At 38.3% G+C, this 57,671-nt stretch carries 52 protein-coding genes (1 of these 52 running past the window's edge); 37 read left to right on the forward strand and 15 right to left on the reverse strand.

Annotated features, from left to right (window positions below; translation table 11 throughout):
- Positions 1 to 224: 224 nt before the first annotated feature.
- Positions 225 to 728, forward strand: coding sequence for a DUF2004 domain-containing protein (locus AC07WY_RS19315; RefSeq protein ID WP_494736935.1), 504 nt, complete (start codon positions 225 to 227; stop codon positions 726 to 728).
- Positions 729 to 883: 155 nt separating this feature from the next.
- On the opposite strand, the gene AC07WY_RS19320 is transcribed toward AC07WY_RS19315, so the two are convergent.
- Positions 884 to 4,240, reverse strand: a complete 3,357-nt coding sequence (locus AC07WY_RS19320; protein ID WP_494736936.1) for a DEAD/DEAH box helicase — start codon at positions 4,238 to 4,240, stop codon at positions 884 to 886.
- A 194-nt stretch (positions 4,241 to 4,434) separates the two neighbouring features.
- Between AC07WY_RS19320 and AC07WY_RS19325 the strand changes: the two genes are divergently transcribed.
- The 4 genes from AC07WY_RS19325 (at position 4,435) to vapC (ending at position 7,566) form a co-directional block, all read left to right on the forward strand.
- Positions 4,435 to 5,598 carry an acyl-CoA dehydrogenase family protein gene (locus tag AC07WY_RS19325; protein ID WP_494736937.1) on the forward strand — a complete coding sequence of 388 codons (1,164 nt, stop codon included), beginning with the start codon at positions 4,435 to 4,437 and terminating at the stop codon, positions 5,596 to 5,598.
- Between the two features lie 72 nt (positions 5,599 to 5,670).
- The gene (locus tag AC07WY_RS19330; protein WP_423853080.1) at positions 5,671 to 6,840 is read left to right on the forward strand and encodes an acyl-CoA dehydrogenase family protein; all 1,170 of its coding nucleotides are present in this window, start codon (positions 5,671 to 5,673) and stop codon (positions 6,838 to 6,840) included.
- Positions 6,841 to 6,943: 103 nt separating this feature from the next.
- Complete coding sequence (locus AC07WY_RS19335; protein ID WP_262086980.1) at positions 6,944 to 7,174, forward strand: antitoxin; 231 nt, start codon at positions 6,944 to 6,946, stop codon at positions 7,172 to 7,174.
- A complete protein-coding gene (gene vapC / locus AC07WY_RS19340) occupies positions 7,171 to 7,566 on the forward strand; it encodes a type II toxin-antitoxin system tRNA(fMet)-specific endonuclease VapC (protein WP_419337044.1) in 396 nt (131 codons plus the stop codon). The genes AC07WY_RS19335 and vapC overlap by 4 nt, the downstream gene beginning before the upstream one ends.
- A gap of 81 nt (positions 7,567 to 7,647) precedes the next feature.
- Here the strand turns inward: vapC and AC07WY_RS19345 are convergent, their stop codons facing one another.
- Positions 7,648 to 8,250: a TetR/AcrR family transcriptional regulator gene (locus AC07WY_RS19345; protein ID WP_494736938.1), complete on the reverse strand. Its 603-nt coding sequence runs from the start codon at positions 8,248 to 8,250 to the stop codon at positions 7,648 to 7,650.
- 166 nt (positions 8,251 to 8,416) lie between these two features.
- On the opposite strand from AC07WY_RS19345, the gene AC07WY_RS19350 reads away from it, so the two are divergent.
- From AC07WY_RS19350 to AC07WY_RS19380, 7 genes are all read left to right on the forward strand, one after another.
- Complete coding sequence (locus tag AC07WY_RS19350) at positions 8,417 to 10,207, forward strand: acyclic terpene utilization AtuA family protein (protein ID WP_494736939.1); 1,791 nt, start codon at positions 8,417 to 8,419, stop codon at positions 10,205 to 10,207.
- Between the two features lie 96 nt (positions 10,208 to 10,303).
- On the forward strand, positions 10,304 to 11,215 hold the full coding sequence (locus AC07WY_RS19355) for an SDR family oxidoreductase (RefSeq protein WP_004817877.1): 912 nt from the start codon (positions 10,304 to 10,306) through the stop codon (positions 11,213 to 11,215).
- Positions 11,212 to 12,825 carry an acyl-CoA carboxylase subunit beta gene (locus AC07WY_RS19360; protein WP_494736940.1) on the forward strand — a complete coding sequence of 538 codons (1,614 nt, stop codon included), beginning with the start codon at positions 11,212 to 11,214 and terminating at the stop codon, positions 12,823 to 12,825. The genes AC07WY_RS19355 and AC07WY_RS19360 overlap by 4 nt, the downstream gene beginning before the upstream one ends.
- Before the next feature lie 105 nt (positions 12,826 to 12,930).
- A complete protein-coding gene (locus AC07WY_RS19365; RefSeq protein ID WP_004817872.1) occupies positions 12,931 to 14,088 on the forward strand; it encodes an acyl-CoA dehydrogenase family protein in 1,158 nt (385 codons plus the stop codon).
- 14 nt (positions 14,089 to 14,102) lie between these two features.
- Positions 14,103 to 14,936 carry an enoyl-CoA hydratase/isomerase family protein gene (locus AC07WY_RS19370; protein ID WP_494736941.1) on the forward strand — a complete coding sequence of 278 codons (834 nt, stop codon included), beginning with the start codon at positions 14,103 to 14,105 and terminating at the stop codon, positions 14,934 to 14,936.
- Between the two features lie 94 nt (positions 14,937 to 15,030).
- Positions 15,031 to 16,971, forward strand: a complete 1,941-nt coding sequence (locus AC07WY_RS19375; RefSeq protein ID WP_262086970.1) for an acetyl-CoA carboxylase biotin carboxylase subunit — start codon at positions 15,031 to 15,033, stop codon at positions 16,969 to 16,971.
- Between the two features lie 157 nt (positions 16,972 to 17,128).
- Positions 17,129 to 17,794 (forward strand): RluA family pseudouridine synthase, encoded by a 666-nt coding sequence (locus AC07WY_RS19380; RefSeq protein WP_494736942.1) that lies wholly within the window; start codon positions 17,129 to 17,131, stop codon positions 17,792 to 17,794.
- Between the two features lie 58 nt (positions 17,795 to 17,852).
- On the opposite strand, the gene AC07WY_RS19385 is transcribed toward AC07WY_RS19380, so the two are convergent.
- Positions 17,853 to 19,163 carry an MFS transporter gene (locus AC07WY_RS19385; protein WP_004817867.1) on the reverse strand — a complete coding sequence of 437 codons (1,311 nt, stop codon included), beginning with the start codon at positions 19,161 to 19,163 and terminating at the stop codon, positions 17,853 to 17,855.
- 137 nt (positions 19,164 to 19,300) lie between these two features.
- Positions 19,301 to 19,945, reverse strand: a complete 645-nt coding sequence (gene trhA, locus AC07WY_RS19390) for a PAQR family membrane homeostasis protein TrhA (RefSeq protein ID WP_004817865.1) — start codon at positions 19,943 to 19,945, stop codon at positions 19,301 to 19,303.
- A 101-nt stretch (positions 19,946 to 20,046) separates the two neighbouring features.
- On the opposite strand from trhA, the gene AC07WY_RS19395 reads away from it, so the two are divergent.
- Positions 20,047 to 21,297, forward strand: a complete 1,251-nt coding sequence (locus AC07WY_RS19395) for a class I SAM-dependent methyltransferase (RefSeq protein ID WP_494736943.1) — start codon at positions 20,047 to 20,049, stop codon at positions 21,295 to 21,297.
- A gap of 65 nt (positions 21,298 to 21,362) precedes the next feature.
- On the opposite strand, the gene AC07WY_RS19400 is transcribed toward AC07WY_RS19395, so the two are convergent.
- Positions 21,363 to 22,049 (reverse strand): hypothetical protein, encoded by a 687-nt coding sequence (locus AC07WY_RS19400; protein ID WP_494736944.1) that lies wholly within the window; start codon positions 22,047 to 22,049, stop codon positions 21,363 to 21,365.
- 395 nt (positions 22,050 to 22,444) lie between these two features.
- Here AC07WY_RS19400 and AC07WY_RS19405 point away from each other — a divergent pair, with 395 nt between their 5' ends.
- From AC07WY_RS19405 to AC07WY_RS19425, 5 genes are all read left to right on the forward strand, one after another.
- Positions 22,445 to 22,885 (forward strand): GNAT family N-acetyltransferase, encoded by a 441-nt coding sequence (locus AC07WY_RS19405; RefSeq protein WP_494736945.1) that lies wholly within the window; start codon positions 22,445 to 22,447, stop codon positions 22,883 to 22,885.
- A 53-nt stretch (positions 22,886 to 22,938) separates the two neighbouring features.
- Positions 22,939 to 23,847 carry a pyridoxal-phosphate dependent enzyme gene (locus AC07WY_RS19410; protein ID WP_494736946.1) on the forward strand — a complete coding sequence of 303 codons (909 nt, stop codon included), beginning with the start codon at positions 22,939 to 22,941 and terminating at the stop codon, positions 23,845 to 23,847.
- Between the two features lie 76 nt (positions 23,848 to 23,923).
- Positions 23,924 to 24,583 (forward strand): HAD family hydrolase, encoded by a 660-nt coding sequence (locus tag AC07WY_RS19415; RefSeq protein ID WP_494736947.1) that lies wholly within the window; start codon positions 23,924 to 23,926, stop codon positions 24,581 to 24,583.
- The gene (locus AC07WY_RS19420; protein WP_494736948.1) at positions 24,580 to 25,263 is read left to right on the forward strand and encodes a hypothetical protein; all 684 of its coding nucleotides are present in this window, start codon (positions 24,580 to 24,582) and stop codon (positions 25,261 to 25,263) included. The genes AC07WY_RS19415 and AC07WY_RS19420 overlap by 4 nt, the downstream gene beginning before the upstream one ends.
- Complete coding sequence (locus AC07WY_RS19425; RefSeq protein WP_494736949.1) at positions 25,264 to 25,641, forward strand: hypothetical protein; 378 nt, start codon at positions 25,264 to 25,266, stop codon at positions 25,639 to 25,641.
- Between the two features lie 19 nt (positions 25,642 to 25,660).
- Here AC07WY_RS19425 and AC07WY_RS19430 read toward each other — a convergent pair whose 3' ends face one another.
- Together AC07WY_RS19430 and AC07WY_RS19435 are read right to left on the reverse strand one after the other, a co-directional pair.
- Entirely contained in the window at positions 25,661 to 26,524 is an 864-nt protein-coding gene (locus tag AC07WY_RS19430) for a patatin-like phospholipase family protein (protein ID WP_434279587.1), read from the reverse strand.
- 7 nt (positions 26,525 to 26,531) lie between these two features.
- Positions 26,532 to 26,798 (reverse strand): hypothetical protein, encoded by a 267-nt coding sequence (locus tag AC07WY_RS19435; RefSeq protein ID WP_494736950.1) that lies wholly within the window; start codon positions 26,796 to 26,798, stop codon positions 26,532 to 26,534.
- A gap of 425 nt (positions 26,799 to 27,223) precedes the next feature.
- Here AC07WY_RS19435 and AC07WY_RS19440 point away from each other — a divergent pair, with 425 nt between their 5' ends.
- From AC07WY_RS19440 to AC07WY_RS19485, 10 genes are all read left to right on the forward strand, one after another.
- The gene (locus AC07WY_RS19440) at positions 27,224 to 29,863 is read left to right on the forward strand and encodes a type VI secretion system Vgr family protein (RefSeq protein WP_494736951.1); all 2,640 of its coding nucleotides are present in this window, start codon (positions 27,224 to 27,226) and stop codon (positions 29,861 to 29,863) included.
- Position 29,864: 1 nt separating this feature from the next.
- Entirely contained in the window at positions 29,865 to 30,413 is a 549-nt protein-coding gene (locus AC07WY_RS19445; protein ID WP_494736952.1) for a DUF4123 domain-containing protein, read from the forward strand.
- Positions 30,413 to 31,018 carry a hypothetical protein gene (locus tag AC07WY_RS19450; protein ID WP_494736953.1) on the forward strand — a complete coding sequence of 202 codons (606 nt, stop codon included), beginning with the start codon at positions 30,413 to 30,415 and terminating at the stop codon, positions 31,016 to 31,018. The genes AC07WY_RS19445 and AC07WY_RS19450 overlap by 1 nt, the downstream gene beginning before the upstream one ends.
- A gap of 1 nt (position 31,019) precedes the next feature.
- Complete coding sequence (locus AC07WY_RS19455) at positions 31,020 to 32,552, forward strand: hypothetical protein (protein WP_494736954.1); 1,533 nt, start codon at positions 31,020 to 31,022, stop codon at positions 32,550 to 32,552.
- Between the two features lie 14 nt (positions 32,553 to 32,566).
- A complete protein-coding gene (locus tag AC07WY_RS19460; RefSeq protein ID WP_494736955.1) occupies positions 32,567 to 33,298 on the forward strand; it encodes a hypothetical protein in 732 nt (243 codons plus the stop codon).
- An 80-nt stretch (positions 33,299 to 33,378) separates the two neighbouring features.
- Positions 33,379 to 34,080, forward strand: a complete 702-nt coding sequence (locus AC07WY_RS19465) for a hypothetical protein (RefSeq protein WP_494736956.1) — start codon at positions 33,379 to 33,381, stop codon at positions 34,078 to 34,080.
- Between the two features lie 60 nt (positions 34,081 to 34,140).
- Positions 34,141 to 34,818, forward strand: a complete 678-nt coding sequence (locus AC07WY_RS19470) for a hypothetical protein (protein WP_419337004.1) — start codon at positions 34,141 to 34,143, stop codon at positions 34,816 to 34,818.
- A 66-nt stretch (positions 34,819 to 34,884) separates the two neighbouring features.
- A complete protein-coding gene (locus AC07WY_RS19475; protein ID WP_494736957.1) occupies positions 34,885 to 35,592 on the forward strand; it encodes a hypothetical protein in 708 nt (235 codons plus the stop codon).
- Positions 35,570 to 36,277, forward strand: a complete 708-nt coding sequence (locus tag AC07WY_RS19480; protein ID WP_494736958.1) for a hypothetical protein — start codon at positions 35,570 to 35,572, stop codon at positions 36,275 to 36,277. The genes AC07WY_RS19475 and AC07WY_RS19480 overlap by 23 nt, the downstream gene beginning before the upstream one ends.
- Before the next feature lie 283 nt (positions 36,278 to 36,560).
- Complete coding sequence (locus AC07WY_RS19485; protein ID WP_419336999.1) at positions 36,561 to 36,920, forward strand: SseB family protein; 360 nt, start codon at positions 36,561 to 36,563, stop codon at positions 36,918 to 36,920.
- Here the strand turns inward: AC07WY_RS19485 and AC07WY_RS19490 are convergent.
- The 3 genes from AC07WY_RS19490 to AC07WY_RS19500 form a co-directional block, all read right to left on the reverse strand.
- The gene (locus tag AC07WY_RS19490) at positions 36,917 to 37,852 is read right to left on the reverse strand and encodes a tRNA dihydrouridine synthase (protein WP_201784136.1); all 936 of its coding nucleotides are present in this window, start codon (positions 37,850 to 37,852) and stop codon (positions 36,917 to 36,919) included. The genes AC07WY_RS19485 and AC07WY_RS19490 overlap by 4 nt on opposite strands.
- 74 nt (positions 37,853 to 37,926) lie before the next feature.
- Entirely contained in the window at positions 37,927 to 38,448 is a 522-nt protein-coding gene (locus AC07WY_RS19495; protein ID WP_262086945.1) for a hypothetical protein, read from the reverse strand.
- Positions 38,449 to 38,469: 21 nt separating this feature from the next.
- On the reverse strand, positions 38,470 to 39,279 hold the full coding sequence (locus AC07WY_RS19500; protein ID WP_004724062.1) for a cytochrome C assembly family protein: 810 nt from the start codon (positions 39,277 to 39,279) through the stop codon (positions 38,470 to 38,472).
- 144 nt (positions 39,280 to 39,423) lie between these two features.
- Between AC07WY_RS19500 and ffh the strand changes: the two genes are divergently transcribed.
- The gene (gene ffh, locus AC07WY_RS19505; RefSeq protein WP_004817818.1) at positions 39,424 to 40,830 is read left to right on the forward strand and encodes a signal recognition particle protein; all 1,407 of its coding nucleotides are present in this window, start codon (positions 39,424 to 39,426) and stop codon (positions 40,828 to 40,830) included.
- 136 nt (positions 40,831 to 40,966) lie between these two features.
- Positions 40,967 to 41,572 carry an RBBP9/YdeN family alpha/beta hydrolase gene (locus AC07WY_RS19510; RefSeq protein ID WP_419336992.1) on the forward strand — a complete coding sequence of 202 codons (606 nt, stop codon included), beginning with the start codon at positions 40,967 to 40,969 and terminating at the stop codon, positions 41,570 to 41,572.
- A gap of 7 nt (positions 41,573 to 41,579) precedes the next feature.
- Here the strand turns inward: AC07WY_RS19510 and AC07WY_RS19515 are convergent, their stop codons facing one another.
- The 3 genes from AC07WY_RS19515 to AC07WY_RS19525 all read right to left on the reverse strand — a co-directional run bounded on the left by AC07WY_RS19515 (position 41,580) and on the right by AC07WY_RS19525 (position 44,439).
- Entirely contained in the window at positions 41,580 to 42,251 is a 672-nt protein-coding gene (locus AC07WY_RS19515; protein ID WP_004817814.1) for a toxin-antitoxin system YwqK family antitoxin, read from the reverse strand.
- Positions 42,252 to 42,337: 86 nt separating this feature from the next.
- A complete protein-coding gene (locus AC07WY_RS19520; protein ID WP_494736959.1) occupies positions 42,338 to 43,069 on the reverse strand; it encodes a type III pantothenate kinase in 732 nt (243 codons plus the stop codon).
- Positions 43,070 to 43,683: 614 nt separating this feature from the next.
- Complete coding sequence (locus AC07WY_RS19525; protein ID WP_262086941.1) at positions 43,684 to 44,439, reverse strand: biotin--[acetyl-CoA-carboxylase] ligase; 756 nt, start codon at positions 44,437 to 44,439, stop codon at positions 43,684 to 43,686.
- A gap of 30 nt (positions 44,440 to 44,469) precedes the next feature.
- Here AC07WY_RS19525 and AC07WY_RS19530 point away from each other — a divergent pair, with 30 nt between their 5' ends.
- From AC07WY_RS19530 to AC07WY_RS19555, 6 genes are all read left to right on the forward strand, one after another.
- A complete protein-coding gene (locus AC07WY_RS19530; protein WP_004724050.1) occupies positions 44,470 to 45,273 on the forward strand; it encodes a sulfite exporter TauE/SafE family protein in 804 nt (267 codons plus the stop codon).
- A gap of 160 nt (positions 45,274 to 45,433) precedes the next feature.
- Positions 45,434 to 46,129, forward strand: coding sequence for a GntR family transcriptional regulator (locus tag AC07WY_RS19535; RefSeq protein ID WP_004724049.1), 696 nt, complete (start codon positions 45,434 to 45,436; stop codon positions 46,127 to 46,129).
- Between the two features lie 13 nt (positions 46,130 to 46,142).
- The gene (smc, locus tag AC07WY_RS19540) at positions 46,143 to 49,595 is read left to right on the forward strand and encodes a chromosome segregation protein SMC (protein WP_494736960.1); all 3,453 of its coding nucleotides are present in this window, start codon (positions 46,143 to 46,145) and stop codon (positions 49,593 to 49,595) included.
- Between the two features lies 1 nt (position 49,596).
- Positions 49,597 to 50,613, forward strand: a complete 1,017-nt coding sequence (locus tag AC07WY_RS19545; protein WP_494736961.1) for a cell division protein ZipA C-terminal FtsZ-binding domain-containing protein — start codon at positions 49,597 to 49,599, stop codon at positions 50,611 to 50,613.
- Positions 50,614 to 50,691: 78 nt separating this feature from the next.
- Positions 50,692 to 52,722, forward strand: coding sequence for an NAD-dependent DNA ligase LigA (ligA, locus tag AC07WY_RS19550; protein ID WP_494736962.1), 2,031 nt, complete (start codon positions 50,692 to 50,694; stop codon positions 52,720 to 52,722).
- Positions 52,723 to 53,044: 322 nt separating this feature from the next.
- Positions 53,045 to 55,192: a TonB-dependent receptor gene (locus AC07WY_RS19555; RefSeq protein ID WP_494736963.1), complete on the forward strand. Its 2,148-nt coding sequence runs from the start codon at positions 53,045 to 53,047 to the stop codon at positions 55,190 to 55,192.
- A gap of 89 nt (positions 55,193 to 55,281) precedes the next feature.
- Here AC07WY_RS19555 and AC07WY_RS19560 read toward each other — a convergent pair whose 3' ends face one another.
- A complete protein-coding gene (locus tag AC07WY_RS19560) occupies positions 55,282 to 56,346 on the reverse strand; it encodes an SDR family oxidoreductase (RefSeq protein WP_494736964.1) in 1,065 nt (354 codons plus the stop codon).
- 387 nt (positions 56,347 to 56,733) lie between these two features.
- Here AC07WY_RS19560 and ftn point away from each other — a divergent pair, with 387 nt between their 5' ends.
- Positions 56,734 to 57,198 (forward strand): heteropolymeric bacterioferritin subunit Ftn, encoded by a 465-nt coding sequence (gene ftn, locus AC07WY_RS19565; protein ID WP_004724037.1) that lies wholly within the window; start codon positions 56,734 to 56,736, stop codon positions 57,196 to 57,198.
- Between the two features lie 90 nt (positions 57,199 to 57,288).
- Here the strand turns inward: ftn and AC07WY_RS19570 are convergent, their stop codons facing one another.
- Positions 57,289 to 57,671, reverse strand: the 3' portion of a protein-coding gene (locus AC07WY_RS19570) for a peroxiredoxin (RefSeq protein ID WP_096735106.1). 190 nt of this gene lie beyond the right edge of the window; only the last 383 of its 573 coding nucleotides appear in the window; its start codon lies off the right edge, out of view; its stop codon occupies positions 57,289 to 57,291.

A 57,671-nucleotide genomic window follows, 5' to 3' on the forward strand; every position in this document is an offset into this window, starting at 1 on the left:
CTCTTAGCGCTGATGGTAGTGTGGGGTTACCCATGTGAGAGTAAGTCATCGCCAGCTTTTAAATCTAAAACACCCCGGTCTCTAGCGAGAGCGGGGTGTTTTTTTATGTGCGCTATTGGAATATCTGGAAGAACGAAGTATAAAATCTAGATCAAGAATTTTTTATCATTAAATGATAAATTAATTGCTTTACCTAACATGAAAAAAATATAGGAATATAAAAAATGTCAGAATACACCTTGCCGCATTTTGGAATACTGCAATTAGAATCACTAGAAGAATATTATCAAGTTGATCTTGAGCTTAATGGCAAAGCTGTTCAAGTTGATTTAAATTTTGAAGCGAATACTTTGGATGTAGAAACTTTTCAACGAGTTAAGTCTTTTATTGAAAATATAGAAAAATTTGATCAAAAAAACCAAGATTATATTCAACAAGATTTTGAAAATGAAAGGGAAGGGACTGTTAAAGAATATGTGGATTTTCATATTGAAGAATTAGGCGATGATTTCTTAGAAAAAATTGGAATTTCTAATCCAATAGACAAAGCACAGCAGTTTTTAACCAAATTATATTTAACAAGAGTTGGGCTTTATCCAGATGGAAAATATGATACATCATATTTTGCTGTCTTTGATTACACTACAAATAGAGACTTAACTGATCAGTTAATCGTCGTTAAAACAGATGATCATGGTAATTTGGATCATTTAAGTTGGGAAAGCTAACGATGCAGTAAAGTGAAACGGCCGTATTCAGAAGTCTATAGATTCTAAAACAATGTAGGAATAAAAAACAAAACCCCATCATGATGACGGGGTTTTCTTCGTATTGATGCGTTAGATCTAACTTTTGTTAAATTTTACACCTTATCTTTAAAGTTTCAATCCAACAAACTCATGACATCATCTTCAGACAATTTCACTTCATTTTCATGATCAATACTTAGAATAGATTTGGCAAGATCAGCTTTATTTTTCTGTAAGGCTAAAATCTTTTCTTCAATACTTTGGTTGGTAATCAACTTATAAACGAATACAGGTTTATCTTGACCAATACGCCATGCACGATCAGAAGCTTGATCTTCAGCCGCTGGGTTCCACCAAGGATCATAATGAATCACTGTATCAGCAGCAGTGAGATTAAGCCCAACACCACCTGCCTTTAAACTGATGAGGAAAACAGGAATATCGCCTGTTTGGAATGCTGTGATCACTTCATCACGCTTCTTGGTTTGTCCAGTAAGTTTTACATTTCGAATATTTAAGGCTTTTAAATGCTCTTCAATGAGTTGTAGCATCGTAGTGAATTGAGAGAAGATTAAAATCTTACGTCCTTCCTCAACCATATCTTGAACCATTTCCAATAAATGATCTAATTTTGCTGATTCAACATTTTGATTTTTGACTTGATCAAGTTGTAAAAGGCTTGGATGGCAGCAAACTTGTCGAAGTTTAAGCAATGCGCTTAAAATTTGAATCTGACTACGATGGAAGCCTTTAGCTGCAATCAACTCACGAATATTCTTTTGCATTGTTGCACGAACAGCTTCGTAGAGCTTGGATTGCTGTTCATTCATATCAATATTGACTTCAATCGTGGTTTTTTCAGGAAGCTCTTTCGCCACCTCAGTTTTTAAACGACGCAACATAAACGGTTTAATACGAGAAATGAGTTTGGTTTTAACCTGAAGATCTGCATGTTTCTCGATAGGATTGCGATATTTTTTATTAAACAATTCCTGACTATATAAAAAACCAGGCATCAAGAAATGGAACAATGACCATAATTCGCCCAAATGGTTTTCCATCGGTGTACCAGTTAAGCATAGACGATGTTTTGCTTTGATTTGCCGCACCACTTGAGAGGCTTTGGCGCGTGGGTTTTTAATGTTTTGCGCTTCATCCAAAATCAATAAATGATATTGATAGGGCAGTAAAAATTCTTCATCACGGCCCAAAAGCGGGTAGGTACTGAGCACAATATCTACGTTTTTAATCTCTTGAAAATGCTCGACTCGATCATGTCCTTGTAAGACCAAAACTTTTAATTCAGGGGTGAATTTCTCAGCTTCTTTACGCCAGTTATGCATTAAAGAGGTTGGTGCAATAATCAAGGCTGGGCGTTGATTTAATCGGCCTGCCTGCTTTTCTAATAGAATATGTGCAAGTGTTTGTGCTGTTTTACCGAGTCCCATATCATCGGCAAGGATACCGCCATGTTCAGTTTCGCGTAAAAACTGTAGCCATGCTAAACCTTGTTGTTGATATGGTCGTAGTTCGCCTTGGAAACCTTGTGGTGTACAGATTTGATCTTGATAACTATTTTGAAGCTTTTCAGCAAATATTTTCAGGCGTTCGTTGGTGCGCCAAGGCATGTCCAAATGATGCTGTAAATCTAAGAATTGAGCGGCATCGTATTGATCTAATGTTGCAGATTCAGGATGTCGTAAAATTTCTTTTAAATAGATCAGAATGGGCTTAATTTCTTGATTTCTAAGCGCCAGTTGTGTTTGAGCTTCTCTTAAATGAACAATTAAGAAGCTGTCACTGTCCATTTTTTCAATATAATCATCTTCTAAAAGATGTGGATTGTGCTGTATCGCATAGCCAAGAAGATCAATCAGGTTATAGGTGTTGCCATTCATATCCTGAATCGTCGCACCGACATTAAACCAGTCTTGTTTTTTTTCAGATTCATTTAATGAGAGTTGCAGGTTTTGTGTTGCACTTAAATTGAACTGACTATCTAGGGTATGTTCAACTTTCCAGCCGAGACCTTCGATTTTATTTTCAGGAACTAGCTGCTCAACCCAAGCCATGGGATCTGCATAAACAATTGAATTTTCAGTGATGTCATCAAAAGCAGGGCGTTTGCTTTTTGGTAGCTTGCTAATCCGTTGCATGGATTTAACTGAATGAATTAATTCATCAATATGTTTCTTTTCAGCAACTAAATCGCGTTGTTGGCGAACCGCTTTTTCATCAATATTGATAATGAAACTGTCATCAGGGAAACCCGCTTTAATTCGTCCAGCTGAGTATTCAAATTCAATTTCAGCAATTGCATAATGATGCATATGACCAAGACGATCATATTGCGGATGTGTTCCAAAACGTAAAATAGGTGAGGGTTTGCCTTTTAATATTTCTATACTTTGTGTAAATGGCGCTTGAGGTAAATCTTCAAAAAATGCATAGGGTTGAATCACTTGCTCAAATTCAGCCATTAACTCCACAGGCATTTGTGGCATATTCAGCAATTCTTCGATCATTTCACTAGAATATAAAGACTCAAGTACACCGACTTGGTTTTTAAGGGTATCGAGATAACTTAATGGATGAGAATGAATAATATAAATTTGTTCAGCATGGTCAGGTGAAATTTCTAGATGATTTTCATCAAAAAATTGTGCTTTAAGTTTCTCTGTTTGTTGTTCTGTACGCGTTTGCCAGTTGAATTCAATTTTATAAGCTTGATCAGACCATGTTAAAGGTAATCTTTGTACATCTAGTGCGTAACAAGCGCTACTTTGAATAGCCGTTCTTAGATGTTCTTGATAGATTCCTGAAATATCCCATGACGCTGGATAAAAATGAACATCGCTAAAATTTAGCTTAGCGAAAAAGTACAAATGACTAAAGATTTTCTTTTCTTCTTTACTCACTTTAAGACGTTCATTTAATACATTGTCATAACTGGTGTAGAGCGCGGTATCTCTAATTTTTCCATCTTTGTTACGACGAACTTTAAAAACACTAAGTTGTAATTTGGCGGTGGTATTTTTTGGTTGGAAAATATAAATGAGTTGGTGCTGTACTGGCGTTTCAGTGCGTTGAACTTGTGCCAATTGTTGTTTAAATTGAGCGAGCCAAGCTTTTGCCGTGGTGTGGGTAGAACTATTTGTTGTGGTTTGAGCTTGGTCTAATGGGTTTAGTTTTTGACGTGCGGTTGGGTTGGAAAGCTGTTGATCATAAAAATAACGTGCAAGTGCAGCCGAATGCTTACAATCGTAACCAACAGGGCAACTACAGTCGGTATCCACAATTTTATTTGTTAAAGGATTATAGATAACAGCCGTTTCATAATAATCCGTTCCCTGAATTTGTGCTTCGATGACTAAATTATCCCGATCAGGGTAGACCTCTAAGGATTTTAGATCAATTTTTTTGACATAACTCAAGCTTCTTTGAATGGTTGCAGGGTTAAAACGTGATAAAAATTGATTCAATGTCGCCATTATTTATAGAGCTAAAAATTAAAAGGAAATTACTAACAGTGTAACGGATTTTTGATCATGAATCTGAAATTAATATATGAGTTTTGATCAAAAATGACATGTTTTTAAATACAAATTGATCGTTTCTGCAACTTTAAATTAAATAAAATCTGTCAGTATAAGTTTTTCAAAATAATGCTGGGAAGCAAATCAAGATGAAGCATAATCCAATTTACTATACAGATCAGCATTTTGCATTTGCAGATTCCATTCGAAAGTTTGTTCAAAAAGAATTAATGCCACATATCAATCAATGGGAAGAGGCAGAAACCTTTCCAAAAGAACTTTATAAAAAAGCCGCAGATATCGGCTTATTGGGGATAGGTTTTGACGAAAACTATGGGGGAATTCCAGAAACCGATGCTTTTCATGTGTTGTTGTCTTCGATTGAGTTAGCCAAAACAGGTTCAGGTGGTTTATGTGCTTCCTTATTGTCACATTCGATTGGCGCACCTCCAATCAATCATTTTGCTTCAGATGAGATTAAACAAACTGTATTGACTCAAATCTTGGCAGGGGAAAAAATTTCAGCGTTGGCGATTACTGAACCCACGGGTGGGTCTGATGTAGCAGCACTTAAGACCAAAGCTGTACGGGATGGTCAAGACTATATTGTCAGTGGCGAAAAAACCTTTATTACATCGGGCATTCGTGCTGATTATTATACAGTTGCGGTACGTACAGATCCTGATGCCAAAGGCCCGAATGGTATCTCAATGTTATTGATGGATGCTCATAGTGACGGCATAAGCAAATCAAAACTCGACAAAATGGGATGGTGGGCTTCGGATACGGCTCATCTCCATTTTGATCAAGTTCGTGTTCCTGCAAGCAATTTGTTGGGAGCAGAAAATATGGGTTTCCTTGTGATTATGAATAACTTCAATATGGAGCGGTTTTTTCTTGCTGCCAGTAGTTATGGTTTTGCATTAGCCTGTTATGAAGAAGCATTGGAATGGGCACAAGAACGTAAAACCTTTGGTAAACGTTTAGTTGATCATCAAGTGGTTCGGCATAAATTAGTCGATATGGCCACTCGCTTAACTACAACACTTGCTTTGTTAGAGGATACTGCTTATCGCTTAGGGAAGCCTGAAATGCAGGGCAATGAGTTGATTGCGCAAATCTGTATACTTAAAAATGTAGCCACTCAAACTATGCAATTTTGTGCCGATGCAGCGGTACAAACGTTAGGGGGCATGGGCTTTATGCGAGGCACTAAGTCTGAACGGATTTACCGTGATGTAAAAGTCAATATGATTGGTGGTGGGGCGGAAGAAATTATGAAAGACCTCGCGAGTCGTCAATTGGGCTATTAGAATATCGAGAATGGATTAAACTAGAACTGTACACAATAAATCGCAATAAAAATAAGCAGGGAACAACAAGATATGGATCATTTAAATAACCCGATTTACTACACCGCTGAACATCGTGCATTTGCAGACAGTGTGAAGAAATTTGTTGAAAAAGAGATTTCTCCTTTTGTCAATGAATGGGATGAGGCTGAAACTTTTCCTCGTGAACTTTATCAAAAGGCTGCTGCAATTGGTCTATTGGGTTTAGGCTTTGATGATGAGCATGGAGGAATCTCAGATGCAGATGCATTCCATGTGTTCTTAGCCGCAGTTGAAACAGCCAAAGCTGGCTCTGGTGGTGTACATATTTCTTTGATGATTCATACCATTGGTACACCACCAATTCATCATTTTGCTCAGCCACATATTCGTGACAAGGTGATGCCACAAATTATTTCAGGCGAAAAAATTTCTGCACTTGCGATTACCGAACCAAGCGGCGGTTCTGATGTTGCTGCATTACAAACCAAAGCAATCCGCGAAGGTGATTTTTATCTGGTCAGCGGTGAAAAAACCTTTATTACTTCAGGTATGCGCGCAGATTATTATACGGTTGCGGTGAGAACCGATCCTGAAAATAAAGGTGCGAGTGGTATTTCGATGCTATTGGTTGATGCACATAGTGATGGCATCACTAAATCACCTTTAAAGAAAATGGGCTGGTGGGCATCGGATACTGCTCATTTGCATTTTGACCAAGTCAAAGTTCCTGTAGAAAATCTTCTTGGTGAAGAAAATGCTGGCTTTAAGGTCATTATGAAGAACTTCAATATGGAGCGCTTTTGGTTAGCCTCTATGGCCTATGGTTATGCCTTGGTCTGTTATCAAGAGGCTTTAGAATGGTCTAAAGCGCGGAAGACTTTTGGAAAACGCTTAGTTGATCATCAAGTGGTACGTCATAAGTTGGTTGATATGGCCACGCGTTTAACCACAACACGGGCATTATTGGAAGATACTGCGTATCGTATGGGGCAAGCTGAGCTACAGGGCAGTGATTTAATTGCACAAATTTGTATGTCAAAAAATATCGCAACTCAAACCATGCAGTTCTGTGCAGATGCAGCAGTGCAGACTCTAGGTGGCATGGGCTTTATGCGAGGGACTAAATCCGAGCGTATTTATCGTGAAGTCAAAGTAAATATGATCGGTGGCGGTGCTGAAGAAATCATGAAAGATTTGATTAGTAAGCAGTTGGGGTTTTAATGACAAATTTTTAAGTGATAAAAACTTACAATGTTGGTTTTTGCTGAAAAAATAACCATGGTATGATATATACCAATGGTTATTATCAATTTGAGGAGTCCTTATGGAAGTAGCAAAAATTTTTCAATCAGGACGTAGCCAAGCTATTCGTTTACCTAAAGCATTTCGTTTTGAGGGTAAAGAAGTTGTGGTTAAACACTTTGGTAATGGTGTTTTGCTATTACCTTTAAATAATCCTTGGGAAATTATGCAAGAAGCTGTGTTTGAGTTTGAAGATAATTTTTTGTTTGAGCGGGAAGATCAAGGCATTCAAAGTCGAGAAGAATTATTGTGATTTACTTACTTGATACCAATATCTGTATTTATATTATTAACAACAAACCAGCACATGTATTTGAAAAATTTAAACAATATCAATCAGGTCAGCTGTCAATTTCAAGTATTAGTGCTTCGGAGTTGGCTTTTGGGGTAGAAAAGTCAGGGTCTCTGCGAAATAAAAATGCTTTGGATAAATTTTTAGCTCCTTTAGATGTTCTTCCCTATGATGAAAGTGCAATTTGGCATTATGCAAAATTAAGACAATCATTACAGTCTAAAGGACAAATGATTGGTAGCTTAGATATGTTAATCGCAGCACATGCGCTAGCATTAGATACTGTTTTGGTGACAAATAATATGAAAGAATTTGAACGAATTGATGGATTAAAATTAGAAAATTGGGTTTGAACGTTAATTTTTGAAAGAATTATCTACTTATTAAGTAAGTTGAATCATCTGTTCACCTCAAATTCTTATATTACGTTTGTATTACTTATGAATCGCCATTTCCAAAACGATTTCAGTCAGTTCATCTAAGCTCATTTTACCATTGGGATTATACCAAGTGACGGTCCAAGCAATCGCACCGCCCAACAAACGGCGCCAAATAAAAGCATCATGCTGAATTTTGCCGAGGTCGCGTAATTTCTCAATCACAGCGAACCAGATATCCTCATAATTATTTCGCAGTTTAAGAAGTTCATCTTGCCGTTGTTTTGACAACGCAAACCATTCATAAACTAAAACAGCCATGGCTGAACCGGTATCTCCAGTAATCGAAATTAACTCAGCTTTGATCAAGTATTTTAACTGTTGTTCAGCATCATCCGATTTTTGGATTGCATCAAGCATACGGGCATGATTGTAAATAATGGTTTCATGCATGACATTGGCAAGAATATCATCCTTGCTTTTAAAATGATGAAACAAGCTACCCGATTGAATTCCAATAAAATTTGCTAACTCACGAACTGTAGTTTTGGCATAACCTTGCTTATGAAATAAATAAGCAGCACCAAGTAATAAACGACCTTTAGGGCTGTCATCAAAACATGCGATTGGTTGGATATCATCGATTGAGTGAGCAATCATCGGATCATTTTTTCCATAAAGTTAAGCAAATAATTCATTGTTTAAAACGTGTTTTAGCACATTTGCCAATTCAGGATAACATTTCGCCCTTTACAAACCAAGCGCTTGCTTGGTAGATTGATGTATAAATTTTATTCAGAACAATGAAAACAAGATAGGTGTGAAAATGGAAGATCAGCGTATTGTGAAAATTGGATGTGCTTCAGGTTTCTGGGGGGACACCAATACCGCAGCATTTCAGTTGGTACATTTGTCTGACATTAATTATTTGGTTTTTGATTATCTTTCAGAAATCACCATGTCTATCATGGCAAAAGCGATGATGACCAATCCAGAACATGGTTATGCTTTGGATTTTGTCAGTAGGGTGATGACACCGCTGCTTAAAAAAATCAGTGATAAAAAAATAAAAGTGATTAGCAATGCTGGTGGTGTCAATCCATTGGCATGTCGTGATGCCTTGCAGAAAGTACTTGAAGCACAAGGATTGGATTTAAAAATTGCAGTGGTATTGGGGGATGACCTATTGCTACAACAAGCCAAATTAAAAACACAAAATATTAAAGAGATGTTTAGTGGCGAAGATTTGCCTAGCCAATTAGCCAGTTGTAACGCATATCTAGGAGCTGTTCCAATTCGAGACGCACTTGATCAAGGTGCAGATATTGTCATCACTGGGCGAGTGGTAGATTCAGCTGTGGTGCTTGCACCTTTGTTGCATGAATATCAATGGTCCTTAGAGGATTATGACAAGCTGTCCCAAGGTTCTTTGGCAGGGCATATCATTGAGTGTGGTGCACAATGTACAGGTGGCAATTTTACAGATTGGCGCTTAGTACAAGGCTTTGACAATATGGGGTTTCCAATTGTTGAAGTGAAAGCAGATGCATCATTTATTGTGACTAAACCCAAAGGAACCGGTGGACTGGTTTCGGTTGCAACTGTTGCTGAACAAGTTGTCTATGAAATTGGCAATCCGCAAGCGTATTTACTGCCCGATGTTACTGCAGATTTTAGCCAAGTGAAATTAGAACAGGTGGGTGAAGATCGAGTTTTAGTGATTGGCGCAAAAGGTAGAGCACCAACACAACAATATAAAGTCAGTGCAACCTATCCCGATGGTTATCGTGTTTTGGTGAGTTTTCTAATAGCAGGACGCGAAGCCCCTGAAAAAGCCCAAGTAATTGCAGATGCAATATTAACTAAGTGTGAGCGTGTTTTAGCATTACGTTCAGTTCCACCATTCTTAGAAAAATCAGTTGAAATATTGGGTATTGAAAGTACCTATGGCGCAAATGCGCAGCAGATCAATAGTCGAGAAGTGGTTGTCAAAATCGCTGTAAAGCACATGTTTAAAGAAGCATGTATGTTCTTTGCTTCTGAAATTGCCCAAGCATCTACCGGAATGGCTCCTGCATTGGCTGGAATTGTTGGGGGGCGTCCCAAAGCTTCTCCTGTGATTAAGTTGTTCTCGTTTTTAGTGGATAAATCAAAACTAAGTGTTGTGATCGACATCAATGGTCAGCGTCAAAATATACAGATTCCATCAGGTTGCTCAGATCAATCTTTTGATGTTGTTGCAGTGGGTGAGGTTGCTCAATTTACGGGTCAAGAGATTGAAGTTCCTTTAGTTGAAATTGCCCATGCTCGGAGTGGCGATAAAGGTAATCACAGCAATATTGGAGTGATCGCACGTCAGCCTGAATATCTACCTTGGATTCGCGCCAATTTGACTGAGGAAAAGGTCAAAGAATATATGCAGCATGTTTTAGACCCTGAAAAGTCTAAAGTGATTCGTTATGAAATCACAGGGTTTAATGCCTTAAATTTTATGCTGGAAAATGCCTTAGGTGGTGGAGGAATTGCCAGTTTACGTATTGATCCACAAGGTAAAGCTTTTGCACAGCAGCTTTTAGATATGCCAGTCAAAATCCCAGCGAGTTTAAAGTCCTTCTAATCCTTGTTTACGAACGTGGGGCGAATTCCTCGCTTTTTAAAAGGGAGCTTGGAGCAGGATTTAAGCAAGTTAAAAGACAACAATTTGGATATAAAAATGCATTATCACTCAATATTTAGATCGGATGCTTTTCAGGACCAAGTCATCATTGTGACCGGTGGTGGTTCGGGTATAGGACGCTGTACTGCTCATGAACTGGCAGCTTTAGGGGCTCAAGTGGTGATTACAGGGCGGAAAATTGAAAAGCTGGAAAATGTCAGCAAAGAAATCATCGAAGATGGTGGCAAAGTTCATTTTATCGTTTGTGATAATCGCGAAGAACACAACGTGAAAGAGATGATTGCTGAAGTGATTGAAAAATTTGGCAGACTCGATGGCCTTGTTAATAACGCTGGCGGTCAGTTTCCCTCAAATTTAGAAGGCATTTCTGCCAACGGTTTTGATGCTGTGGTACGCAACAACCTACATTCAACTTTCTACTTAATGAAAGAAGCGTATAACCAATGGATGGCAAAACATGGTGGCAGTATTGTCAATATGGCAGCCGATATGTGGGGTGGCATGCCGGGGATGGGACACTCTGGTGCAGCCCGTGCTGGGGTAGATAATTTAACCAAAACAGCAGCGGTGGAATGGGGGCGTTCTGGGGTACGTGTTAACTGTGTTGCACCTGGTTGGGTTGTTTCTTCAGGAATGGACAATTACACCGGTGATTTTGCCAAATTTATCATTCCAAGTTTGGCGGGGAATGTACCATTGAAACGGATGGGGACAGAGTCTGAAATTTCTTCAGCGATCTGCTATTTGCTTTCAGAAGCAGCAGGTTTTATTTCTGGCATGACGATTCGTATTGATGGCGCTGCGTCCTTAGGCACTCGAATGTATCCATTGGCAGATGCTTCGAATAGCGAGTCGTTTAATGGCTTCCATCGTGCCTTTATTCCAGATGTATTAAAACAACAATTGAGTGATCAAACCAATAACCAGCAGACAGGAGAAAATTCATGACTGTTCTCCAATCCGAAATTGCAGTTGGCAGTGAGCAATTTGAACAGAACAAGCAGGCATTACTTGCTCAAATTGCCGAAGTACGCGCAGTACAAAATAAGAATATTGAAAAATCATATGCAGCCAAACCCAAATTTGACAAGAAAGGTAAAATTTTACCGCATGAACGTGTCCGTTTAGCTCTTGATGCTGATTCACCATTTGTAGAACTGTGTGGTTTGGTGGGTTATGCCATGCATGATGATAAAGATGGTTCAGATGCAGGTGGTGGGATTATTTCAGGGATTGGTTTTGTCAGTGGTGTTCGTTGTCTGATTTCGGCAAGTAACAGTGCAATTAAAGGCGGAACAATGTCACCGATGGGGGTACAAAAAACCTTACGTTTGCAGGCGATTGCTTTTGAACAGAAATTACCAATGCTGACTCTCACTGAAAGTGGGGGGGCCAACTTAAATTACGCTGCTGAAGTGTTTACTTATGGTGGAATGACCTTTGCCAATCAGGCACGACTGTCTGCTGCAGGCTTACCTCAAGTCTCCGTGGTACATGGTAATGCAACAGCCGGTGGAGCGTATCAACCGGGTTTATCTGATTATGTGATTGCAGTTCGCAAGCAAACTGAGATGTTACTCGCAGGGCCACCTTTACTTTTGGCGGCAACAGGAGAAGTGGCAACAGCAGAGGAACTCGGTGGTGCAGAAATGCATGCACAAGTTGCTGGAACAGCAGAATTTTTAGCCGAGAATGATGCCGATGGGATTCGTATTGCCCGTGAGGTTTTTGAGCATCTTAACTGGAAAGAACAAACTCAAAAGTTAAACTTAAGCTATAAAGAGCCACGTTATTCTGCTGAGGAGCTGTTAGGGATCATTCCTGCAAGTCCGAAGCAGCCTTTTGACATGAAAGATGTGATTGCACGAATTGTTGATGACTCTGAATTCTTTGAAGTAAAACAAGAATATGATGCATTGACTGTGTGTGGCTGGGCAAAAATTGGTGGGTTACATATCGGAATTATCACCAACAACGGACCGATTACCCCACAAGGCGCCACCAAAGCTGCACAGTTCATTCACCTCTGTGAACAGACCAAACGCCCATTACTGTTTTTACATAACACCACAGGCTTTATGGTCGGAACTGATGCTGAACAGAACGGCATTATTAAGCATGGTTCGAAATTGATTCAGGCCGTTGCCAATACCACTGTACCGAAAATTTCTATCGTTGTGGCCGGTTCCTATGGCGCGGGCAATTACGCGATGTGTGGACGTCCATTATCACCGCAATTTATTTTTGCATGGCCAAACTCGCATGTGGCGGTGATGGGTTCAGCTCAGGCTGGCAAGGTATTACGTATCGTAGCGGAAGGAAAGCAAAAAGCTTCAGGGATGGAGCCTAACGAGCAGATGCTAGATTTCTTAGAGCAAAGTACAGCAGCAAAATTAGAACAGCAGTCAACCGCCTTATTTAATACGGCCATGTTGCATGATGATGGAATTATCGACCCGCGTGATACACGCAAAGTCCTGATCTTCTTATTAGAAACAATTTATGAAGCAGAACATCGCAAACTAAATCCAATACGATTTGGTGTATCGAGGCTTTAAAAATCCTCGCCCTTGCGAAGCTCATCATTCCTCATCTTTTAAAAGTGGGGTGTTCTCCGCTTTATTAAAGCGAGTTAAAGAAGATTAAATTTAAGGAAAAAAACAATGAAATTTACAACAGAGCATGAAGCACTACGCCGTACCACACGTCAATTTGTTGAGACTGAACTCAATCCTTATATTCCGACATGGGAAGCTGAAGGGCGATTTCCTATTCATGATGTGTTTAAAAAACTGTCGGATTTAGGTTTGCTGGGGATTTGTAAGCCTGAAGAAAATGGCGGATTAGGCTTAGATTATTCTTATAACCTTGTGGTTGCAGAAGAATTAGGGCGAGCCGCCTGTGGTGGCGTACCTTTGGCGATTGGTGTGCAAACGGATATGGCAACACCAGCCTTAGCGCGCTTTGGTAGTCAAGAATTACGAGATGAATTTTTAACACCAGCAATTGCGGGTGAATATGTTGCTTCGATTGCTGTATCGGAAGTACATGCAGGTTCAGACGTCGCAGCCATCAAAACCACCGCAAAAAAACAGGGTGATGATTATGTGATTAATGGCAGCAAAATGTGGATTACCAACTCCCTACAAGCTGACTTTTTTTGCTTATTGGCCAATACCTCTGATGATAAACCGCATGTCAATAAGTCCATGATTATTGTTCCTGCAAAATCCGCAGGCATCTCTTTCTCTGAACCGCTTAATAAACTGGGAATGCGTTCAACCACAACAGCAGAAGTCTACTTTGACAATGTTCGTGTACCACAACGCTACTTGGTGGGCGCAGAAGGTATGGGCTTTATGATGCAAATGATGCAGTTCCAAGAAGAACGAATGTGGGCGGCTGCCAATGCAATTGGTGGTTTGGAAAATGTCATTCAACAAACCATTCAATATACCAAAGAACGAAGCACCTTTGGACAACCATTGATTAATAACCAATATGTACATTTCCGTTTTGCTGAGTTGATGACCGAAGTGGAAGCTTTACGTGCCTTAACCTATCGTGCTTGTGAAATTCATATTGACGGCGGAAACGCAACAGAAATTGCCTCTATGGCAAAACTTAAAGCAGGTCGTTTGACGCGAGAAGTTGCGGACAGTTGCCTACAGTTCTGGGGTGGAAATGGTTTTATGTGGGATAACCCCGCTTCTCAGCTGTATCGTGATGGCCGTTTAGGTTCGATTGGTGGCGGTGCAGATGAAATTATGCTTGGAATTATTTGTAAGTTGATGGACATCCTTCCATCTAAACGTCAATAACAAGGAGAATAAATATGGCACTTTCGCAATCTCTAACAACACAACAATTTGATCGCAGTATTGAGCTTGAGCAAGAAGGTAGCATTTTAACCCTATGGCTTAATCGACCTGAGAGTCGCAATGCCATGAGTTTGAATATGGTCAAAGCGATTCAACAGGTGTTTAAAACGATTCAAGATGACATCACTATTCGTGCAGTCATTTTACGCGGTAAAGATGGACATTTTTGTGCAGGCGGCGACATTAAAGATATGGCTCAACTGCGTGGTGAGGCCACCAATGTTGGTTCTAATAAGCCTTATGTTGATTTCAATCGTCAATTTGGGCATATGCTGGAGCAAGTGGATCAAGCGCCACAAACTGTTGTCGCAGTTTTAGAAGGTGCGGTATTGGGTGGTGGTTTTGGCTTGGCCTGTGTTTCAGATATTGCAATCAGCCTTGCCGATGCCAAATTTGGTTTACCTGAAACAGGATTAGGGGTTATTCCCGCACAGATTGCCCCATTTGTGGTAAAGCGAATTGGCTTAACTCAAGCGCGTCGTTTGGCTTTACTTGGTGCGCGTTTTGAGGGGCATACCGCATTGAAGGTTGGTGTTGTACATGAAGTGGTTGAGAATGAAAAAGCACTGGAAGTTTTATTGATCGAAACCATTCAGCAGATTAAACGTACTGCCCCACAAGCGTCTCGTGTGACTAAAGCTTTATTGCACCGTACTTTAAATGAAGCTTTGACGCCTTTATTGGATGATGCTGCGCAGCAATTTGCCAATGCTGTAGGGGGGGAAGAAGGTATAGAAGGCACAATGGCCTTTATCCAAAAGCGTCATCCAAATTGGTTTGATGCATAAGTCTGACAATGCGGATCACTGATCTTGATTGAGATCGGTGTGATTCAACCAAGATAATCAAGTGAATATAAAACCAAAAATAGGGAAAACGAGAATGGCATTTTCAAAAATATTGGTGGCGAATCGTGGTGAAATTGCTGTTCGCGTGATGAAAACAGCAAAAGCAATGGGCTATCAGACTGTGGCTGTCTATTCAGATGCAGATCGTTATGCACGTCATGTACAGCTTGCAGATGAGGCTGTATATATTGGTGCTTCAAAAGTTTCAGCGTCCTATTTATCTATTCAAAATATTATCGAAGCATGTAAAAAAACGGGGGCTGATGCTGTTCATCCCGGTTATGGTTTCCTTTCTGAAAATACCGATTTTGCAGCAGCTTGTGAGAAAAATGGAATTACCTTTATTGGCCCACCTGCACCTGCAATTGAATTGATGGGCAGTAAACGCCTGTCAAAAATTGCCATGATTCAGGCGGGTGTACCATGTGTACCAGGCTATGAAGGTGATCAGCAAGATATAGAGTATTTAGAACAACAAGCCAATAAGATTGGTTATCCACTGATGGTCAAAGCTTCAGCAGGCGGTGGTGGGCGCGGTATGCGTCTGGTACAGCAATCTGCTGATATTGTTGAAGCCTTAAAAACAGCGCGCTCTGAAGCAGAAAATGCCTTTGGTTCAGGTGAGCTGATTCTTGAAAAAGCTGTGATTGCTCCACGCCATGTTGAGATACAGGTATTTGGCGATACCCACGGCAATTATGTGTATTTATTTGAGCGTGATTGTTCGATACAGCGTCGTCATCAAAAAGTGGTTGAGGAAGCTCCATGCCCAGTGATGACTGAAAGCTTACGCCAACAAATGGGTGAGGCTGCTGTTGCAGCAGCGAAATCATGTGATTATGTCGGTGCAGGAACGGTTGAGTTTCTATTGGATCAATCAGGTGAGTTTTATTTCCTCGAAATGAATACACGTTTGCAAGTTGAGCATCCAGTAACAGAGCTGATCACGGGTTTAGATCTGGTGGAATGGCAACTGCGTGTGGCCAATGGTGAAACCTTGCCCTTACAACAGTCTGAACTGACCTTGTCAGGGCATGCGATAGAAGTTCGCTTATATGCAGAAGACCCACGCCAAGACTTCTTGCCACAGACAGGTCAAATACAGCGCTGGCAAGCTGCTGATTTACCCAATGTTCGAATTGATCATGGTTTGTTGCAACAGGATGAAATTAGTCCATTTTACGACCCAATGGTGGCAAAAGTCATTGCATATGGTCAAACCCGTCAGGATGCCATTCGGCTCTTGGCGCGTGCTGTAGATGATTGTGTATTGTTGGGGGTAAATAGTAATAAGCAATTTTTAGTGAATTTGCTTAGACACCCTATTATTGTCAAAGGCGACACCAATACCGCTTTTATTCAGGAACATTTCCAAACAGATGCCAGTTTACATAAACAGGCTTTGGGCTTAGAACACCTAGCTGTTGCTGCGGCACTGTTGACCAATGCTTCCAGTCAAAGCAGTTGGAATACCGGAATTGCGTTATCTTTACCTTTAAAACTCAAACATGATGATCAGTTATTACAGCTTTTAGTGAAACGTGATCAAAACCAAGTGAGCGTTGAAATTTGTGGGCAGACACTTGGGATCAGCATTATTGAACAGCAAGCAGAAAAATTCATTTATGCGGTGGATGGTGTACGCCGTTCGATTGACTATGTCTTAGATGGAAATCAGCTGTATTTAGATGCGGTAAATGGCAATATCAGCATTGAAAATATCACCTATGCAGCACCTGAAACTTCCGATGTCGCAGGCGATGGTCACATTCGTGCACCAATGGATGGTGCGATTATCAATATCCTGGTAAATGCGGGTGATACGGTGACTAAAGGTCAAACTTTGTTGATTTTAGAAGCGATGAAGATTCAGCAACAGATTAAGTCTGATGTTGATGGGGTCGTGAATGAGATTATTGGGCAAGTTGGACAACAGGTAAAGAAACGTCAGTTGGTATTGAATATTCAGGCTTGATTGATCGGATTAAACGTATTGTATAGGGACTTAAAAACTTCAATATTCTCGTGTATTGGAGTTTTTTTGATTGCTGAAAATAATAAAGCATGTACATGCTTGACAGCTTTTTAGTCTATTGTTATTTTTCGGCAATTCTTCTCAATATGCGATCCACATGCCGATTGATGATGGCTTTGTTTATCAGCCTCCTTTAGATCCACTTGACATTATTTTTGAAGATAATGACTTTGTTGCCATCAATAAACCCGCAGGGTTACTTTCAGTTCCGGGGCGTTTGCCTGAACATCACGACAGCGCTTATTTTCGAGTATTGGCAATATATCCAAATGCCAAGATTACCCATCGTTTGGATATGGCAACCTCGGGCATTCTGTTGTTCGCCAAACATCGCGATGCAGAAGTTGCTGCAAGTAAAATGTTTCAGGCGAGAACTGTTAAAAAAAATTATATTGCTTTGGTGCAAGGGCAAATCAATAGCAATGGTCGTGTGGATGTGCCTTTGATTACCGATTGGGAAAATCGTCCACGCCAGATTGTGCATTTTGAGTTAGGCAAACCCGCACAAACTTTATTTGAATCTGTAAGCTATGATGCTGAAAAGGATGTAAGTCGGGTGCTACTTACACCGATTACAGGACGTTCTCATCAATTACGGGTGCATATGCAATATATCGGGCATCCGATTATGCGCGATAAGCTTTATCATCCTACGCCGTATAACACCGATTTAGCGCGTATGGCATTGCATGCAAGCTATTTGTCTTTTATGCAGCCTTTTAATAATCTACTGGTTGAGATTGTATCTGAGCCTGAGTTTTAGCATTTGGCTAAATCAAAAAAGCCTGCAAAATTGCAGGCTTTGATCATTGAGAGGGGGATTAAACTTGGTTGTTAACATCATCATGTTTTGTTTCACGAATGGCCAAGAATGCCAACAGTGAAAGAATGGATGCTGCTGTCAAGTAGTAACCCACCGCTTGTAAGCCATATTTAGTTGCAAGTTCAGTTGCAATCAGAGGTGCAAAAGATGCGCCCAAAATACCTGCCAAGTTAAAGGTTAATGCAGAGCCTGTATAACGCACAGAAATCGGGAAAATTTCAGACAAGACCGTACCAATTGGACCGTATGTCATTCCCATCAATGCTAAACCTACACATAAGAACAAGAACACAATCACTGTGCTACCTGACTCAAGCATACTGGCAAATACTAAACCAAAAAGTGCAGAGGCGATACATACCCCAATAGAGGTTGCCTTACGCCCAAACTTCTCAGCAAATACAGCAGAAAGCGGAATAAAAGCAGCAAAACATAGTGTTGCGACCAGTTGCATTTCTAAGAATTCTGCACGTGAGTAACCCAGTTGTTTGGTTCCCCAGTTGAGTGCAAATACTGTTGTGAGATAGAACACCACGAATGTACACACCGCAGCAATTGTACCGAGGAAGAGCATTTTATAATGTTTGGTCACAACTTCTTTAAATGGAACATTAACTTCTTTTTGTTTGTCTAATACTTTTTGGAACGCTGGGGTTTCATGCAATTTTAAGCGAATATATAAACCCACAATCACCAATGCAGCACTTGCAAGGAATGGAATACGCCAGCCCCATTGCATAAAGTCTGCTTCAGACATCAATGCGCCAAGACCAAGGAATGAACCCGTTGCCAAGATAAAACCGATCGGTGCGCCCAGTTGCGGGAACATCCCATACCAAGCACGTTTGCCTTCAGGTGCATTTTCAGTTGCAAGCAAGACTGCACCAGACCATTCACCACCAAGACCTAAGCCTTGACCTAAACGACAAAGTGCAAGTAATAGCGGTGCAACGATACCAATCTGTGCATAGGTTGGAAGTAAACCAATACACACTGTTGAAACACCCATGGTCAATAAAGCCGCGACGAGGGTTGCTTTACGACCAATACGATCACCTAAGTGACCAAAGATTGCTGCGCCAATAGGGCGGGCAATAAATGCGATGGCAAATGTTGCGAGTGATTGAATTGTTGCCGTCATCGGATCTGTACTTGCAGGGAAGAACAGATGCGGAAAAATGAGGACTGCAGCAGTTGCATAGATATAAAAATCGAAGAATTCGATTGTTGTACCTACAAGACTTGCGAAAAGAACACGAGTCTTTGAATTTGTTTGAATTTCTGGAGTAGCAGTAGATAATGACGCCATGGTGAACCTTACACTTTTAAAAGTAAAACGAGTCTTTAAAGCGTAATCTTTTTAAAAAAGGCGTAATTTCTTAAAAAAACAACGAGATCAACCCAAATTCACTCCATCAGGGTCACTGAATTTTGAGTGTCTATGAATTAAATGACGTAAAGATAGATTGCAAGGAAATGTGATCCTGCACCGACCAAAACAAATATATGCCAAATAGCATGAGTGTATCTTACTCTTTTTAAGGCATAAAACAATGCGCCTATTGTATATGCTAAACCACCAATGACCAATAATTTTAATGCTTCTGGTTTTAAAAACTGTTGCATATCATCCATTACAAGCACGGCAAGCCAACCCATGACCAAATAAGCAATTAGTGAGATTTTTTCAAAACGATGAATGAATATTAACTTGAATAGTGTTCCAATTGCTGCGATGACCCAAAGTGCAATCAATAAATAATGTGCTTTTGCTGTTGGAATGGCAATTGCCAAAAAGGGCGTATAGGTTCCTGCAATTAAATAATAAATCGCGGTATGATCCAGCTTTTTATACCATTGGCGTTTCTTTTCATCGACAGAAAAATGATAAATTGCTGAACTGGAAAACAGTAAAATCATGCTTAGACCATAGACAAGCAATCCAAAAAATTGCCATCCATGCAGATAGTTGCCTTTAATCAGCATCAAAACAGTCGCTATAGCAGCCAAAATTGCACCGAATGCATGACTCAACGCATTAATACGTTCTTCTTGTGGTGCATAGATGTGAATCAATTTATCTGTCGACATTGGATCTTATTATCCTAAAAATACAACTGTATAGTAATGGAGTTTTACCTTTAAAGTAAGACGTCTTAAAATAGGTAACTTAATTAATACGAGTTTTGATTATGTCCAATGTGGCAAGCTTATCTGTTCAGGAACAACAATTTTTTGATAGCGTACAGCAAGCTATTGATAATCAAAGCTTAGATCGTTTGATTTTAAGTCAGTATAACGGAGAATTGGTTGATTTAGAGAAAATGACCTTTCGTGTCATTCAGCTACAGAATGAAACGGTTCTAAGCTGTCTATATCGTTATAAAACCAATGATATTACTAAAAACTATCCACTTACCCATGCGTTAACCACGATTCAGGGGCTGGCAGAGGATTGTAAACAAGCCAATTTATTTACCCATGAGGCTGAAACGCAGCTGAAGAAAAATAAAAAGAAAGCCTTGCTGACCGTCAGTAAAAATAAGCTGGATAAAACCGCTAAAAACCAACAACAAAGGCATGATCGTACAAAACATCGTTTTGTCGACCAAGAAAGTTATTTTCTCCAACCGCTCGGCATTACCGATGCCAATGCACAGATTATTCCAAGCATGGCACGTAAGTGGAAGCAGATTAACAAATTTGTTGAAATCTTTTCAGGTGCTTTGGTGCATATTCAACAGCCAGAGGCTTTAGCGCATGATGGAAAAACCAAAGATCAGGCTTTAAAAATTGTCGATTTTGGTTCAGGAAAAGGCTATTTAACTTTTGCTTTATATGATTATTTGGCAAAACAACATCAAACACCATTTGTAACGGGTGTTGAGCTGAATGACAAAATGGTGAAATTTTGCCAAGAGGTTGCGCAAAAGTCCGATTTTAGTCAATTGGATTTTTTCCAAGGTGATGTGAGAACGTATCATCCATCCCATTTGGATATTATGATCGCCTTACATGCTTGTGATGTTGCAACAGATTTTGCGATACATACAGGTATCCGTTTAAACGCTCAAATGATTATGTGTGCACCTTGTTGCCATAAAGAATTACGCCCACAATTGAATAGTCCACAAGTGTTACAACCGATGTTGCAATTCGGTATTCATGCAGGACAACAAGCTGAAATGCTGACAGATACCATTCGAGCTCTGTTGCTGAAAGCGTATGGTTATGAAACCAAAGTCTTTGAATTTGTGGCATTAGAACATACCAGTAAAAACAAAATGATTTTGGCAACCAAGCGTAAAGATTTCACTGCACCTGATCAAACAGTCTTAGATCAAATTCGTGCTTTAAAAGAGATGTATGGGATTCAAAAACAATCCTTAGAATTATTATTGAATGATCAGTGGGACCAGCAAGACATTGGCGCTAAGTGCTAGCGCGTTGTGAGGAGAGAACGCAGGTTTAACTGCTTTCTCTCTTGGTACTATTTAGATAAATTATTTTATTGCTGATTCATTTCATCAAGCTCAGCTTCGCTTGTGCCCGTGGTTTTTCGAGAAATGGTATCTGGAAAATATTGCGGATCATCCATTTCTGGAATCAATTGTTCACCCATTTTATGAATCAAGATACTGGTTTTTAATGTTTCTGTTGGGGCTTTAATCAGTAGTTCTGTCAAAAAGTCTGTTGCTTTAGCTGCAAATTGCGCATCACTTTCTTTGCTACCACGTTCAGGCATTTGAACATTGTCTAAATTAAGCACAGGGACTTTACAGGTTAACGGTACTTGAAAACTTTGACTATTTTCAATAATTTTACCATCCTGTTTGCAACTCTGATATGCAGCACTTTGAGCTTTCATTTGGCGTTCAAATGCTGGCGCAACAATTTTAAAATCGTTGGCATTAAATTGTTCTTTGAGTATTTCCACCATCTTTTCAGATGCAGTGGCTTGTTTTTCGCCACTTTCATCGCGGTTTTTTTTAGCTTCAGCTTCTGAGATACCTGCAATTGCGGCACTCATTTTTAAATTAAGCTGATCTTGATTTTGATCTTGAGAAAATAATCCAATCATACTTTTTGTGATAATGTTCACACGATCTAGCTCGGATGTTTTTGCATAAATACTTTGAGTCGTCAGTAAAATTGCGCTATAAATAAATACTTTAAATTTATGATTTAGAAACATAATTATTCTACAAGTTTAGTTAAGTTAGTGAAAGTGAACGCATTGTCACTGTGCATTACATGAGGGTCTGTTGACATTTCATAAATGGCTTGCGTTGTAGGTTAAAATTGAGCAGACAAGGCATGAAACGAAGAGAATAGCGAGACTATTTTCGAGTTTCATAACGTAGGCTGAGATAATTTTAGCCACAACCCTTCGGGACTAGCGTGTTTTTTGCCGCTACGTTGTTACCTTGCGAAACGATGTTTCTCATCATTTAGAATAACTAAATTTCGTATTTCGTGCCTAGTATCACCTAAAAAACACACGTAGTCGCAAACGTAGACGAATTGTCAGCAGACCCTAACATAATTGCAAGAATGAAGGATCAATTTCTCAACCATTAGGATTTAATAATGAGCCAATTTGTCATTCAATCTGGGCCGTGGAGTCAGCTTCAACACGATGCAAAATTGATTCGAAGCATGGTTTTTATCGAAGAACAAAACATCAGTGAAGCAGATGAATGGGATGAGCAGGATGCCATTTCATTGCATTTTGTTGTATATGCACAAGATCAACCCATTGCTACAGCGCGGTTATTGGAAAATAACAGTATTGGTCGAGTTGCTGTGTTGCAACAATATCGAGGTGAGGGGATTGGTAAACTGCTCATGCAACATATTATTCAAGTTGCAAAACAGCAAAATAGAGCATTTCTTCAATTATCTGCTCAAGTCTATGCAACACGCTTTTATGAAAACTTAGGCTTTCAGGTACAAGGTGAAGAATATTTAGATTGTGAGATTCCACATATCGATATGTGGTTAAGTTTAAAAATGACTGAATTGAAATAAACCCACATTGAAATAAGCCAAGATTGAAATAAACCAAGAGAATCGATTTACTCATGCTCAGTATAAAAACCCCGTTAATTCAATCTTTAGTTTTAAGCCAACTGAATCAATGTCAGGTGTGGTTAAAAATGGAAGCATTACAACCGTCGGCGTCATTTAAACAACGAGGTATTAGCCATGCCTGTCAAAAATATTTTGAACAAGGTGCCCAGCGTTTTATCAGTTCATCGGGTGGCAATGCAGGCTTAGCTGTTGCTTATACAGGTCGACAACTGGGTGTTCCGGTGACCGTCGTTGTTCCTGAAACCACAGCACAACGTGCGAGAGAATTAATTGCCCAGCAAGGTGCAGAGGTTATTGTACATGGCGCTTCATGGACCGAAGCCAATGCTTTAGCGCAGTCCTTATTAACACAGCATGATGTATTTATTCATCCTTTTGATCATCCACTGTTATGGGAAGGCATTATCCCGATGATTGATGAAGTCATTGCAGAAGGTGTTACTCCAGATGCGGTTGTCTTATCTGTGGGTGGCGGAAGTTTACTTTCAGGTGTTGCAGCAGGATTAAAAAAACATTGTTTAGCCCATATTCCAATTTATGCGGTTGAAACCCAAGGTACAGCATCCTTACATGCTTCGATTGTCGCTAAGCAACATGTTGAATTGGATCAAGTGAGTGGTATAGCAACAACACTTGCAGCAAAAAAAGTTTGTCAAAATGCATTTGAAGTGAGCCAAGAACTTGAAGTTCGTAGTTTGGTTGTTTCAGATCAAGACACTGTAGATGCTTGTTTAAAATTTGTGGATGATAATCGTATTTTGGTTGAGCCGGCATGTGGTGCAACATTATCAGTGCTTTATGATCAGGCGATTCAATTTAAACCCACTGATCAGGTCTTGGTGATTGTATGTGGTGGCGCAGGGATTACCCTAGAAACACTACAAGCATTCAATGGGTAGATCGGATTGAATAGATAATCAATGATCACAATCTATTGATCCTTTAGTAAGTCTTTTCGATTTAGAGGATGGTGAGATGATTCAAGTTGTACTTTTTGATTTAGATCAAACCTTACTTGATCGCACCTCCTCCCTAAAGGCTTTTTTAAATTGGCAGGTAAATTTCTTCGAGCTGGTTGCGATACAACAGAAACCACAATTTATTCAGCGTTTTATTGAGTTGGATAACAATGGTTCTGTATGGAAAGATCAGGTGTATGCTCAACTTATTCAAGAGTTTCAAATATCCAGTTATTCAACACAAGCGCTATTAGAGAATTATATTCAAGACTTTAATAAATTTTGTCGGAGCTTTAGCGATGTTGATCTGGTTATTTATAGCTTATTTAAGGCAAATTTTTCTCTTGGATTAATCTCTAATGGAAAGACACCTTTTCAGGAAGATAATTTCAAAGCCCTAGGTTTAAGTGAGTATTTTTCGAGTGTGGTTGTGTCAGAAGCTGTTGGACTGCGAAAGCCTCATCCAGAAATTTTCCAATTGGCATGTCAGCAGCTCGGTGTTATTCCTCAGCACTGCGTTTTTGTTGGCGATCATGAGATAGCAGACATTCGCGGTGCAAAAGCGTTGGGCATGAAAACGATCTTATTTGACCCTCAACAAAAATTAACATCGACACAGGCTGATCATCGTGTAAAGTCTTTTCAAGACATACTTAGTATTTTAAAAATAAAATGAAAAGATTATATAAGCACGGCATGGTAAAGTTTCAGGTTTTATTTTTATTTGGAGTAGTATCTCAATTCAGTGTATTTGCACAAGCCGAAACAGATAAACAACAACCGTTAGCCTATGAGTTGCAGGTGGAAACAAAGCCAAAAACTTATGATCCAGCGACACAGTCACGGATTCGGGTCTATCGAAAGGGTGCGACAAAAACTTTAATTCAACATTCATTTGATTGTGCAGGAAGAAAAGCTGGGATACGGGATTACTTAAGTGGGAATGGTGCATTATCTGCGCTAAAAGCGTATGCCAGAATCACCTTTAATATCGAAGAAGGGATGCCTCGTAGTGCGATTCAGAAAGAAGCTGAAAGCAATGCTATGCGAACCTACCAACTGATCTCTTATAAAGAGTTTATTTTAAATGCCGACCAACCTGTGAATTTATATGGTTTTGTATTTGGAGCGACTGATTCATCTCGGACAAAAGCACAAGTGATTGATCAATGTGTGGATGCTGTTGCTTCGTTCAGACCACAGGCTGGACACGATTATGAAATTTTAGGTAAATATCAAAATAACCAATGCCAATTTCAAGTATTTGATCTCAAAACCAATGATCAAATCCCTGTTTCTGACAAGCTTTATACTTGCCCTGAAAAGTCATGGAAGTTTTGGAAAAAGGATCAGTAAATGAAACGTGCAATACTTGGTATTTTTTTGATGATGGGTCTTATTGTACCCAATTTGACTTGGGCATCTTATGTCAATAAATGTCTCTTAACGGTTAAAGTCTTAGAAGAAACTTCAACCATGACGATGGCAATCAATGGGCCACAAAGTGAGTTTGAAAAAAGTAAATTGACGATGTATATCAAAATATTAAAAGCTGAAAAGAATGGAAGAGCTGACAGTGGATGTCAATCACTGGTCAATCAACGCATGCGAATTACGATTGAACAGCCACCTTTGACCAGTTTAGTCAAAGGGCAAGTTGTACAGGTAGAAAGCATCACTCAAGATGCTTTTCCACAAGAAGGATATGTCACGCAATACAAGCTAAAAAATTAGTCTGTTGGGAACTTCGCTTTTAGCCTTTGTGTGTGTTGCTCCAGTCTTCTATGGCTTTTTGTCCGCTTTCTAAGCCAACTTCATAGGTATATTGCAATTTGCGTTTATCTTTACATAAACGGCCTGCTAACTTTTTATTGTCAGGTGGGCAGACTTCCAAAATGCTTTGTTGCGTATTTTGGCGGATAAAATCGACAGTTTGGTTATAACGAGTACAGCGGTTTTTCAGACTATCTGCAAAGCCAGTATATTGATTAAGCAAATATTTTGCCAAGAATTGATCGGCTTTACTGCTGGCTTTAAAGTAATTTTGTGTACGGGTACGAATCACCAAGAGATTTTGAATATTTGCTTGTTGCGCTGCCCATTGAACAGGGAGGGCATCTGCGACACCGCCATCAAAATAAGGCTCTCCAAAAATTTCTACAGCCTGTCGTGTCAGATAGGGAATAGAACTAGAAGCACGTAATCCATCGATAATATTGTCTTTCCCAGCACGTAAATATTCAGGATAACCTGTACGAGCATGAGTCAAGACCATATAAAAGTCAGGATTTTGACTAAATAATGCCTGTTGATCTAGAGGATTCTCTTTCTCGACAATATTCCACATCCACTGCATATCCAGTAAATCCCCACCTTTAAAAAAGCGAGCATAACGAATAAATTCAGGTCGAAGTGAGTGGTCTAAATAGAGTTCGATATTGCGACCTTGTTGTCGAGCAAGGTAATTGGCGAGGTTTGTTGAACCAGAAGACACTCCAACAAAAAGATCAAAAGGGTTAAAATTTTGTTGTAGGAAAGCGTCAAGTACACCGCAGGTAAAAGCCCCACGCATACCACCACCTTCTACTACAAGCGCATTACGTGAATCATTGATCATAGATTGTTTAGTTTGCATGTTCTGGCTGAGCTGAGTTGTGTGGCATGTTTTTCATTTCATCATTCGGCATTTGCTGAGTGTCATGTAGAGGTGTTGTATCGGTATTCTCAGTCTGAGGCGTCGCTATCTGCTTATTTTGCTGACTCGGCATATAATCTGGTTCATTGGTTACAGCCATATAGAAGAATACAAGGAATAAACAACTAAAGATTGTTGCGAAAATCACGGCTTTAGATTTCCACAACGGTTTTTTGGGAGAGTTAACATCGTTCATAGGAAAACTCCTAAAAGAATGAAATGTGTAGCTATTTTATAACATAAAGCAGTAGTAAAGTTGGCATTGCTATAAAAGACATAAATTAAATGAGGCTTATGTATATAAACACAACATGAATTGATCAGTATTGAATACATATCAGACATAACAAGCAGGCTGAGATTAAAATTGAAATCAAGCATATAAACAAGATTATTTTGAGCTTTATTTTAGATATTTGTGGAAATAAATAATGTTGATTTATTAGAAATATATGAATATTTAAACTACATTTTTAGCGAGATTATTTATTTAATTTTTCAACAATTAATCAAAAAATCTATTTGAATTTAAGTATTTTTAGTAATGAAATTGTTTTTTTAAATAGAAAAATTTTAGAATTAATTTATAATAGAGGCAACTAAAACGAATAAATTATTAAAATGAACAGCTTAGTAAATAGCATTTATAAAATATTGGATCAGCTTGGACTAAACGCACAAAAACGAGCTTTGCATATCCAATTTACAAATACAGACTTAAACAACCAAGTCTTCTTACAACGTATCGATGGACAACATGGTCTAAACCAAGGTGTGTCTGTTGAACTGATTTGTCTTGCCACTTCAGCAACGATTCCGCTTAAACAGTTTATTGGTAGCCAAGTGGCGATTGATCAAGTCACAGATCATGGACAACTGTTTCGTAGCACAGGGGTGATTACTGAGGCCGCACAAGGGCAGAGTGATGGTGCACTCACGCTATATAAACTCAAACTCGAAGATGCCACTTCACTGTGGCATAAACGCCGTAACAGCCGAGTGTTTATGAATAAGTCGGTTGTTCAAGTCATAGAAGCGCTGTTTAAAGAATGGCAAGACAAAAGCCCACTCTTTGCATCGAGTCTAAACCTCGATAAAAGTGGACTGAAAAAAGATTACGATATCCGACCATTCATTATGCAGAGTAACGAAAGCGACTATGCATTTTTAACCCGCTTGATGCGCAGTGAAGGGATCAACTGGTTGATTGATGAAGCACAATTGATTGTGCCTAGTTCTGCGACTCAAATTCAGCCGCAAAAACTGCGTTTGGTGGATGATAACAGTGAATACAAAGCGCTAGAACGAAGAAAGATCCGCTTCCATCGCAGCAGTGCCACAGAACAACAAGACAGCATCACCAGCTTTATCGGACAACGTAGCTTACAACCCACTGCTGTCCATGTACAACGCTGGCAAGCAGATGTGTTAGAGCAAGAAGAGGGTGCAGGCAGTGTTCAAAGCAAACACCAACACAGTCAAAACCAAAACAATGCCAGTCTCGGTTTAGAACAAGCTTGGCATATCAGCCCAGCATGGATTCAAGACCTGAACGGTGAAGATCAAGCAACCGCGTCAAATAACAATCAGATTGAAAAGATTAACCAAAACCTCAGCCATTACTACGATGCTCAATCCAAACAATTTATAGCCAATTCCACTGTACGTGATGCGCAAGTGGGGTACTGGTTTGAATTAAACGAACACCCAGAAATAGACCAACACAGTGGCTCAGACAAAGAGTTTTTGATCACCTCAAAGACATTCTATAACCAGAACAACTTACCCAAAGATCTGAGTGAACAAATCAATCGCTTGCTCCAACAGAGCAATTGGGTAAACGAAAATAAAGCAGATCCAAACAACCCAGAACGCCAAGCCAATCAATTGGTACTACAACGCCGTAATATCACCACTGTTCCGGAATACCATCCACTACAACACCGTCCAAGTACCCATCCACAACGAGCCAAAGTGGTTGGGCCAAGTGGAGAGGAAATTCATGTCGATGAATGGGGACGTATTAAAGTTCGCTTCCTGTTTACTCGCAATGAAGATCATAGTCATGATGGTGGTGCAGGGAGCAATGACAACGACACCGATTCCGCTTGGGTGGATGTACTGACCCCGTGGGCAGGTGAAGGCTATGGTGCGCGGTTCTTACCGAGGATCGGCGAGATTGTCGTGATAGATTTCTTTGATGGAAATATTGACCGACCATTTGTGGTGGGGCGTATCCATGAAGCACAACGAAGCCCAACGAAATTTGATGACAAAGGCCAATTGCCTGATACCAAAAAACTGGCAGGGATCAAAAGTCGAGAAGTTAAAGGCAGTGGCTACAACCAACTTAGATTTGACGATACCACAGACCAAATCAGCAGTCAGCTACAAAGCAGTCACGGCACGAGTCAACTTAACCTCGGTAATCTGAGTCATCCTAAAGAAACCGAGACCAGTGAGGGACGAGGCCAAGGCTTTGAACTAAGAACAGATCAATGGGGAGCGTTACGAGCTGGGCAAGGCCTACTACTGAGTACCTATGCTCAAGATTCAGCTTCAGGTAACCATCTTGATGCAACAGCCGCGAAAAGTCAGTTAGAAAGCAGTCTAAATAACTCTAAAGCCTTAAGTGAAGTTGCCAAGAATCAGCAGACTGATCCGCTGGATGTATTGGAAAATCTTAAGCAATTTCTTGATCAAATCGAAAAAGGTGAAAAAGACAAAGCGGATGCATTTAAACAAGCTTTGATGATTTTAGCTGCACCGAATTCAATCGCATTGGCAAGCAATGAAGACTTACATCTTTCTGCGGATAAACAAATCAGTTATACAGCAGGTGACAGTATCAACCTGAGTACGCAAAAGAATTTAGTTGCACATGCACAATCAAAGATTAGTCTTTTTGCGGCACAGGAAGGGGCAAGGTTATTTGCTGGAAAAGGCAAAGTTGAGATCCAAGCACAAGGCGATGGTGCGGATTTGATTGCACGTAAAGGTATTCAAATCATTTCGACTGAGGAGATGATTGAGCTAAAGAGTCTCAAAGAAATTATTATCACATCTGGTGGCTCTCAATTAAAGATTAATGGTTCAGGTGTATTTGTGACCACGGCTGCTAAGTTCGAAGTGAAAGCAGGGCAACATAGTTTTATTGGTGGAGCAAAAGTCGATTATTCACTTCCATCATTCTATGAAAATATTTGTAAGCCTTGTTTGTTGGATGCAGCAAAGTTTGGAATGGCATTTGTTGATAAATAAAATGAAAAGAAAAATTGTTCCATTTAAAAATATAAAAAGCTGTATCGAAGATGATCGACATGATTTGAACATGTATTTAATCTTGGATGCAGCGCAAGTTTCAGATCAAACTTTGCACTTTATTAACGCATGGCGAAATGATGCAAGGCTAGAGTTTTATTCATTATTCTCAGGCACAACGGAGGGCAATGCACCTTTTGAAGTTGCCCCTGTACTTGTCTTAATCAATGATTTAGAGGCGCTCGAAGAAGATGGGTTTAGCTTTATTCATCAAACATGGAAAGATGAACAGGCGTTAAATCTGGTATTCAGTTCATTGGATTTGGCTCAGTTTGTTAAAAAAATGAAACGCTATCTCACAGTAGAATTTCCTGATGATACACAAAAATTATTTAGATGGTTTGATCCAAGAATTGTTAAAAAAATTCATAAAATACTGACAGATCAACAAGAAGATGAGTTTTTTGAGGATATTACAAAATGGATCATTTCAATTCGAAATTATCAGGATGTAGATTCTAATCAATTAATGGTATTGGAGAATGCATAATGTTCATACTCAGCCAAGAAAAATTATATGAATTAGATGTTGAGCAAAATAAAGAATTTTTATATGACCTTGTCTATGAAATTATAAAAGAAAACCCTGCCCTTAAACTGAATGGACAATTTGATCAGCTATTAGAACCTGTCCAAAGCCTGATCAATCTATATGTTGAAAAAGGCATCAATCAAATTTATACACTCAAATATATGGTGAAGAGCCATGTTTATTTGGGAATAGATTATGCAAATGATCCGCAATATCTTTGGCTCCAAAATGAAATGCAGCATTACAATATTGCGGAGCAAGTATCTTATGTAGATGCTTTTTATACACTTTTGGAAAGCTATAAAAATGTGGTTTTAGGGTATGATTTTAAATTTGTTTTTAAAGCAATAGACCAGTTAAATCAGAGTTTTAGTCATTCCAATCTTCAAGAAAACCTTTCAATTATTTATCCAGAAAAAATAGAGTTTTTAAAACAAAAAGATTCATTGAGTTCACTTCAAGAAAATTATTCCAATGATATCCAATCATATAAAGAGTATGTATTGGGAAAAGAGTTTCATCATAACGTTTTTATAAAAAATTTGATTAATTTGGAGGTTTAAGATGGGTGTAGGTGGTGCAAGTCCTACAGCGGGCACTTCATGTGCAACGTGTTTAAGAAAGTTTACGGTTCATTTTCGGAGACCATATAAATACGGGGAAAAGCCACGATTAAACGGAACATCTTATATTTTGAAGTATAATGGAGAGTTTGGGTTTGATTGGTTAAGAGATGAATATATATACCCTATAGTTCCCATAAATAAAGCAAAGAAACCTGTACTAATAATCCAACAAACCTATGGTATGGAGAAAATTGACTTAAAACAGAATTATACAAAAGGTGTCAGAAAAATTTCCCCATTTGGCACGGAATATATTCCTGCTCATTTAGCAATTTTCGCAACCAATCCGGGAAGTAATAAAGATTCTAATATTAGTACAGAAATTAATAAAAATGGAGCATTACTGTCAATTGAAGTTCATCAAATTAATAGTGATGCTGATTTTCCTTTATCAGATGATGGGACAAATCTAATATTTGAAGCTAGCGATCCTGCAATTAAAATTTCAACAGTAAATGGCAATGAAAAGCAGAAAAAATTACAGATACCATTAAAAGATTTTTTGTCTAAACAATTAAGCAAAGACTTAGGTGTGTTAAATGGTGTAAGAAAATACTATGTGAAAGAGGATCATATTAGAGTCACATGTGAAGGTGCTACTACTAATGGGGCTTATATACAGGTAAAAGCAAAAAGAAATAAAGATACAGAAGAAATTGTCGGGATATTACACATAGCTCCTAATAATAAAATTCCAAAAGCAAGGATTTGTTTGATCAATGTTATTGTAGATAATTTACCAGTAAAACAACCTGTAGGACTTGATTATAGGTTAAAATATCAAGCATTTAATCAGGCTTTGGTAAGAGCTGAAATTGTTAAAAAACAAGATTTTAATGTTGTTGAATTATATAAAAAATATAAAGCAGCCGATTTAAAGTTATTTCTAGATAAGTATTACAATATAAATGAATCAAAAGAATCACCAAGAAGAGATAAACGTGGTTATAGCATTGTAGCAACGAAATTTAGTGAAGATTTTAAAAAGGATGTATGCCAATTATATGAAAAGTATCATGGTATAAAAAAAATAAATTCAGATGAGACAAAAGAAACATACGTGTTTTTTTCTAATATCATTTTTTTTGATCCTCCAAATTTTATGTTGCTTGGAAGTGCTGTACATAGTTTGGAAAATAGTACTGATAATGAAAAAAAATGGGGAAATGCCGTTGTATTGCTTCATGCAGGATCTATGCAGTTGGAAATAGTCGTACATGAAATTTTACATAGTTTTGGAATAACACATATTTTTGATAAAGACTTAAAAAATAATCGATATTATCATTTCCATAAAGGTTTTACTGACAACTTTATGGATTATCAAAATACAGAAAAAGATGGTCCATCCAAGTTTGCTGAAGAACCTGCAAACACAAAAGTAAAAAAAGTTACGCCAAATAATCAGGTATCTTTATTTAGATATCAATGGGATCTTTTGAAAAAAGATCGAAGTATCGATATCAAATAGTAAAGGATCTCTAAATGAATTTGTTGAAAAAAATATTGTTTATTAGTTTACTTCCATTAATATCTTGTTCTCATGGCGATGAACTTAAAAATTTGTGTTCAAATGGAAGTAATCAAATACAACATCACTCAAAAGAAACTAGTATTTTAAAATCATCAAGAAATATCAGTTCCTTTGTGGCTGAAAATAAAGCATATATAAATTATGATCTTAAAGAAATTTTAAAAAATTATAAGCAATTGAATTCAGATAATATGCAACTAAAAGTGTTGGAAGAACTATCATCTGATCAGGGGTTTTCTGATGGTGTAGTACATAATCCTAAATTTAAAGAAGATTATAATCATATGTCAGTATTAAAAGTTTCATCTGCTCATCAGGGGCGAAATTCCTATTATTATGAGAGTGATAACTTTGTACCTTTGGATAAAAATATAGTAATGAATATCAATAATTTTATTGATGATCAAATTTTTTTAATGAATCAAAAAAAGATTGATGAAAGCAAGCTAAATGCATTTATAAGCGAATTTCTAAAAAAAGGACGCTGCCAAGGTGGAGACGAACTTGGGATGGTTGTTGTTGAAAGTAATTTTGATGGTGTTCATTTAATTTTAGAAACTAATCCTGAATGGTTCTTAGGACAAGGTGAAGTTAAAAGTTTTGCATATAGTGTTTATTATACCAAGGCTACGGATGGAAAATATGAGAATACGATTTATAATAAAGTTGATGTACAGTATTAAATTCTATAGCTAAAATATTTTTTATTAGAGTGCTGAAATGTATTTGGAACTATAGGTAATTTTACTGAGATAAGGTTTTTATGAGGAAATATATAGTATTCTTAATTTTTACTTTCATCGTTGGCTGTGATGGAAAGCTAATTTCTTCAGGTAATAAAAGTGATGAGGTAATAAATAAATTTTGCCTTACTCCTGAGCCCAATATTAGTTTGGATATAAATAAATATTTACCATTTGAAAGTTCAATGGAGAGTCCTATAGAAGAAAACTTAGGAATAAAGGTTAATTATTTTTATAATAAAATTCAAAAATCTACTTCCTCGAATAATATGAATGTATATGAAAATCAAGGTTATATTGATATTTTTGATGATAACTACGCTGTAATAGGTAAAATTCTAATTATTTCAGCAGGCACTTATGTTAAATATATTAATTTTGAAGTTAGATCTGATCCCCAAATTTTTAAAGGAAAACTTATAAAAAGTGCTCTTATAGATGTGATTTCTGCAGTAAGTAATACCGATTCTAAATTAATCTATGATAAAGCCTTAAGTAATTTAATTAACAATATTAAAGATGGTAAATTTAATCCTCGAACTGGTATATATTCAGGTTCTTTTGATGAGAATGAAGTTGTATATGAAATATCTACAATTAATAAAAAATTTATTGCAGCTAAAGTTGCTAGCGGGGAAATTAGAGATATCGATTGCAAAGCTAAAAAATATAATGAATATAAAGAGTTGGAGTTATCACTTTTTTCAATATTCAAACACTAATCTTAATGATTTTAGACATCAGTTATAATTATTTATTAGGTTATTAGAGATGGTGGTGTTATGAAATCTTTCATTTTGGTGATAGCTTTAATACATCTATCAGCTTGCTCATTTGACTCAAATAAGGATAATTATAGTTTAAAAAATAGTGAAAATTCAGATGTTGGAAATAGTTATGATATTAAAGTTGGAAAAAATATTTCTAGTTTTGTAGATGAAAATAGAATTTTTTTAAATTATGATCAAAAAGAAATAATTAACAGATATAAAAAATTAAATAGCAATTACATGGTTTTAAAGGTTTTAGATAAACTTCCTGCTGAAATAGGGTTTGCAGATGGTACTGTCGGTAATAATGTTGAAGAAAATAAGCATTATATGTCTAATCTAGATACACATATAAAATTTAAGACAAATTACATATTTTTTAAAAGTACCAATTATGTACCTTACGATGATAAAATTCTCAATACTATTGCTAAAATGTTGGGTGATCAAATTTATGTGATCAATGGAAATAAAGTAGATGATAAAGATTTAGATAAAAATATTAATCTTTTTATTAAAAGGCTCGAATGCAGCACTTCGTCACAAGAGGAAGTGCTAGAGTGGAATGTAAATGATATTCATATTATTTTAGAAGCATCAGGAAATAAAAATGAAAAACTAACCAGTCTTTTTTTTACAGTTTATTTTACAAAGAAAACGGATAAAAAATATGAAACATCAATATATTAGTTTTCTATATCTATGGTATTAAAAATTATCTAGAAATTTTATACCTTTGATAAGGCTTAATGAGTTATGAGGAAAATTTTAACTATTTTTATATTCTCTTTTTTTCTATTTGCATGTGCTCCTAATGAGCCATTAGATCATCTATGCCAGATAAATAACAAAACTAAGAAAAGCGATACTCAAAGTGATGTAAAGGAAATATCGAGAGATATTAATTTATTTGTTGTTAATCATGATTTGTATTTAGACTATAATTTTAAAAAAATATATAGCAAATACAAGGGAATGAGTTCAAATTATTTGAAGTTAAAAGTTATAGATCGATTATCTGCTACTCAAGGTTTTGATAATGGAATAGTTCACAATGAAAATTTTGAAGATAATTATCATCATATGTCTACATTAGAAGTACGAACTACAGGACAAGGTCCAAATACAAATTATTATGCTAGTGATAATTTCGTTCCATTTGATGAAAATATCCATAAAAATATCGATCAATCAATTTCTGATCAAGTTTTTTTAATAAATTCAGCAACTTTAGATAAAAGTAGTCTTGATAACTTCATAGAAAATTTTTTAACTAAAGGGCGATGTCAAGGTGGGGATCAGTACGGAAAGGTTATTACTGAAAAGAATTTTAATGGTGTACATATTATCTTGGAATCTGAACCTGAATGGTTTGTAGGCAAAGGTCAAGTAAATAGTTTTGCATATACTGTATACTATACAAAAATGACAGATAAAAATTATGAAAAATCATTATATTATTAAATTTAAAACTGTATTCCTGATATATTTTTCTTTGACATCCTATAGTTTTGGAGCGAATGTAGAAAATCGAATTTTTAATTTTGAAGATAAAGAAATATCAGCGTTATCTTCTGAAATAAATTACTCAAGATTTGCACCAGTAAACCAGCTTAATTTAAAAGCAATGTCTGTAGATTTAGGTGAAATAATAAAGAACCTTGAAAAAATAGGTTATATCAATAGGGATACAGTCTCGCATAGTAAACGCTATGAAGTGCTATCCTATGGTTTGACGACCAAGAAAATTTATTTTTTTAATAATAGCAGTCAAACACCTGATCTCTTTTCTGAGATTTATGCAGCGAACTCTAAATTTAATCAACTCAAAAGTATTCGTCTAGGGTTAAGTGTTGAATACAATGGGAAAAAATTTAAAAAAATGAATACAGATCCAATTGTTCCCACAAGTTTTATTTCTGCTTTGAATGTGATTGATGAGAGGAAATCAAAAGAGGTGTATGTTTCACTTATGAAGCAACATATTTTAAATAAAAAAAATAATGTGAATGAGTATTGTGAATTTTTAGTGACGACGAGAGTAAATGTTAAGGATTATTGGTTAGAATTAAATACTGAACTCACAAAGAATAATACTTATTTCAATATTTACCAAAGCAAAGGAATTCCTCAAAAATGCAATTTGTGAAATTCTTTGTTTGGATTTTTTGCTTAGACCCTTTTCCGGCATTCTGTGGTGATTATAGAAAAACTAATAGTGATGGTGATTTCGTATCCCTGCAGCAGTAGATGCTTTATGAATATAGTTTCCTAAACGAGATTAAATCTTTTATAATAATTTAAATTCAATAACTTAAATCTTGATAATTTAAAATTCGAAGCTTTAGGATATTCAATTGATTACTCAGGTCAATTCCATATCTACCGTGAATAAGCTATATTAATGGCACCAAAAATAGACAATCAACAACATGCAAAATTTACAACAACTCTTTATCAACACCCAAGAAAACTATGAATTGATCCCTGATTTTATCGATCTGCTTTTAGCATCGGATATTTATTGTTTAGGAACACAAGATCAGCATAAAAAAATTCAATTCCGTATTCTAGAAACACCAGAAGGCGATCAAGCAATACCATTCTTCATAGAGCTAGAAACCATTAAAAATGATATTGGCGTCGATGCCGAATATATCACTTTAAATACACGGCAGTTTTTTGAAATGACTCAGGGGGCAACATTGGTATTGAATCCAACTTCTGAATTATCAAAAGAATTTCAACCTGAAGAAATTAAAGCAATTTTAGAGATTGATGAAGAAATTTAAGAATGTGCAGGATTCAATTTCTCCAGCACTTCGTCAATTTTTTTCAACCGTTTGATTTCATCCCATAAGGCTTTGGCTTCGGGATAATGCTTAGACATCATCCCAATCCATTGTTTATAGCGACCGACCATGTTCAGCTCCTTTTTATATGGCCCATTTAAAAAACGAATTTGTAAATTTAATAGTTCAGACCATGTGATAAGTGGTTCATCTGTATTTTTACGAATACATTGTGTGAGATCTGGTGTAGTCACAGCACCACGACCAATCATCAAATCTTGGCAACCTGATTCAAGTTGGCATTGTTTCGCATCAGCATTGGTCCAGATTTCACCATTGGCAATCACATTGATTTTGAGTGCTTCACGAATCGGCTGTAGCTGATCCCAAAATGCTGGAGGGGTGTACCCATCAGCTTTGGTCCGAGCATGGACAGTGACCCAAGCTGCGCCAGCATCTTCAATGGCATGCGCATTTTCAAGGGTAAAATTTCGATCCATATAACCTAAACGCATTTTTGCAGATACAGGGATGTGTTTGGGTACAGCATCACGTACAGCCTTGACCAACTCATGTACAACTTCAGGCTCATCGAGAAGTACTGAACCACCTCTATGACGGTTTACTGTTTTAGCAGGACAACCAAAATTCATATCGATTGCAGGAGCACCTAATTCAGCAGCGCGTACCGCATTGGCTGCGAGCATTTCAGGATTATTTCCTAAAAACTGAACGTGTACTGGTGTGCCAGCAGCTGTCTTGCCTTGATTGTTTAATTCTGGACAATAGCTATGATAAACATGGTCAGGTAAGACCGAATCCGTTACACGGATAAACTCAGTCACGCACCAGTCAAAGCTACCGACATGTGTGAGAACGTCACGCATGATAGGGTCGGTTAAGCCTTCCATTGGGGCGAGTATAAGTTTCACAGTTGTTACCTGATGAGATGAAAACAGCGTTATACGCATTTTTGTAGGAGATGTCTACCGATGCAAAATATATTCTAGGTCAGCGCTGAATGGGGTGTTATTGAAAAGTTGATCCATAAATTTTCATTATCAAAACTTTCTACGTAAAGTCGAATTTTTTGTTGTGGATACATGTTGTTTGAACCTAAATGCGATTCACAATCTTTGTAATTGGCTAAACCATAAAATCTTTCGCCATATTGAACAATCACCCCTTGAGGATAGAAACACACAATCTCGGTTTCAATGCTTTGCCCAATTTTAAATTTGTTCTTTAATTCATTCCAATCACTTAAATATTTAGAGATTGATTGATTCCAAAAATTTAAAAACTCATCTTTTTCAATAGGAATAATTTCATCTAAAACGTCAGAAAAACTTCCTTCAGGTAAGAAAAAATGCGCTTGTTCTATGTTTAAATTTGTATTGATGCTGAGTGAAGCTGTCACCAAAATTGATCTGAGACAGTAATATTCCAGATCTAATTCATATAAAACAATTTCTTCTGCTTCTGTATCAATATATTTATTTATAGTAAGAATACAAAATACTGCCATTTTTGCTCAGCGCTGCGTTTATCAACGATGCAAAATCATTTCCAAAACAAATTTAGAACCAATAAAGCCAACCGCCAATAAAAAGAATCCAATCATGGTAAAGCGAATGGCTTTTTGACCACGCCAGCCAAACTTATAGTGACCAATTAACAACGCACCGTAAACAAACCAAGACACAATACTAAACACGGTCTTATGTGCTAGGTGCTGTGCAAAGAAGTCATCAATGGTAAAGAAACCAAAACATAGGGCGACAGTTAATAAAACAAAACCAGTAATGAGCATATCAAAAAGTAAAGATTCCATGGCTTGATATGACGGTAAGAAATTGACCCAAATACGTTTTTTTTGTTTCTTTTTGAGTTCGCGGTTTTGAAACCAAATCAAAACGGCTTGTATGGTTGCCATGAGTAAAACGGCATAAGCAGATAAAGACAGAATGATATGGATGTCTAAACCGATAGAATGCTGTTCAATAAATTGATCTGGTTTACTAAAACAAAAACCGAGAATCAAACCAAAGGCGGCAACAGGAATTCCAATCAAATTTAGTGAAAGAACAGGACGATAGGTACTGTAAAGCATACTTAGAACCAACATTAACGCAGAGGTAAAAGACATCAAGTTAAAGACGTCGTAATTAATCCCTAGTGGTGTAAGTATGTCGTTATGAAGTACACTTGCATGTAATATCAGCCCTAAACCTGACATGATGCCAATAAACCAAGGGTTTGCGGAACGTTTAGCCATTAAGTGCATGAACAAATACCAAAATGAAGAGGTATAGGCAATTAATGCTAAAATCGTATAAACCAAGGGTAGGCTAATCATGTCAAACCTTTTTCAGGATGATGAATATTCATGTTATAAGATATAAATTCCATGTGAACTACAGTATCCTATAGCATCTTGAGCATAAATTTTCTATTTTAAGAAAGATTTTTTTGCTACTAGCTATTTTAAGCGGATTTTGCAATGTTTGATACCTTAACAGAACGACTCACGCAGAGTCTCAGAAATGTTACTGGCTCTGGGCAGCTAACCGAAGATAATATTAAAGATACCTTACGTGAAGTGCGTATGGCACTTCTTGAAGCCGATGTTGCTTTGCCTGTAACTCGTGAGTTTATTGCGAAAGTTAAGGAAGAAGCATTGGGTCAAGAAGTTATGACTCAGCTTTCACCAGGTCAAGCTTTCGTTAAAATTGTGTATGACGAACTCACCAAAATGATGGGTGAGGCAAACGAAAGCCTAGACTTAGCTGCAAAACCACCTGTTGTGATTCTTCTCGCAGGTTTACAAGGTGCCGGTAAAACCACGACAGCTGCAAAACTTGGACGTTTCTTAAAAGAGCGTCAAAAGAAAAAAGTGGCGATGGTTTCTGCCGATGTTTACCGCCCAGCTGCGATTAAGCAACTTCAAACAGTTGCTGCTGAAGTGGGTGTTGATTTTATTGAATCGGACGCTTCTGAAGATCCGATTAAAATTGCACAACGTGCAATTGGTCAAGCCAAAATTAACTTTAACGATGTTTTGATTGTCGATACGGCAGGTCGTTTGCATGTCGATGATGACATGATGGACGAAATTAAAGCATTACACGCTGCAATTGGCCCAACAGAAACCCTATTTGTCGTTGATGCAATGACAGGTCAGGATGCGGCAAATACCGCCAAAGCCTTTAATGATGCATTACCATTAACGGGTGTTATCCTCACCAAAACTGATGGTGATGCACGTGGCGGTGCGGCGCTTTCGGTACGTGCGATTACCGGTAAGCCAATTAAATTCTTGGGTATGGGTGAAAAACTTGATGCCTTAGAGCCATTCCATCCTGAGCGTGTTGCACAACGTATCTTAGGCATGGGTGACGTACTTTCTTTAGTCGAAGAAGTTGAACGTAAAATCGACAAAGAAAAAGCCGAAAAAATGGCGAAAAAATTGCAAAAGGGCGGGAGCTTCAACTTTGAAGACATGCTGATGCAATTTGAACAGATGAACAAAATGGGCGGTATGATGGGCTTCTTGGATAAGTTGCCTGGCATGAGCAATTCAGGCATTCAAGATGCGATTGCACAAGCAAATCCTGAAAAGCAAGTGAAAAAGATGGAAGCGATTATTCAATCGATGACCATTAAAGAACGTCGTAACCCAGACTTAATGAATCCGAGCCGTAAAAAGCGTATTGCAGCAGGCTGTGGTATGGATGTGGTTGAAGTCAATAAACTGATCAAACAACATGCACAAATGGCGAAAATGATGAAGAAGTTTGCCAATCCATCGGGTATGGCAAAAATGATGCGCTCATTGGGTGGAATGCAAAAACAGTTTGGCGGTGGCGGCGGTATGGGGCCATTGTTTGGTAATAACGATAAAAAATAAGTCTCATTTTTTTTATAAAAAGCGCCTTAGGGCGCTTTTTTGTTAAATAAAAATAACATACTTTTGTTGGCTGTTTAGATATTCTGAGCCCATTATTTGAATATGATTTAAACAATAATTGATAAGAAGTTTATTTATGAAAAAAGTATTTATCGTACACGGTTATAAAGACTCCCCTGAACATCATTGGTATCCGTGGCTAAAGCAACAAGTATTGGCGACAGGGCATACATGTGAAGTGATTGATCTAGAACATCCAGAGCAACCCCAATATGAGCTGTGGAAGCATAATATTACGCAGCAAATTAAGTCACTCAATGACGATACCATCATTGTGGCACATGGTTTAGGGGGGATTGCCAGTCTGGATTTTCTTTCGAGTGAATTATTGGGGCGAAAATTAGGTGCTTTATTTTTGGTTGCGGGATTCAGTAAAAATTTAGCCGTTTTACCTGAACTTAATTTATTTTTACAACACGCTCGGGTCGATGATGCGCTGCTCAGAATGAATATTCTGAATCGCTTTATCTTTTTCTCCAACAATGATCCTTTTGTGCCAGCGCCTGTCAGTATTCAATTGGGTTATTCGCTGAATTCACAAATGATTGAGGTGAAAGGTGCAGGGCATTTTATGGCAGCAGAGGGTTATACCAGCTTAACTGTACTTTGGGAAAAGTTAGCCGTTTTATTACAACCTGAATCCCAAGCTGGTACTCAGGCTGCATATTCGATTTTATCGTGATACTGTGTTATTGATTGAGTTTTTGATAAAGCTCGTCAAGAATCTCCTGAGCGTGTTGCTCATCTTGAATCAAATTGCCTTGTTGATCCCAAACTTTACTGTCCAGAATCGAATAATCTTCACTTGGGCTTAATTTTAGTTCAGCTGCAGGTTTGCCATCTTCATACCATACCTTTTGAACGATGGGCTGATCATCTGAATATTCTTCCTGTAGCCCAAGTTGACCATTTGAATAGTATGTTTCAGTTTTTCCAACTGATCTCTGGTCTTGGCTGGTCGATTTAAAGCTGACTTTTCCATTTTCAAAATAGCCCACAACTTCACCGTCGACATATTTACTATCAAAGCTATTTAAGCCTTGAGGGGCTTTAATCCAAAATGGGTCAGATTGTTTTTTACGACTATTTTGATAGAAGTCCTGAACTAAGAAACGGCCATCTTTATCACGACCTAATAGTTTTCTGAAATATCCATTTTCTACAGGTGTGAGTGAATAACCCTGATCCATGACTAAGCCGCACTCACAGGCTTCTTCACCTGCATCTGGAGCAAAGTAAGCAATAACGGGTTCAGTTGTTGCCATGGTTGTTGAAGGTGAGTGCGTGGTTTGTAAACTGGTACAACCCACCATTGTGAAGCTCATTAAACAGGCACTAAGCAGTAAGGGTATCGTTTTCATAATGATTGCTCTTTTATCATGTTTATGGTTGTGTTTATTTATTAAAAATGGAAGATTGCTGATCCTCCATTAAATTGTATTTAGGTTTAAGCGGTTTGTCGATCTATATAGAACTGTAAGCCTTTGAGTAATAAATCTGATTCAATTCTTGGTTGATATTTCTCTAGAAATTGTGCAAATAGATTGGCATCACCACCTGTTAAAATAAGCTTTCGTGGTTGTTGCTCAAGCACTTTTTCAATGGTGCTTAACAGCCCCAAGAAAATGCCATGATGTACTGCATCTATGGTATTCCGACCAGGACTTAGCTCTGAAAAAGCCGCATCTGGAATTTTAATGCCTTTGGTTTTTTGAATTAAAGAATCACGTTGTAAATAGAGGTTAGGCAGAATATAACCGCCTAAATGTTGTAAACCTTGGGTTAAATCAATTGTTAAAGCGGTGCCGCAGCTAATCACACACAAGTCATCATCAGCTTTCGCCACAGCCAAAACTTGTAACCAACGATCGATCCCGAGTTGTTCTATATGGTCATAGCCACAAAGTAATCCTGCATATTCAGCATGCACTTTGGCAAAAGTTACCGGAATATCGAGTAATTTTAAAATCTGGACAATGCGTTCGTTGTTCTTTTTATCTTGGACTGAAGAAATTCCAATTTTGTCTAAGCCTAAACCACGGAAATGTTGAATTAAACCCAATAGCAGATCCGCAGGGGATTGGAGATGTAATTCTGCTGCCTGTTGGATAATTTGATTATTTTCAGTAATCCAATATTTTAGACGGGTATTTCCAATATCTAACCAAAGTGCTTTCATGATTTTGCCTAATTGAAACTGAACACAATCTGCATAATTATTTTATTTGAAAATATTGAACGACTTAGAGAGCATCTCAATCTGATCAATCAAATAGGACAAATAACCTGCGGTTCATTTTGCTGAACGTTGTTCCGTACTGTTGGTAACTGTTTACTATGATCTTTGGATCAATACGATTACTGCGCAATATATAGCGAAATGTATAGCGAAAAAAGCCCTGTTTTAAATAGGGTCTGTTGATAATTCGTCTATGTTTGCGACTACGTGTGTTTTTTAGGCGATACTAGGCGCGAAATACGAAATTTAGTTATTCTAAATCAGTAGTTCGTAACAACGTAGCGGCAAAAAACACGCTAGTCCCCCGCTGCGCCTTGCGCTGCAAACAAAGCAGTGCTTTGTTCTTGCTCAGGGTTGTGGCTAAAATTATCTCAGCCTTCGTTATGAAACTCGAAAATAGTCTCGCTATTCTCTTCGTTTCATGCCTTGCCTGCTCAATTTTAACCTACAACGCAAGCCATTTATGAAATGTCAACAGCCCCTAATTGCCGATCACTTTTTCACGATACATCTGATCAATCCATCTCATTTTAAACAATAGATCACATCGTTATTTATGCTTCAGCTAAGCGTAAACGCCCTTGATAGACATTGACTAAGCCTTGAGCTGTCAATAAATTCAGTGCGCCATCATCAGAAATTCCTTTGAAAACACCCTCAATTGAATTTTGAATTTGTTCAAAATAAACCTGTTGATCCATAAAAGCAGCATAGTGATTAAATCGTGCTGCAAGGTTATAGCAACCATGATCAAACCATTGTCCAGCTTGTTGAATTGCCAAATACATTTCTGCAATGATTTGGATTCGATTTGGAAATTGTAGGCCTAATTGCATTATCGAGGTGGCTTGTTGAGTCACATTTTCTTTGGGGATCGGAAATAAGTTGATCCCGATTCCAACAATAGCTTGATGTGGTGAAATGGGCTCAACTAAAATTCCGCCCCACTTTCCTTGAGGGCTATATAGGTCATTGGGCCATTTAATTTGTAATGCTGGTAAATTCTTAAGTGTTGGCATTTGTAAGATATTTAAAGCAATTTCCAATGCTAAACGCCCATCTAAGGGTGTTCGAGTTTCAAGCAATGTGCTTAAATAAATGTTACCAATTGGCGAAACCCATTCCCGTTGGTGCTGACCTCGTCCTTGAGTCTGAGTTTCACTACAGACCAAAACTGTCTTGACGCCGCTGAGCGCAATTTCACGCACATCATCATTGGTCGATGCTGTCGTCTGCTTTAAAAGCAGCACTTCAGGGAGTTCATTTGCTTGTGTAAGAAGTTGTCTAAGATGACGAGTCTCTAAATCCATGTTGAATCTGAGAAGAGTGAAGGAACATTTATGGAGTTAATCATATATTTAGGTATTGGTGCAATCGCAGGATTTGCTGCTGGGCTATTTGGTGTTGGTGGTGGCTTAATTATTGTACCAATTCTCTATGTGGTCTTTACCAAAATGGGCTATGATCCTTCGGTCATTATGCACATGGCATTGGGAACTTCACTTGCAACAATTATTGTAACCTCAATTAGTTCCGTAACAGCGCATCATAAAAAAGGTGCAGTACTTTGGAATGTTTTTAAAAACTTAGCCCCAGGTTTGGTGATTGGCTCATTTATTGGAGCTGGCATTGCAGATATTTTATCAGGTCAGCATTTACAGCTGATTATTGGTGCATTTGCAATTTGGGTGGCATTTAAAATGTTTAAGGGGGCCAATGTCAAAGTCGATGAATCTAAACAATTACCGACCGCACCTATGCAAATGCTGGCTGGTGGGGGAATTGGAGTTGCATCGGCAATTTTTGGTATTGGTGGCGGAAGTCTGACCGTTCCCTATCTCAACAAAAATGGTGTGGTGATGCAAAAAGCCGTTGCAACATCAGCAGCTTGTGGTTTACCGATTGCAATAGCGGGTGCGCTCGGCTTTATGTTCTTTGGTGCACAAGAACCAACCGAAATTAAAAATTCAATTGGTTATGTGCATATCTATGCCTTTATTGGGATCAGTGTAATGAGTTTTATCACTGCCAAATTTGGCGCAAAGGTGGCGCACGCACTTTCTCCAGCGATGTTGAAAAAATGCTTTGCATGCTTACTTACAGTGGTTGGTCTTTATTTTATTTATCAAGGTATTACTAAGTAGATTCCGATCAATGGTACTTTTTCTAAACACTGAGTTGACTTAAAATACATTAAAATTGTCGGACAATGTCATGGTTTCAATTGAATTAAATCAGGTACAACTAAAATAATGACAATTGACATTGTCCAAGTAAAGAATAATAAACCAAGATAGGAATTATATGCATTCGGAAGAAGTGGATAGCCTTTCAGAACAGATTGCCAAACATATTAGTGAACAAATTATTAGTGGCGAGTTGGTTGAAGGGGAAAGAATACAAGAACTACGTATTGCCAAAGAACTGGATGTCAGTCGTGGCTCGGTACGCGAAGCCCTTTTGCTTTTAGAAAGAACCCATCTGATTGAAATTTATCCTCGTCGTGGTGCAATTGTCTCAGAAATGTCAGCACAACAAGTCCGTGCATTGTTCGATACCAGCGCATTGTTATTAGGTCAAATCGTGCAACGTATGAGTGAAACATGGCGCAATCATGAAGCTGAAGCGATTCAGCAGATGATGAATCATTTGGTTGAGCAAGTGAAGCAAGGCAATACTGAAAAGTTTTATGATGGCATATTTCAATTTTTATCAGGGCAACAGGACATGGTTGGGAATCCCTACCTGATGAAATTTTATAAAGAGTTGTTACCATCCCTGCGAAGAAGTTATTTTTTAACCTTAAATACTTCAAGACGCGAGCTTCAAGAAGCTTTAGAATTGCTTAAGTTGGTGATTGACGCAATTTTAATCCGAAAATCACAACAAGCTACTTTATTTATGGAAGATTTTTGTCGACACTTACGTAATCTGGTGTTGGAATCTCTGACACGGATGAAACAAATCGAACTCGCTTGGGCGCGGAGATCGCGTCGGTAATTACTAGGACATTATGCGTTTAAGCAGCTTAAAACTTTCAGGCTTCAAATCTTTTGCCGATAGTACAACACTACAATTCAAAGATAACCGTACAGCGGTGGTAGGTCCTAATGGTTGTGGTAAATCCAATGTGATTGACGCGATCCGTTGGGTGATGGGGGAATCCAGTGCGCGCCAGCTCCGTGGTGGCAGTATGCAGGATGTTATTTTTACAGGAACGGCAAAACGTAAACCTGTAGGTATGGCAAGTGTAGAACTGCGCTTTGAAAACACCTATGGCAAATTAGGTGGGGCTTATAATGCGTATACTGAACTTGCTGTTCGCCGTCAGGTGAATCGTGATGGAAAATCTGAATACTTTCTCAATGGGACGAAGTGCCGACGTCGTGATATTACCGACATTTTCTTGGGTACAGGTTTAGGTCCTCGTTCCTACGCAATCATCGAACAGGGAATGATTAACCGCTTGGTTGATGCCAAACCTGAAGAAATGCGTATCTTTCTTGAAGAGGCTGCTGGGGTTTCTCGTTATCAGGCTCGTCGTCGTGAAACACTACAACACTTAGAACATACCACGCAGAACTTAGACCGTCTCGAAGATATTGCTTCAGAACTCAAATCACAGCTTAAAACCTTAAAACGCCAGTCTGAAACTGCGGTTCAATATAAGACTTTAGAAACTGAAATTCGTACGTTAAAGATTGAAATTCTATCTTTCCAGTGTGATCGTAGTTCTCGTTTACAAGAACAATATACGGTTGAAATGAACGAATTGGGAGAGCACTTTAAACTGGTGCGCTCTGACATGAGTACTTTGGAACATGATCTGACTTCAACCAATGAGTTGTTCCAACGTTTGATTCAACAGTCCACGCCTTTGCAAAATGAGTGGCAACAAGCTGAGAAAAAACTCTCTGAGTTGAAAATGACTTTGGAACAGAAACAAAGTTTATTTCAACAGAACTCAGAAGCTTTGGGAAATTTTGAACAGCAAAAAGCTCAAACCAAAGAAAAGATTCAGTTGATGGAATTGCAATTGGAAACCTTGCACAGTCAATTGGAGCAGCAGACTGAACATTTACAACATGCTGAGTCTGAAACACAACAACGTAGCCAAGCCTTTACCGATTTAAAAGCGCAGCAATTGCAAGCACAACAACAGTATGAACAGGTCAAAGTTCAAGTTGAAAAGCAACAGCAGCAAAAAGCACAAATGCAGGCGCAAATTGAACAGCTTGCAAAAAATGTTGCGCGTATTGAACAGCAAAAAGACACCTTAAAAACCCAAGCCGTTCAGGTTCAAAGTCAATTTCAAACTGAAGATGTTCAACAACTTGAGCAAGATAAATTAGCAATCCAAGCTGCGATTGTTGAATTAGAACAAAAAATTAATCAAGCAAAGCAGCAGTTTGAACAACTACAGGAAAGCATTAGTCAGCAAAAAACTCAGATTTCGGCTTTAAAATCTGATGTACAAGTGTTGCAATCTGAACAGAAAAATCTCACCCAATTAATGGCGAAAAGTGCTGTAAATAGCAAGGCTGATACGGTGCAATTGATGCAGGTATTAACGCTGAATGCACAAGGCAAAGCACATGCACAGCTGGTTGAAAAGTTTTTAGCCAAATGGTTGTCAGCCCATATTGTTGATCAAGATGCTGATTTTGCAGAAAGTGTGGCACGTCAGCTTAAAGCATCAAGCTCACAAGATAAAATTCAATTGAATGGATTGGCATGTTTAGCAGATTGGATTGAATCTCCACAGTATTCATTGTGGAATCAAGTCGCTGTAATTGAAAACCTTGCTCAAGCTTTAGCTGTACAAGCACAGTTAAAAGCAGGACAAAGCATATTGACGCTGGATGGTTATCATGTCGGTCAAGATTGGGTGGTTGGTCTGTTCTTTGATGAGTCGAGCCAAGCCGCACAGGGTGCACTCAGTCATCGTATTCGCCTTGAAGAAATTGAAACACAACTTGCGCAGCTACAACCACAGTTGATTGAAGCTGAAACTGTATTGCCGAGTTTAAATCAGCAATTGTTGGACCTGCAAAAACAGATCCAAACAGAGCAAGACACGCTAAAACATCAGCAAAAACAGCTACAACAGTTTGATGTGCAGATTGCTAAGCAGCAAAGTGCTTCACAAGCATTTGAGTTGCAGAAAGTTCAGCTGAATAGTCAATTGCAACAGTTAGATGAGCAACTTGAAGAAGATGCAATGCAGAAAGATGATCTTGAAATCGATATGCATTCGGTCATTCTCAAGCTTGAACAAAATCTTCCTGAGTTTAAAACTTTGCAATTCAAGTTGGATGAGCTCAATGAGCAGGTTGAAGAACAGCAACAGCAATTACAGCTTAAGCAGCAAGATTCTGAAACTACACGTCGTCTAGCTGAACAAAATAAACAGCAAATTGAATTATTAGACAAAGACCTCTCCTTCTCTAAAACGCAATATCAACAAATTATTGCGCAAATGGAGCAAGCCAAGAAGTTTGTAGATCCAATTCAATTGGAGTTGCCGAGTCTAGAATCGCAATATGCTGAGCAGGCACAACAAACTGAAAAACTGCAAAAAACTTGGAGTGAGTGGCAAGTTGAATTGAATAATATTCAATCCAAACAGCAACAACTTACAGAAATGCGCCATTTGCATCAGCAAAATGATGAGCAATTGCGTACAAAACTGGAAGAGCGACGTTTGGCTTGGCAATCTGCAAAATCAGATTTACAGCATTATTCCGATCAACTTAAAGAGATGAATGCTGAAGTTAAGCAAGGCGTATTGATTGATTTACCTGTACATCAAGAAAAGTTTGAGAAAGCACAGCGTCAGTTTGAAAAATTAGGCGCGGTCAATTTAGCCGCTTCAGCAGAATATGAAGAAGTTTCTAAGCGCTTTGAAGATCTAACCCATCAAATGCAAGACTTGGAAAATACGGTTGGGCAGTTGAAAGATGCCATGAAGACCATTGACCAAGAAACCAAAAAATTATTTATGGGGACTTTTGATCAGGTTAATGCTGAATTAAAAGTATTATTTCCAAAAGTCTTTAATGGTGGTGAAGCCAGTTTAAGTCTTGAAGATGACTGGCAGTCTGGCGTGAAGTTGATGGCACGCCCACCCGGCAAGAAAAATAGTTCATTGGCTTTGTTATCTGGTGGTGAAAAAGCATTAACGGCATTGGCTTTGGTATTTGCTATTTTCCGTTTGAATCCTGCACCTTTCTGTGTTTTGGATGAAGTTGATGCACCTTTAGACGATGCTAACGTTGGTCGTTTTTGTAATTTAGTAAAAGAGCTTTCTGATCAAGTCCAATTCATTTACATTACACATAATAAAGTTGCAATGACGATGGCAACCGATTTGCTGGGTGTGACGATGCCTGAACCAGGCACATCAAAGCTCGTCACTGTGAATTTGGAAGAGGCAAGAGAATACGGTTTAGCCGCGGAGTCGTAGTATGGAAGTCACCACAATTATTGGAATTGTTGTTGCAGTAATCATCATTCTGGTGGGTTTACGGATGGTGCTACGAAAGCCCAATGATGCCGCACCTTCTTTAGAGTCTGAATTGCATATCAATGAAGACTGTAAACAACCGGTAATTCCTCGTCATGTACGAGATCAATTGCGAACAGACCGTGAGTCTCAAGAGCAAGTGCGTGTTGAACCGAATTTAACTGCTTTAGACTCGGTCGAAGTTGCAGATGAAAAACAGCAAAAGATTGAGGATGTAGCAGCGGAGTCGAATGTTGTTCAGTCAACTGAGCTTGAGCATGCCGCAATTACACAACAAACTGAAAAGACGGAAACAGTGGCAAGCACTGAATCCGCAACAGAGTCTGTAAAAGCACTTGATGTGCAAACAGAACCGACGACTCAAACTAACGATTCTGCCAAAGCCGTAGTCAGTCAGGACAAAGAGGAAGCGTTTCAGTTTAATGCCAATGTTGAAACAGCTGAAATCAAAGAGTTTGATGAGGAAAGTAGTATTTTAGATGTTCATTTAAATGAGCAACAAAAATATGATGATGAAAGCGTATTGTCTACGGCTGAAACCATTATTGCGCTGAATGTTTATCCGAATCCACGTAAAGCATTGTCTGGGGATAAAACCTTAAAAATGTTGCTCAAATATGGTTTACGTTTTGGTGAACTCTCTTGCTTCCATCGTTATGAGAATCCAGAGGAAGAAAGCCATTTACTGTTTTCTGTATTACGTGTCACCGACAATGGTCCAGATGGTTTTGATTTAGAAACCTTATCGACTGAACAAGTTCAAGGTTTGGCTTTCTTCTTGGCACTTCCTCATTCAGATGTGCAAAAAGGCTTTGATACCATGGTCAGTATTGCTGGCTTAATTGCCCGTGAAATAGACGGTACGGTCTATGATGAAAACAATCTTGAATTTACCCCACAACTGAAAGAGCATTGGCGCCATAAAGCGATCGATTATCGTTCAGGACATGACGCTTAGCATAACGTCATATTTACTTTATAATTGGTATTCAGAATTTTAGGCGGAGTATTCCGCCTTTTTATGGTGAAAAAATTTATGGAAAATAATCCTGTCGTGACGCAAATGCGTCAATTGATTCAACTCATTGCAAAACATAATCACGCTTATTATGTGATGGATCAGCCGAGTATTGAAGACAGTGAATATGATCAGTTATTTCACCAACTCAAAGCTCTAGAGCAACAACACCCAGAATTGGTTCAGGCAGATAGCCCAATCAATAAAGTAGGTGGAAAACCACTGTCTAAATTTGAAACCATTACCCATACTGTACCGATGCTGTCCTTGGGTAATGTATTTAATCAGGACGAGTTATTTGCTTTTGCTCGCCGTATCGAAGAACGATTACCCAATCAAAAGATTCAATATGATGTCGAACTAAAATTTGACGGATTGGCGATTTCGCTCTGGTATGAAAATGGCGTATTGACACGTGGCGTAACCCGTGGCGATGGTGAAACAGGCGAAGTGATTACGCAAAATGTAAAAACCATTCGTAATTTACCGAAAGTCTTGTCTTCGGATAAAGTGGCAGTGCCACGCTTGTTGGAAGTTCGTGGTGAAGTATTGATGCCAAAAGCCGGCTTTGAACGACTCAATGCTGAAAATGAAGCGAAGGGTGAAAAGACCTTTGCCAATCCTCGAAATGCTGCGGCAGGTAGTTTACGTCAGCTTGATCCAAGTATTGCAGCATCTCGCCCTTTGGCATTCTATGCTTATGGTATTGCACAATGTGAGCCGCATCATGGCATTGAGTCGATGTCAGCGAGTCTTGAATGGTTGACTAACTTTGGCTTTGCTGTAGGTGAACGTCATTTTATTTGTGAAAGTATTCAAGAAGTACAAGAAAAATATCAGCAAATCAACCAAGAGCGCCCGAATTTAGCGGTTGAAATTGATGGCATGGTGATCAAAGTCGATGATCTTCAGCAACAACAAAAGCTGGGCTTTTTAAGTCGTGAACCGCGTTGGGCAACGGCGTATAAGTTTCCCGCAGTTGCAGCATTAACAACAGTTGAAAATATTGATTGGCAAGTCGGACGTACCGGGACTTTAACCCCAGTAGCACGCTTAAATCCAGTGGCTGTGGGCGGTGTAACGGTTTCTAATGTGACTTTGCACAATATTGGTGAAATTCACCGTCTGGACGTTCGTATTGGCGATACGGTCAGTGTCTATCGTAGCGGTGATGTGATTCCCAAAGTTGAAAAAGTATGGTTAGAATTTCGTCCAAATGACGTGACAGAAGTGCATTTACCTGAAAACTGTCCAGTATGTTCTTCTCCAGTGGTCATGCCAGAAGGTGAAGCTTTGGCACGTTGTTCGGGTGGTCTATATTGTTCTGCACAACGTATTGAAGCCATTCGCCACTTTGTTTCACGTAAAGCGATGGATATCGAAGGTCTCGGTGATCGTTGGGTAGAGTCATTATTACATCTTGATCTGTTAAAAGATGTCGCGGATATTTACCATTTACATGAGCATCGTGAACAGTTACTGACCATTGAAAAAATGGGTGAAAAATCTGTCCAAAATTTATTGGATGCGATTGAGAACAGTAAGAAAACTACACTTGCTGCATTTATTTATGCCTTGGGTATTCGTGGTGTAGGTGAGACGACTGCACGTATGCTTGCCAACACTTTCCAGACGCTGGATGCGATTCGTCATGCTGATCTTGAAGCATTGAAGAAAACTCCAGATGTTGGTGATATTACGGCTGAGTGGATTGTTGATTTTTTCCAAGCTCCACATAACCTTGAAGTGATTGATCGTTTGCTTGCAGCAGGGATCCATTGGGATGCACCAGTTGCACCCACCCGTCAACCTTTAAATGGTGAGAGTTGGGTGATCACAGGCACATTGGCAACCATGGGGCGTGATGATGCGACTCAAATGCTACAAGCACTTGGTGCGCGTGTCAGTGGCAGTGTATCGAGCAAAACCAAATGTGTGGTTGCGGGTGAAAAAGCCGGTTCTAAGCTTGAAAAAGCAGAGAAACTGGGTGTCACTGTACTGAATGAGCAGGAGTTTTTAGCATTAATGGCTGAGTATGGGCAGGCATAATTTCATTTAAATTAACTCTAAAATTACTGTAAAGATACAGTTGTTGTATCTTTGCAGTTTTCAAAAATTAAAATCATCATTTCAAGATTGATGCGATTGCAAATCAACAAGTCATCATTTTTCAATAGGATTTTTCGCACTGTATTTTAGCGATTACATTTCGCAAGGGTGCTTGCTCTATCATTAGTGCGCTATATGATAATAATTCTTATTTATTAGAATTTTCCATTAAACTTAACTTTAGATGAAAAATTACAATTCTTAACAATAGTGAAAGTCTATATAATAATCATTATCATTTGAAAAGTGTCTTATTATTTATATGAAAAATTTTTCTCAAACATTTCTAGTCAATTCTATTTCTATCGTGCTTTTTGGTGGGGGACTTACACAAACAATTTGGGCAAATGATGAAATTACTGCTTTGCCTACGATTAAAGTCGCTGCTGAAAAAGAACAAGAAAAACCAACATTTGCCAACGGTGCTTTGCAAAAAAATACAGATTTAGGGCCATTGGGAAATAAGAAAATTATAGATACGCCTTTTAGTATCACCTCTTATTCAGCACAATTGATTGAAAATCAACAAGCAAACACGGCGGGGGAGGTGTTAAAAAATGATGCCAGTATTCGAACCACAACCAATCAAGGACATTTAAATGAAAACTTTAAAATCCGTGGTTTCGATGTCAATCATGAGGATCTAAATTATAACGGCTTTTATGGTGTTGCACCTTATGGTCGGATGCCTACGGAGTTTTTAGAGTCAGTGACTGTACTTAAAGGTCCAAATGCATTGGTTGCAGGTGTTGCACCTACAGGCAGTGTGGGCGGGATTGTGATGGGGCATTCTAAACGGGCAGAGCAAGAACTCACCCGAGTTTCTGCATCGTTTCAAGATGAAGGATATTATCAATCAGGCTTTGATGTATCTCGTCGTTTTGGTGAGAACAAAGAGTTTGGTGTACGTGTGAATGGCGCTTATGCAGATGGCGAACATATCATTGATGGAATGAATGATCGTCAAGCTCTAGGGGCAATTGCTGCGGATTACACCACGGATAAACTAAAGATTAATTTAGATGCTTATGCGGTCAAAGGAAACCGTAAAGGTGGTTCACCTGCAATGGTCGCCATGGGTGGCAAGGGCAGTGTTAATCATGTACTTGCAGCACCTAAAGGGGATTTAAACTACTTTTCAAACTTAGAAGGCAATACCAACAGCCAATTTGTAGGCTTATCCGGTGAATATAAATTTACCCCTGATTTAAAAGCATTTGCAGGCGTTGGATATGTAGAAAAATCATATGATGGTCACCTTTTTGGTACACGTATGATTGTCAATAATTTAAATGGAAATGCAACCTCACAATATTATCGAGTGGGATCAAAAGAACATAACACTGCTGCTAATGCAGGCTTTGAAGCAAAATTTGATACAGGTGCGATCAAGCATACTTTAGGATTGCGTACTGATTATTTAACCCGCAAATATTCACAGCATAAATCCGCAACCAGTTCGGGGTTTACGACCAATTTATATGATCCATCAAATACAGGAACAATGCCAACAACCTACCCAGAAATTGTTCCTTATGGTGATAATGAGTATGTGAGTTATACCTTAACGGATCAGCTTTCAATGTTGGATGATAAATTACAACTGATTTTAGGTGGGCGTTATCAAGATATTGATACTAAGAATCTTGTCAAAAAATCAGCTTATAGTGCAGATAAGCTATCACCAAGTTTGGGGATTGTTGTCAAACCATTTGGTGAGGATTTATCTTTTTATGCAAGCTATGTCGAAGGCTTAGCTGAAGGGATAACGGTCTCAGAAACAACCTATCCAACTGCGACAAATAGAGGTGAGACACTTGCACCTTATCAAACCAAGCAATATGAGTTAGGTGCAAAATATCAGTTGGGTTCGTGGTTAAATACTTTGGCGCTTTATCAGATTAAAAAGCCTGAGGCTTATCTGGACAGCATAAGTAATAAAGTCAACGATGATGCTGAAACGCGTTCTCGTGGGGTGGAATGGTCATTCTCTGGCAATGTTACAGATACTTTATCTGTGATGGGGAATTTGGCCTATATCGATGCTGAATATGTGAAATCAGCGAAGGTCGCTTTCGAAGGTAATAAAGTATATGGTGTACCCGATTTTACTGCTTCGTTAGGGCTTGATTATGCCATTCCTAAGGTTGAGGGGCTGCATGTCAATACTCGTGTAAGTTATGTGAGTGAGCAATATTTGAATGAAGAGAATACGCTAGAACTACCAGACTATACGATTGTTGACTTAGGCGCTCGCTATAAAACCAAACTTGGTGGGGTAAATACCACATTCCTTGCCAATGTTGATAATGTTGCCAATAAAAAATATTGGGAAGGTGTATTTAATTCAAACTATGCTTTAGTCGGTGGTGCACGAACTTATAAAGTCGGTGTAACTTTTGATTTCTAAGCCTTAGCTGATATTGAACGCTATAAGCCAAAAAGCCTTTTTCATGATTGAAAAAGGCTTTTTTGATTTAAGAATCAGTTGAGCTGTTATTAAATATATTTCTTCACTACACCGTCATCAAGAAGCTGCTGGAAATGCTCGACTAAACTGGTTTCAATATTACGATAACTCATCCCCAGTTCCTGTTTGCTTTTATCAGCATTAAAAAAGATAGGGTAGCCCATATTCTTTTCAATAAAATCACGTGAATAGCCAAATGCAGGTCCAATAAATTTAAATGCTTTTTTCGGAACTTGGTTGCGTGGAAAAGGAAATTTTTGTCCAAAATTTTGACGTAAAATTTTCCCCATTTCCAAAAGGCTGAGTGAGCCACCACTGATAATGTAACGTCCAGCCGCATTTTCCTTGAATGCTGCCAAAATATGCGCATCAGCAACATCACGAACATCTACAATACCATTCCACATCGGTGGGACACCGAGTAATGTCATGCCGTTGGCAAATTGCTCTAAGACTTCTACGCTCCCTGACTGTGTATTTGCGGTCAGTGAGGGGCCAAGTACCAATGCAGGGTTAACACAGATCAGCGTCCAACGATTTTGTGCTTCCGCCATTTCCCATGCTTTACGCTCTGCCATAACTTTTGAATACGGGTACGGTTGGTGCGTGGTTGAGCTGGTGGTATTCCAGTGAGATTCATCAAACTGATTATGCTGCGTTTTTAAAATATCAATTGCATCGCCATAAGTAGACGCGATACTTGAAGTCACAATGACTCGCTTGACAGACTCTGTTTTATTGACACTATTTAAGACATTTTCCGTGCCTAAAATTGCAGGTTCAATAATATCTTTAACAGCATCTTTATAATTGGTCACAACAAATGGCGAAGCCATATGTAACACAACTTCACAGCCTTGCATGGCTTCATCAAAAGAACCATTTTCTAAAAGGTTGGCTTTAAATAGTTTTAGTGTGCCAGAGCTGGCTTGTGCGATTTTCTCTAAATGTGCAAAGCTTTGTTTCTTATTAAGATCACGTACAGTGGCATGAACGGTATAGCCTTGCTCAAGTAATTTTTGAATCACCCAACTGGCGATATAGCCTGTTGCACCTGTAACTAGAATAGGCGCTGATGTGTTTCCCTGAGACATTATTTTTTTCCTGCTAATTGTTAATATTCAATATCATAAATATTAAAGTCAAAATTGTCTTGAAATATTAGCATTAAAAAAAACCAAGAAGATAAAGTGAGGGTTCTGTCATTGAAAATGAACAGGAAATGGAATAATGAAGGGGAATAAGAAGCATTTTTAATGGTTACAAAATAAATCATTTTGAATTTTGATGAAAAATCACCAATAAATCATCAATGAAATTTTGTAAGCGGTTATTTTTTATATGAAAAAATACTTATTCAAATTGCAAATGCGTATGTTTATCATTTTAATTTTATAAAAATCATAAACTTACACATTTTGTCTTTTGCAAAACTGGTAAAATTTGTCCATACTATTGCAAAAGAATGTGGAGTAATTGAAATGCGTGGCAATCCAGAAGTCATAGACTATCTAAATATGTTGATCGGTGGCGAACTGGCTGCTCGTGATCAGTATCTTATTCATTCGCGTATGTATGAAGATTGGGGCTTAAGCAAAATTTATGAACGTATTGATCATGAAATGCAAGAAGAAGCTTCACATGCAGACGCTTTAATTCGCCGTGTACTTTTCCTTGAAGGTACCCCGAACATGAAGCGTGACGATATTGTTACAGGTGAAGATGTTGTGACCTGTTTAAAAGCCGATTTGGCATTGGAATATCATGTACGTGAAAAATTGGCGCAAGGCGTAAAGCTATGTGAAGAAAAAGGCGATTACGTGACTCGTGATATGCTGCGTCAACAAATGAACGATACTGAAGAAGATCATACTTACTGGCTTGAAAAACAATTAGGTTTGATCGAGTTAATTGGTTTACAGAATTATATTCAATCTCAAATGTAAGACACACTAAGCGTCTTGCTTAAGGTGAGATGTTTTAGATTAAAAAAGCCTTTAGACATTCATCTAAAGGCTTTTTTAATGCTTCAGTCGTTATTTCTTTGAAAACTTCTGAATATCCGCTAAGACTTGATCGGCATGTGTTTGGGTATTTACACTGCTATAGTGATAGACAATCGTTCCTTGTGGATCAATCAAAAAAGTTTCTCGTTTTGCTATTTTGGCAATGCCTAAGTTTCGGATGATTCCAAATTGGTCTGCGAGTTGATGATTGCTATCAGCAAGAATTGGGAAATTTAGCCCCAGCTTTTCAGAGAACTTTTGATGTGATTGCACATCATCCAAACTGACACCAAGCACCACTGCATTATTTTTTATAAATTGTGGGTAGAGTGATTTAAATTGATTGGCTTCTTGTGTACAGCCAGGTGAATCATCTTTTGGGTAAAAGTAGAGAACAACCCATTTACCTTTAT

This window comes from Acinetobacter sp. GW821-FHT01C12 (assembly GCF_059422625.1).

What these genes read in the sequence shown, in the direction of transcription:
- AC07WY_RS19380 (WP_494736942.1), top strand. Translation starts at nt 17,129, where the DNA reads ATGCCGATTGATGATGGCTTTGTTTATCAGCCTCCTTTAGATCCACTT.
- AC07WY_RS19440 (WP_494736951.1), top strand. Translation starts at nt 27,224, where the DNA reads ATGAACAGCTTAGTAAATAGCATTTATAAAATATTGGATCAGCTTGGA.
- AC07WY_RS19425 (WP_494736949.1), top strand. Translation starts at nt 25,264, where the DNA reads ATGAAACGTGCAATACTTGGTATTTTTTTGATGATGGGTCTTATTGTA.
- AC07WY_RS19485 (WP_419336999.1), top strand. Translation starts at nt 36,561, where the DNA reads ATGCAAAATTTACAACAACTCTTTATCAACACCCAAGAAAACTATGAA.
- AC07WY_RS19555 (WP_494736963.1), top strand. Translation starts at nt 53,045, where the DNA reads ATGAAAAATTTTTCTCAAACATTTCTAGTCAATTCTATTTCTATCGTG.
- AC07WY_RS19495 (WP_262086945.1), bottom strand. Translation starts at nt 38,448, where the DNA reads ATGGCAGTATTTTGTATTCTTACTATAAATAAATATATTGATACAGAA.
- AC07WY_RS19325 (WP_494736937.1), top strand. Translation starts at nt 4,435, where the DNA reads ATGAAGCATAATCCAATTTACTATACAGATCAGCATTTTGCATTTGCA.
- AC07WY_RS19330 (WP_423853080.1), top strand. Translation starts at nt 5,671, where the DNA reads ATGGATCATTTAAATAACCCGATTTACTACACCGCTGAACATCGTGCA.
- AC07WY_RS19350 (WP_494736939.1), top strand. Translation starts at nt 8,417, where the DNA reads ATGGAAGATCAGCGTATTGTGAAAATTGGATGTGCTTCAGGTTTCTGG.
- ftn (WP_004724037.1), top strand. Translation starts at nt 56,734, where the DNA reads ATGCGTGGCAATCCAGAAGTCATAGACTATCTAAATATGTTGATCGGT.
- AC07WY_RS19335 (WP_262086980.1), top strand. Translation starts at nt 6,944, where the DNA reads ATGGAAGTAGCAAAAATTTTTCAATCAGGACGTAGCCAAGCTATTCGT.
- AC07WY_RS19360 (WP_494736940.1), top strand. Translation starts at nt 11,212, where the DNA reads ATGACTGTTCTCCAATCCGAAATTGCAGTTGGCAGTGAGCAATTTGAA.
- AC07WY_RS19525 (WP_262086941.1), bottom strand. Translation starts at nt 44,439, where the DNA reads ATGGATTTAGAGACTCGTCATCTTAGACAACTTCTTACACAAGCAAAT.
- AC07WY_RS19435 (WP_494736950.1), bottom strand. Translation starts at nt 26,798, where the DNA reads ATGAACGATGTTAACTCTCCCAAAAAACCGTTGTGGAAATCTAAAGCC.
- AC07WY_RS19370 (WP_494736941.1), top strand. Translation starts at nt 14,103, where the DNA reads ATGGCACTTTCGCAATCTCTAACAACACAACAATTTGATCGCAGTATT.
- AC07WY_RS19500 (WP_004724062.1), bottom strand. Translation starts at nt 39,279, where the DNA reads ATGATTAGCCTACCCTTGGTTTATACGATTTTAGCATTAATTGCCTAT.
- AC07WY_RS19460 (WP_494736955.1), top strand. Translation starts at nt 32,567, where the DNA reads ATGAATTTGTTGAAAAAAATATTGTTTATTAGTTTACTTCCATTAATA.
- AC07WY_RS19475 (WP_494736957.1), top strand. Translation starts at nt 34,885, where the DNA reads ATGAGGAAAATTTTAACTATTTTTATATTCTCTTTTTTTCTATTTGCA.
- AC07WY_RS19520 (WP_494736959.1), bottom strand. Translation starts at nt 43,069, where the DNA reads ATGAAAGCACTTTGGTTAGATATTGGAAATACCCGTCTAAAATATTGG.
- AC07WY_RS19445 (WP_494736952.1), top strand. Translation starts at nt 29,865, where the DNA reads ATGAAAAGAAAAATTGTTCCATTTAAAAATATAAAAAGCTGTATCGAA.
- AC07WY_RS19530 (WP_004724050.1), top strand. Translation starts at nt 44,470, where the DNA reads ATGGAGTTAATCATATATTTAGGTATTGGTGCAATCGCAGGATTTGCT.
- AC07WY_RS19450 (WP_494736953.1), top strand. Translation starts at nt 30,413, where the DNA reads ATGTTCATACTCAGCCAAGAAAAATTATATGAATTAGATGTTGAGCAA.
- AC07WY_RS19355 (WP_004817877.1), top strand. Translation starts at nt 10,304, where the DNA reads ATGCATTATCACTCAATATTTAGATCGGATGCTTTTCAGGACCAAGTC.
- AC07WY_RS19405 (WP_494736945.1), top strand. Translation starts at nt 22,445, where the DNA reads ATGAGCCAATTTGTCATTCAATCTGGGCCGTGGAGTCAGCTTCAACAC.
- smc (WP_494736960.1), top strand. Translation starts at nt 46,143, where the DNA reads ATGCGTTTAAGCAGCTTAAAACTTTCAGGCTTCAAATCTTTTGCCGAT.
- AC07WY_RS19365 (WP_004817872.1), top strand. Translation starts at nt 12,931, where the DNA reads ATGAAATTTACAACAGAGCATGAAGCACTACGCCGTACCACACGTCAA.
- AC07WY_RS19345 (WP_494736938.1), bottom strand. Translation starts at nt 8,250, where the DNA reads ATGATTGCTCACTCAATCGATGATATCCAACCAATCGCATGTTTTGAT.
- ffh (WP_004817818.1), top strand. Translation starts at nt 39,424, where the DNA reads ATGTTTGATACCTTAACAGAACGACTCACGCAGAGTCTCAGAAATGTT.
- AC07WY_RS19455 (WP_494736954.1), top strand. Translation starts at nt 31,020, where the DNA reads ATGGGTGTAGGTGGTGCAAGTCCTACAGCGGGCACTTCATGTGCAACG.
- trhA (WP_004817865.1), bottom strand. Translation starts at nt 19,945, where the DNA reads ATGTCGACAGATAAATTGATTCACATCTATGCACCACAAGAAGAACGT.
- AC07WY_RS19385 (WP_004817867.1), bottom strand. Translation starts at nt 19,163, where the DNA reads ATGGCGTCATTATCTACTGCTACTCCAGAAATTCAAACAAATTCAAAG.
- AC07WY_RS19515 (WP_004817814.1), bottom strand. Translation starts at nt 42,251, where the DNA reads ATGAAAACGATACCCTTACTGCTTAGTGCCTGTTTAATGAGCTTCACA.
- ligA (WP_494736962.1), top strand. Translation starts at nt 50,692, where the DNA reads ATGGAAAATAATCCTGTCGTGACGCAAATGCGTCAATTGATTCAACTC.
- AC07WY_RS19375 (WP_262086970.1), top strand. Translation starts at nt 15,031, where the DNA reads ATGGCATTTTCAAAAATATTGGTGGCGAATCGTGGTGAAATTGCTGTT.
- AC07WY_RS19560 (WP_494736964.1), bottom strand. Translation starts at nt 56,346, where the DNA reads ATGTCTCAGGGAAACACATCAGCGCCTATTCTAGTTACAGGTGCAACA.
- AC07WY_RS19465 (WP_494736956.1), top strand. Translation starts at nt 33,379, where the DNA reads ATGAGGAAATATATAGTATTCTTAATTTTTACTTTCATCGTTGGCTGT.
- AC07WY_RS19480 (WP_494736958.1), top strand. Translation starts at nt 35,570, where the DNA reads ATGAAAAATCATTATATTATTAAATTTAAAACTGTATTCCTGATATAT.
- AC07WY_RS19315 (WP_494736935.1), top strand. Translation starts at nt 225, where the DNA reads ATGTCAGAATACACCTTGCCGCATTTTGGAATACTGCAATTAGAATCA.
- AC07WY_RS19400 (WP_494736944.1), bottom strand. Translation starts at nt 22,049, where the DNA reads ATGTTTCTAAATCATAAATTTAAAGTATTTATTTATAGCGCAATTTTA.
- AC07WY_RS19420 (WP_494736948.1), top strand. Translation starts at nt 24,580, where the DNA reads ATGAAAAGATTATATAAGCACGGCATGGTAAAGTTTCAGGTTTTATTT.
- AC07WY_RS19470 (WP_419337004.1), top strand. Translation starts at nt 34,141, where the DNA reads ATGAAATCTTTCATTTTGGTGATAGCTTTAATACATCTATCAGCTTGC.
- AC07WY_RS19395 (WP_494736943.1), top strand. Translation starts at nt 20,047, where the DNA reads ATGTCCAATGTGGCAAGCTTATCTGTTCAGGAACAACAATTTTTTGAT.
- AC07WY_RS19535 (WP_004724049.1), top strand. Translation starts at nt 45,434, where the DNA reads ATGCATTCGGAAGAAGTGGATAGCCTTTCAGAACAGATTGCCAAACAT.
- AC07WY_RS19410 (WP_494736946.1), top strand. Translation starts at nt 22,939, where the DNA reads ATGCTCAGTATAAAAACCCCGTTAATTCAATCTTTAGTTTTAAGCCAA.
- AC07WY_RS19510 (WP_419336992.1), top strand. Translation starts at nt 40,967, where the DNA reads ATGAAAAAAGTATTTATCGTACACGGTTATAAAGACTCCCCTGAACAT.
- AC07WY_RS19430 (WP_434279587.1), bottom strand. Translation starts at nt 26,524, where the DNA reads ATGATCAATGATTCACGTAATGCGCTTGTAGTAGAAGGTGGTGGTATG.
- AC07WY_RS19320 (WP_494736936.1), bottom strand. Translation starts at nt 4,240, where the DNA reads ATGGCGACATTGAATCAATTTTTATCACGTTTTAACCCTGCAACCATT.
- AC07WY_RS19415 (WP_494736947.1), top strand. Translation starts at nt 23,924, where the DNA reads ATGATTCAAGTTGTACTTTTTGATTTAGATCAAACCTTACTTGATCGC.
- AC07WY_RS19545 (WP_494736961.1), top strand. Translation starts at nt 49,597, where the DNA reads ATGGAAGTCACCACAATTATTGGAATTGTTGTTGCAGTAATCATCATT.